The organism is Demequina soli (assembly GCF_000971195.1).
Classification (GTDB): domain Bacteria; phylum Actinomycetota; class Actinomycetes; order Actinomycetales; family Demequinaceae; genus Demequina; species Demequina soli.
The window spans coordinates 115,344-165,941 of sequence record NZ_BBLZ01000005.1 but is presented as its reverse complement, the minus strand read 5'-3'; the positions used below and the strand labels follow the sequence as shown (position 1 = coordinate 165,941).

At 71.2% G+C, this 50,598-nt stretch carries 55 protein-coding genes, 1 tRNA gene and 1 pseudogene (1 of these 57 cut by a window edge); 31 read left to right on the top strand and 26 right to left on the bottom strand.

Translation table 11 applies throughout. From position 1 onward, the window contains the following. Together AOM04_RS14670 and rfbA are read right to left on the bottom strand one after the other, a co-directional pair. Positions 1–105: pseudogene (locus tag AOM04_RS14670) on the bottom strand (dTDP-glucose 4,6-dehydratase); the annotation flags it as partial. Then, a complete protein-coding gene (gene rfbA / locus AOM04_RS11985; RefSeq protein WP_062465023.1) occupies positions 102–989 on the bottom strand; it encodes a glucose-1-phosphate thymidylyltransferase RfbA in 888 nt (295 codons plus the stop codon). The gene rfbA and the pseudogene AOM04_RS14670, both read right to left, overlap by 4 nt. Positions 990–1,162: 173 nt before the next feature. Between rfbA and AOM04_RS11980 the strand changes: the two genes are divergently transcribed. After that, positions 1,163–3,601: a glycogen/starch/alpha-glucan phosphorylase gene (locus tag AOM04_RS11980; RefSeq protein WP_156160732.1), complete on the top strand. Its 2,439-nt coding sequence runs from the start codon at positions 1,163–1,165 to the stop codon at positions 3,599–3,601. Positions 3,602–3,687: 86 nt separating this feature from the next. Here the strand turns inward: AOM04_RS11980 and AOM04_RS11975 are convergent, their stop codons facing one another. The 4 genes from AOM04_RS11975 to AOM04_RS11960 all read right to left on the bottom strand — a co-directional run bounded on the left by AOM04_RS11975 (position 3,688) and on the right by AOM04_RS11960 (position 7,856). Next, positions 3,688–5,241, bottom strand: a complete 1,554-nt coding sequence (locus AOM04_RS11975; RefSeq protein ID WP_062465021.1) for a peroxidase family protein — start codon at positions 5,239–5,241, stop codon at positions 3,688–3,690. Positions 5,242–5,376: 135 nt separating this feature from the next. Next, the gene (locus AOM04_RS11970) at positions 5,377–5,883 is read right to left on the bottom strand and encodes a low molecular weight protein-tyrosine-phosphatase (protein ID WP_062465020.1); all 507 of its coding nucleotides are present in this window, start codon (positions 5,881–5,883) and stop codon (positions 5,377–5,379) included. Between the two features lie 10 nt (positions 5,884–5,893). Continuing rightward, entirely contained in the window at positions 5,894–7,444 is a 1,551-nt protein-coding gene (locus AOM04_RS11965) for a CYTH and CHAD domain-containing protein (protein WP_062465019.1), read from the bottom strand. Between the two features lie 37 nt (positions 7,445–7,481). Next, positions 7,482–7,856 (bottom strand): RNA-binding S4 domain-containing protein, encoded by a 375-nt coding sequence (locus AOM04_RS11960; RefSeq protein WP_062465018.1) that lies wholly within the window; start codon positions 7,854–7,856, stop codon positions 7,482–7,484. 66 nt (positions 7,857–7,922) lie between these two features. Here AOM04_RS11960 and AOM04_RS11955 point away from each other — a divergent pair, with 66 nt between their 5' ends. The 6 genes from AOM04_RS11955 to AOM04_RS11930 all read left to right on the top strand — a co-directional run bounded on the left by AOM04_RS11955 (position 7,923) and on the right by AOM04_RS11930 (position 12,327). Further along, positions 7,923–8,549 (top strand): hypothetical protein, encoded by a 627-nt coding sequence (locus tag AOM04_RS11955; RefSeq protein WP_062465017.1) that lies wholly within the window; start codon positions 7,923–7,925, stop codon positions 8,547–8,549. A 157-nt stretch (positions 8,550–8,706) separates the two neighbouring features. After that, positions 8,707–9,798 (top strand): threonine aldolase family protein, encoded by a 1,092-nt coding sequence (locus AOM04_RS11950; protein ID WP_228373711.1) that lies wholly within the window; start codon positions 8,707–8,709, stop codon positions 9,796–9,798. Continuing rightward, positions 9,798–10,184: a YchJ family protein gene (locus AOM04_RS11945; protein ID WP_062465015.1), complete on the top strand. Its 387-nt coding sequence runs from the start codon at positions 9,798–9,800 to the stop codon at positions 10,182–10,184. The genes AOM04_RS11950 and AOM04_RS11945 overlap by 1 nt, the downstream gene beginning before the upstream one ends. A 124-nt stretch (positions 10,185–10,308) precedes the next feature. Further along, the gene (locus AOM04_RS11940) at positions 10,309–11,535 is read left to right on the top strand and encodes an inorganic phosphate transporter (protein ID WP_082104614.1); all 1,227 of its coding nucleotides are present in this window, start codon (positions 10,309–10,311) and stop codon (positions 11,533–11,535) included. After that, positions 11,532–11,768 carry a hypothetical protein gene (locus AOM04_RS11935; RefSeq protein WP_062465014.1) on the top strand — a complete coding sequence of 79 codons (237 nt, stop codon included), beginning with the start codon at positions 11,532–11,534 and terminating at the stop codon, positions 11,766–11,768. The genes AOM04_RS11940 and AOM04_RS11935 overlap by 4 nt, the downstream gene beginning before the upstream one ends. A gap of 16 nt (positions 11,769–11,784) precedes the next feature. Continuing rightward, positions 11,785–12,327: a GNAT family N-acetyltransferase gene (locus tag AOM04_RS11930; protein WP_169816442.1), complete on the top strand. Its 543-nt coding sequence runs from the start codon at positions 11,785–11,787 to the stop codon at positions 12,325–12,327. Between the two features lie 49 nt (positions 12,328–12,376). Here AOM04_RS11930 and AOM04_RS11925 read toward each other — a convergent pair whose 3' ends face one another. After that, a complete protein-coding gene (locus tag AOM04_RS11925; protein ID WP_062465012.1) occupies positions 12,377–14,083 on the bottom strand; it encodes an NlpC/P60 family protein in 1,707 nt (568 codons plus the stop codon). Positions 14,084–14,490: 407 nt separating this feature from the next. Here AOM04_RS11925 and AOM04_RS11920 point away from each other — a divergent pair, with 407 nt between their 5' ends. After that, on the top strand, positions 14,491–16,038 hold the full coding sequence (locus AOM04_RS11920) for a Fic family protein (RefSeq protein ID WP_228373709.1): 1,548 nt from the start codon (positions 14,491–14,493) through the stop codon (positions 16,036–16,038). A gap of 308 nt (positions 16,039–16,346) precedes the next feature. Here AOM04_RS11920 and AOM04_RS11915 read toward each other — a convergent pair whose 3' ends face one another. The 11 genes from AOM04_RS11915 to AOM04_RS11885 form a co-directional block, all read right to left on the bottom strand. Then, positions 16,347–16,682, bottom strand: coding sequence for a hypothetical protein (locus AOM04_RS11915; protein WP_062465011.1), 336 nt, complete (start codon positions 16,680–16,682; stop codon positions 16,347–16,349). Next, on the bottom strand, positions 16,682–17,335 hold the full coding sequence (locus AOM04_RS14665) for a filamentous hemagglutinin (RefSeq protein ID WP_156160729.1): 654 nt from the start codon (positions 17,333–17,335) through the stop codon (positions 16,682–16,684). Before AOM04_RS14665 ends, AOM04_RS11915 begins: the two co-directional genes overlap by 1 nt. A gap of 38 nt (positions 17,336–17,373) precedes the next feature. Next, entirely contained in the window at positions 17,374–17,940 is a 567-nt protein-coding gene (locus tag AOM04_RS15100; protein WP_369401364.1) for a DUF416 family protein, read from the bottom strand. Positions 17,941–17,966: 26 nt separating this feature from the next. After that, positions 17,967–18,695: a hypothetical protein gene (locus AOM04_RS14660; RefSeq protein WP_156160728.1), complete on the bottom strand. Its 729-nt coding sequence runs from the start codon at positions 18,693–18,695 to the stop codon at positions 17,967–17,969. After that, positions 18,692–19,294 (bottom strand): hypothetical protein, encoded by a 603-nt coding sequence (locus AOM04_RS14655; RefSeq protein WP_156160727.1) that lies wholly within the window; start codon positions 19,292–19,294, stop codon positions 18,692–18,694. The genes AOM04_RS14660 and AOM04_RS14655 overlap by 4 nt, the downstream gene beginning before the upstream one ends. Beyond that, positions 19,291–19,758, bottom strand: a complete 468-nt coding sequence (locus AOM04_RS14650; protein WP_156160726.1) for a hypothetical protein — start codon at positions 19,756–19,758, stop codon at positions 19,291–19,293. The genes AOM04_RS14655 and AOM04_RS14650 overlap by 4 nt, the downstream gene beginning before the upstream one ends. A 137-nt stretch (positions 19,759–19,895) precedes the next feature. After that, positions 19,896–20,078 (bottom strand): hypothetical protein, encoded by a 183-nt coding sequence (locus tag AOM04_RS11905; protein WP_228373708.1) that lies wholly within the window; start codon positions 20,076–20,078, stop codon positions 19,896–19,898. 75 nt (positions 20,079–20,153) lie between these two features. Beyond that, on the bottom strand, positions 20,154–21,443 hold the full coding sequence (locus AOM04_RS11900; protein WP_439645079.1) for an IS256 family transposase: 1,290 nt from the start codon (positions 21,441–21,443) through the stop codon (positions 20,154–20,156). 267 nt (positions 21,444–21,710) lie between these two features. After that, positions 21,711–22,403 carry a HigA family addiction module antitoxin gene (locus tag AOM04_RS11895; protein ID WP_062465008.1) on the bottom strand — a complete coding sequence of 231 codons (693 nt, stop codon included), beginning with the start codon at positions 22,401–22,403 and terminating at the stop codon, positions 21,711–21,713. Between the two features lie 92 nt (positions 22,404–22,495). Next, the gene (locus AOM04_RS11890) at positions 22,496–23,119 is read right to left on the bottom strand and encodes a hypothetical protein (protein ID WP_156160725.1); all 624 of its coding nucleotides are present in this window, start codon (positions 23,117–23,119) and stop codon (positions 22,496–22,498) included. A 110-nt stretch (positions 23,120–23,229) separates the two neighbouring features. Further along, a complete protein-coding gene (locus tag AOM04_RS11885) occupies positions 23,230–23,388 on the bottom strand; it encodes a hypothetical protein (RefSeq protein WP_156160724.1) in 159 nt (52 codons plus the stop codon). Between the two features lie 199 nt (positions 23,389–23,587). Between AOM04_RS11885 and AOM04_RS11880 the strand changes: the two genes are divergently transcribed. The 3 genes from AOM04_RS11880 to AOM04_RS11870 all read left to right on the top strand — a co-directional run bounded on the left by AOM04_RS11880 (position 23,588) and on the right by AOM04_RS11870 (position 24,952). Then, entirely contained in the window at positions 23,588–24,055 is a 468-nt protein-coding gene (locus AOM04_RS11880) for a hypothetical protein (RefSeq protein WP_062465005.1), read from the top strand. Further along, complete coding sequence (locus tag AOM04_RS11875) at positions 24,052–24,477, top strand: hypothetical protein (RefSeq protein WP_156160723.1); 426 nt, start codon at positions 24,052–24,054, stop codon at positions 24,475–24,477. The genes AOM04_RS11880 and AOM04_RS11875 overlap by 4 nt, the downstream gene beginning before the upstream one ends. A 106-nt stretch (positions 24,478–24,583) precedes the next feature. Continuing rightward, positions 24,584–24,952, top strand: a complete 369-nt coding sequence (locus tag AOM04_RS11870; protein ID WP_062465003.1) for a hypothetical protein — start codon at positions 24,584–24,586, stop codon at positions 24,950–24,952. A gap of 105 nt (positions 24,953–25,057) precedes the next feature. Here AOM04_RS11870 and AOM04_RS15015 read toward each other — a convergent pair whose 3' ends face one another. Then, entirely contained in the window at positions 25,058–25,312 is a 255-nt protein-coding gene (locus AOM04_RS15015) for a hypothetical protein (RefSeq protein WP_228373706.1), read from the bottom strand. Positions 25,313–25,338: 26 nt separating this feature from the next. Between AOM04_RS15015 and AOM04_RS14645 the strand changes: the two genes are divergently transcribed. The 3 genes from AOM04_RS14645 (at position 25,339) to AOM04_RS11850 (ending at position 29,839) form a co-directional block, all read left to right on the top strand. Continuing rightward, complete coding sequence (locus tag AOM04_RS14645) at positions 25,339–26,823, top strand: tyrosine-type recombinase/integrase (RefSeq protein ID WP_156160722.1); 1,485 nt, start codon at positions 25,339–25,341, stop codon at positions 26,821–26,823. A 110-nt stretch (positions 26,824–26,933) separates the two neighbouring features. Then, positions 26,934–27,830 (top strand): site-specific integrase, encoded by an 897-nt coding sequence (locus AOM04_RS11855; RefSeq protein WP_156160721.1) that lies wholly within the window; start codon positions 26,934–26,936, stop codon positions 27,828–27,830. Then, complete coding sequence (locus tag AOM04_RS11850; protein ID WP_062464999.1) at positions 27,827–29,839, top strand: hypothetical protein; 2,013 nt, start codon at positions 27,827–27,829, stop codon at positions 29,837–29,839. The genes AOM04_RS11855 and AOM04_RS11850 overlap by 4 nt, the downstream gene beginning before the upstream one ends. A gap of 248 nt (positions 29,840–30,087) precedes the next feature. On the opposite strand, the gene AOM04_RS11845 is transcribed toward AOM04_RS11850, so the two are convergent. Next, positions 30,088–30,174 (bottom strand) — tRNA-Leu (locus AOM04_RS11845). Positions 30,175–30,222: 48 nt separating this feature from the next. On the opposite strand from AOM04_RS11845, the gene AOM04_RS11840 reads away from it, so the two are divergent. The 13 genes from AOM04_RS11840 to AOM04_RS11780 all read left to right on the top strand — a co-directional run bounded on the left by AOM04_RS11840 (position 30,223) and on the right by AOM04_RS11780 (position 43,734). Further along, a complete protein-coding gene (locus tag AOM04_RS11840; protein WP_062464998.1) occupies positions 30,223–30,930 on the top strand; it encodes an FHA domain-containing protein in 708 nt (235 codons plus the stop codon). 1 nt (position 30,931) lies between these two features. Further along, the gene (locus tag AOM04_RS11835; RefSeq protein ID WP_062464997.1) at positions 30,932–31,453 is read left to right on the top strand and encodes an FHA domain-containing protein FhaB/FipA; all 522 of its coding nucleotides are present in this window, start codon (positions 30,932–30,934) and stop codon (positions 31,451–31,453) included. Next, on the top strand, positions 31,453–32,652 hold the full coding sequence (locus tag AOM04_RS11830) for a PP2C family protein-serine/threonine phosphatase (RefSeq protein ID WP_062464996.1): 1,200 nt from the start codon (positions 31,453–31,455) through the stop codon (positions 32,650–32,652). The genes AOM04_RS11835 and AOM04_RS11830 overlap by 1 nt, the downstream gene beginning before the upstream one ends. Then, positions 32,652–33,995, top strand: a complete 1,344-nt coding sequence (locus tag AOM04_RS11825; protein WP_062464995.1) for an FtsW/RodA/SpoVE family cell cycle protein — start codon at positions 32,652–32,654, stop codon at positions 33,993–33,995. The genes AOM04_RS11830 and AOM04_RS11825 overlap by 1 nt, the downstream gene beginning before the upstream one ends. Continuing rightward, positions 33,992–35,455, top strand: a complete 1,464-nt coding sequence (locus tag AOM04_RS11820) for a peptidoglycan D,D-transpeptidase FtsI family protein (protein ID WP_062464994.1) — start codon at positions 33,992–33,994, stop codon at positions 35,453–35,455. Before AOM04_RS11825 ends, AOM04_RS11820 begins: the two co-directional genes overlap by 4 nt. Further along, the gene (locus AOM04_RS11815; protein ID WP_062464993.1) at positions 35,455–36,411 is read left to right on the top strand and encodes a serine/threonine-protein kinase; all 957 of its coding nucleotides are present in this window, start codon (positions 35,455–35,457) and stop codon (positions 36,409–36,411) included. The genes AOM04_RS11820 and AOM04_RS11815 overlap by 1 nt, the downstream gene beginning before the upstream one ends. A 44-nt stretch (positions 36,412–36,455) precedes the next feature. Continuing rightward, positions 36,456–38,591 (top strand): Stk1 family PASTA domain-containing Ser/Thr kinase, encoded by a 2,136-nt coding sequence (gene pknB, locus AOM04_RS11810; RefSeq protein WP_082104611.1) that lies wholly within the window; start codon positions 36,456–36,458, stop codon positions 38,589–38,591. Positions 38,592–38,663: 72 nt separating this feature from the next. Next, positions 38,664–39,746 carry a polyprenyl synthetase family protein gene (locus AOM04_RS11805; protein ID WP_062464992.1) on the top strand — a complete coding sequence of 361 codons (1,083 nt, stop codon included), beginning with the start codon at positions 38,664–38,666 and terminating at the stop codon, positions 39,744–39,746. Continuing rightward, positions 39,743–40,636, top strand: coding sequence for a phytoene/squalene synthase family protein (locus tag AOM04_RS11800; protein ID WP_062464991.1), 894 nt, complete (start codon positions 39,743–39,745; stop codon positions 40,634–40,636). Before AOM04_RS11805 ends, AOM04_RS11800 begins: the two co-directional genes overlap by 4 nt. After that, on the top strand, positions 40,633–42,249 hold the full coding sequence (gene crtI, locus AOM04_RS11795; RefSeq protein WP_062464990.1) for a phytoene desaturase family protein: 1,617 nt from the start codon (positions 40,633–40,635) through the stop codon (positions 42,247–42,249). Before AOM04_RS11800 ends, crtI begins: the two co-directional genes overlap by 4 nt. Next, positions 42,246–42,572, top strand: a complete 327-nt coding sequence (locus AOM04_RS11790; RefSeq protein ID WP_062464989.1) for a lycopene cyclase domain-containing protein — start codon at positions 42,246–42,248, stop codon at positions 42,570–42,572. The genes crtI and AOM04_RS11790 overlap by 4 nt, the downstream gene beginning before the upstream one ends. After that, entirely contained in the window at positions 42,569–42,865 is a 297-nt protein-coding gene (locus AOM04_RS11785; RefSeq protein WP_062464988.1) for a lycopene cyclase domain-containing protein, read from the top strand. Before AOM04_RS11790 ends, AOM04_RS11785 begins: the two co-directional genes overlap by 4 nt. Continuing rightward, the gene (locus AOM04_RS11780) at positions 42,862–43,734 is read left to right on the top strand and encodes a prenyltransferase (protein ID WP_062464987.1); all 873 of its coding nucleotides are present in this window, start codon (positions 42,862–42,864) and stop codon (positions 43,732–43,734) included. The genes AOM04_RS11785 and AOM04_RS11780 overlap by 4 nt, the downstream gene beginning before the upstream one ends. 94 nt (positions 43,735–43,828) lie before the next feature. On the opposite strand, the gene AOM04_RS11775 is transcribed toward AOM04_RS11780, so the two are convergent. From AOM04_RS11775 to AOM04_RS11770, 3 genes are read right to left on the bottom strand one after another with little or no spacing between them, the layout of a single operon-like run. Further along, positions 43,829–44,455, bottom strand: a complete 627-nt coding sequence (locus tag AOM04_RS11775; protein ID WP_062464986.1) for an aminodeoxychorismate/anthranilate synthase component II — start codon at positions 44,453–44,455, stop codon at positions 43,829–43,831. After that, positions 44,452–44,619, bottom strand: a complete 168-nt coding sequence (locus AOM04_RS14640; RefSeq protein ID WP_156160719.1) for a hypothetical protein — start codon at positions 44,617–44,619, stop codon at positions 44,452–44,454. The genes AOM04_RS11775 and AOM04_RS14640 overlap by 4 nt, the downstream gene beginning before the upstream one ends. Further along, positions 44,616–45,449, bottom strand: a complete 834-nt coding sequence (locus AOM04_RS11770; protein ID WP_062464985.1) for a class E sortase — start codon at positions 45,447–45,449, stop codon at positions 44,616–44,618. The genes AOM04_RS14640 and AOM04_RS11770 overlap by 4 nt, the downstream gene beginning before the upstream one ends. A gap of 120 nt (positions 45,450–45,569) precedes the next feature. Here AOM04_RS11770 and AOM04_RS11765 point away from each other — a divergent pair, with 120 nt between their 5' ends. Further along, positions 45,570–45,818 carry a cell division protein CrgA gene (locus AOM04_RS11765; RefSeq protein ID WP_062464984.1) on the top strand — a complete coding sequence of 83 codons (249 nt, stop codon included), beginning with the start codon at positions 45,570–45,572 and terminating at the stop codon, positions 45,816–45,818. A 416-nt stretch (positions 45,819–46,234) separates the two neighbouring features. On the opposite strand, the gene AOM04_RS11760 is transcribed toward AOM04_RS11765, so the two are convergent. Together AOM04_RS11760 and AOM04_RS11755 are read right to left on the bottom strand one after the other, a co-directional pair. Beyond that, on the bottom strand, positions 46,235–47,002 hold the full coding sequence (locus AOM04_RS11760; RefSeq protein ID WP_082104609.1) for a rhomboid family intramembrane serine protease: 768 nt from the start codon (positions 47,000–47,002) through the stop codon (positions 46,235–46,237). Between the two features lie 7 nt (positions 47,003–47,009). Beyond that, entirely contained in the window at positions 47,010–47,549 is a 540-nt protein-coding gene (locus AOM04_RS11755; RefSeq protein WP_062464982.1) for a peptidylprolyl isomerase, read from the bottom strand. Positions 47,550–47,676: 127 nt separating this feature from the next. Here AOM04_RS11755 and AOM04_RS11750 point away from each other — a divergent pair, with 127 nt between their 5' ends. Next, on the top strand, positions 47,677–48,588 hold the full coding sequence (locus AOM04_RS11750) for a hypothetical protein (protein ID WP_062464981.1): 912 nt from the start codon (positions 47,677–47,679) through the stop codon (positions 48,586–48,588). Positions 48,589–48,684: 96 nt separating this feature from the next. On the opposite strand, the gene AOM04_RS11745 is transcribed toward AOM04_RS11750, so the two are convergent. Next, positions 48,685–49,212: a helix-turn-helix domain-containing protein gene (locus AOM04_RS11745; RefSeq protein WP_062464980.1), complete on the bottom strand. Its 528-nt coding sequence runs from the start codon at positions 49,210–49,212 to the stop codon at positions 48,685–48,687. A 57-nt stretch (positions 49,213–49,269) separates the two neighbouring features. Here AOM04_RS11745 and AOM04_RS11740 point away from each other — a divergent pair, with 57 nt between their 5' ends. Next, positions 49,270–50,481, top strand: coding sequence for a benzoate/H(+) symporter BenE family transporter (locus tag AOM04_RS11740; RefSeq protein WP_082104608.1), 1,212 nt, complete (start codon positions 49,270–49,272; stop codon positions 50,479–50,481). After that, positions 50,469–50,598 carry the start of a heavy-metal-associated domain-containing protein gene (locus AOM04_RS11735; protein ID WP_062464979.1) on the top strand. The gene runs 260 nt beyond the window's last position, so 130 of the gene's 390 nt are visible here — the first part of the coding sequence; it begins with the start codon at positions 50,469–50,471; the stop codon falls past the right edge of the window. Before AOM04_RS11740 ends, AOM04_RS11735 begins: the two co-directional genes overlap by 13 nt.

The window sequence follows — 50,598 nt, the reverse complement described above, 5'->3', positions numbered from 1 at the left end:
GAGCAGGTCCAGCACCGTCACCTCGACATCGGGCCGGGTGGCGACCGTCAGCCGCACGAAGTTCGCCCCGATGAACCCCGCCCCACCCGTCACCAGCAGCCTCATCGGGCCACCTCGGCGGCGCGCTCGCGCGCGAGCAGGTCGAGCAGGTACTGCCCGTAGCCCGACTTCACCAGGCCGGACGCCCGCGAGCGCAGCTCGTCGTCGGTGAGGAAGCCGCGGCGCCACGCGATCTCCTCGGGCGCGCCGATCTTGAGGCCCTGACGGCGCTCGACGGCCTGCACGAACTGGCTGGCCTCGAGCAGCGAGTCGAACGTGCCCGTGTCGAGCCACGCCGTCCCGCGGGGCAGCACCTCGACGTGGAGGCGGCCGCGGTCGAGGTAGTGGCGGTTGACGTCCGTGATCTCGTGCTCGCCGCGCGGCGACGGCCCGATCGACCTCGCGATCTCGACCACGGAGTTGTCGTAGAAGTACAGGCCGGGCACGGCGAACTCGGAGCGCGGCCGCTCGGGCTTCTCCTCGAGCGACAGCGCGCGGCCGTCGGGGTCGAACTCGACCACGCCGTACGCGCGCGGGTCCGCGACGCGGTACGCGAAGATCGCGGCGCCGTCGACGTCCGCGAAGCGCTGCAGGTGCAGGCCCAGCCCGGGCCCGTAGAAGACGTTGTCGCCCAGCACCAGCGCGACCTTCTCGTCGCCGATGAAGTCCGCGCCGATGGTGAACGCCTGCGCCAACCCGCGAGGCTCGGCCTGCGCCGCGTACTGCAGCGACACCCCGAACTGGGATCCGTCGCCCAGCAGGCGCCGGAACTGCGGAAGGTCGTGCGGCGTCGAGATGACGAGGATCTCGCGGATCCCCGCGAGCAGCAGCGTCGACAGGGGGTAGTAGACGAGCGGCTTGTCGTAGACGGGCAGGAGCTGCTTCGAGACCCCCTGGGTGATGGGGTGCAGGCGCGTCCCTGAGCCGCCCGCGAGGATGATGCCACGCATGGGCGCAAGTCTGCCGTGCCGGGACGATGCGGCGCCACCGCCCTCGCGCCCGGCCCGCCCGCGCATCGTCCCCGGCACCGCGGCGTGTCACGAATGTTAAATGTGTGCGACAGCCGGGGCATCCGGGACCACCAGCGCATACATTGGCGAGTGTGAACGAGTTTCCGCCGCCCATGGCCGCCCCCGAGCACACCGTCGAGGCCTTCACCTGGCACTTCCTGCACGAGATCAACTTCGGGCAGGGTGTGGACCTCTACCGCGCGTCGACCAACGACAAGTACATGGCGCTCGCGCGCACGGTCCGCCACTACCTGGCGGCGCGCTGGCTCGTGAACCTCCGGCGCCAGTACGAGACGCAGTCCAAGTCCGTGGCGTACCTGTCCGCGGAGTTCCTGCTGGGCCCGCAGCTCGAGAACAACATGCTCGCGGCCGGCCTCGAGGACATCGCGGCGCAGTCGCTGCGCAACCTGGGCGTGGACCTCGAGGAGCTGCGCGGCGTCGAGGTCGAGCCGGGCCTCGGCAACGGCGGCCTCGGGCGCCTCGCGGCGTGCTTCATCGACTCGCTCGCCACGCTGAACGTGCCGTCCGTGGGCTACGGCATCCGCTACGAGTACGGCATCTTCCGCCAGACCTTCGTCGACGGCCAGCAGGTGGAGAAGCCCGACAACTGGCTCGCGATGGGCTCGCCGTGGGAGATCGCGCACCCGGAGCTCGCGGTCGAGGTCGGCTTCGGCGGCCACGTCGAGGACGAGGGCGACACCCGCGTGTGGACGCCCGCGTGGTCCGTGCTCGGCGTGCCCTACAACTACATGGTCCCCGGCTACCTCAACGGCCGCGTCAACACGCTGCGCCTGTGGAGCGCGGAGGCGACCAAGGCGTTCGACCTCAAGATCTTCAACGCCGGCGACTACGCCGAGGCGGTCCGCGCGCAGACGTTCGCGGAGAACATCTCGAAGGTGCTGTACCCGGAGGACTCGACGCCGCAGGGCAAGGAGCTGCGCCTGCAGCAGCAGTACTTCTTCGTGGCGTGCTCGCTGCGCGACTTCATCGAGACGGTGCTGCCGGAGGACTTCGACCTGCACCGCCTGCCCGAGCGGATCATCTTCCAGCTCAACGACACCCACCCCGTCATCGCCGTGCCGGAGCTCATGCGCCTGCTCATCGACGAGAAGGGCTGGGAGTGGGACGAGGCGTGGGCCGTCACGCAGCAGGTGTTCGCGTACACGTGCCACACGCTGCTGCCGGAGGCGCTCGAGGTGTGGTCGGTGGACCTGCTGGGCCGCCTGCTGCCGCGCCACCTCGAGATCATCTACCGGATCAACGAGGAGTTCCTCGAGGAGGTGCGCGCGGCCTTCCCCGGCGACGAGCTGCGCGTGCGCCGCATGTCGATCATCGCCGAGCAGCCCGAGCGGGCGGTGCGCATGGCGCACCTCGCGACGGTCGCCGGCGCGAAGGTCAACGGCGTCGCGGAGCTGCACTCCGAGCTGCTCGCGGACAAGGTGCTGCACGACTTCGCTCAGATGTGGCCCGAGAAGTTCACCAACGTCACCAACGGCGTCACGCCCCGGCGCTTCGTGCGGCTCGCGAACCCGACCCTGTCGGGCCTCATCACCGAGGCGATCGGCGACGGCTGGGTCACGGACCTCGAGCAGCTGCGCGGCCTCGAGCCGCTCGCGGACGATGCGGAGTTCCGCCGCCGCTTCCGCGAGGTCAAGGGCCACAACAAGCGGGTGTTCGCCGAGACGCTGTGGGTGCGCGACGGCCTCGAGCTCGCGGGCGACGCGCTCGTCGACGCGATGGTCAAGCGCCTTCACGAGTACAAGCGCCAGAGCCTCAAGCTGCTGCACATCGTGTCGCTGTACGAGGGCATCACGTCGGGCCGCGTGCCGCTCGAGTCGGTGACGCCGCGCACGTTCGTGTTCGGCGCGAAGGCCGCGCCCGGCTACGTGCGGGCCAAGGAGACCATCGCGCTCATCAACGCGGTGGGCCGGACCATCAACGGCGACGAGGCCCTGCAGGGCCGCCTCAAGGTGGTCTTCCCGCCCAACTACAACGTGACGCTCGCGGAGCGCCTCATCCCCGCCGCCGACCTGTCCGAGCAGATCTCGCTCGCCGGCAAGGAGGCCTCGGGCACAGGCAACATGAAGTTCGCGCTCAACGGCGCGCTCACCATCGGCACGGACGACGGCGCGAACGTCGAGATCCGCAAGCTCGTGGGCGACGAGAACTTCTTCCTGTTCGGCATGACCGAGCCGGAGGCGGCGGCGCTGCAGGACGCGGGCTACGACCCGGGCTCGTACTACGAGTCGGACCCGCAGCTCAAGGCGGCGCTCGACATGATCGCCTCGGGCGCCTTCACGGACGGCGAGCGCGGGGGTCCCGCCGGGTCGATCTTCTCGAGCCTGACCGAGCGCGACCGCTTCATGGCGCTCGCCGACTTCCGCTCGTACATGGCCGCGCAGTCGCGCGTCGAGCAGGCGTACGCGGACCCCGAGGGCTGGAGCCGCTCCGCGGTGCTCAACGTGGCTCGCAGCGGCTTCTTCAGCTCGGACCGCTCGATCCGGGACTACCTGGACCGCATCTGGCACGCAGCCCCGGCCGACCAGGGCTGATCCTGAACGATTCCCAATGACGTTTGTGACGGATGTGACGGGGCACGCCCCGTCACATCCGTCACAACTGTCATTGCCAGTCGGGCTCACTCCCCGGGCGGGAACCCGTCGAGCGCCGCGAACGGCTCCGCGTCGACCGGCACCCCCGCGATGCGCAGGATCGCCGCGAGCGTCCACGGCTGATCGGGGGTGTCGGCGCGGCCGTCGACGTTGTCCGCCTTGTGCAGCAGGGGGTCCTTGCCGGGCGTCCAGCCGGGGTCGGTCGCCAGCCACGAGCCCGGGTCGCCCCTGAGCAGCCCCGCGATGGTCGCGCAGACGAGGATCGAGCCGACCTTCCCCAGGTGCCGGCCCTTCGGGGCGCCGCCCGCCTCGGTGAGGACGTAGAGCCACAGCGAGTCCCGCGCGGGGTCGATGGTGATCGGCGCGATGCCCAGGTGGCGGGCGACGTCGCTGCCGGACGGCAGGCCGAGCCGCCAGCCGCGCTTGAGGTTGCGCATCGGCAGCAGCGAGGGTCGCTCGGGCAGGGACACGAGCGCGTTGGACACCTTGGCGTCGATGCGGTGCGCGCGCTGGGGGAAGCCCGCGTCCGCGACCGAGCTGACCATGGGCAGGAACCAGTCCCACTGGACCACGTTGCGCAGCAGCAGCGGCCGGTGGCCCCGCAGGTCGTCGGGGTGCTCTCCGGGCAGGAACACCGGCACGTGCGCGGACAGCCCGCGGTGCAGGTTGGTGCGGTACTCGGTGCGGATCATCGAGTGCCCGAACCGGTAGGCCGCGGCCGAGAACTCGACCGGCATGAACGGCTGCGCCTTCCACGAGTAGACATCCGGGAAGCCGAGCGTGACGGTGCGCCGCCCCGCGGCGTCCGGCGGGGAGACGGTCAGCGCCTGCGCCCACACGTCGGGGTCGCACACGCGCCGCAGGAAGTCGTGCCACACGATCCACTGGTAGAGCCGGCGCAGCGTGGTGCGCGCCTGACCGAACGCGGCGCGCCGATCCGCCCCGCGCGCCACCGCGCGGTCCATGAGCGCGTTGTGCGCGAGCAGGAACGCGACCTGGAGCTGGCTGACGATCACGTTCTCGTCGTTGCGCGGGTCGCCGATGATCGCGATGCCGCGCGCGTTGCGCTGCAGGTCGGCGAAGAACCGCGGATCCTTCGCGGTGCCCGCGCCGGGGATGCGGACGGCACGACCGTGCGCATCGTGCGCCCGTCCCAGCACGAACCGCCCGCCGTCGAACAGGTACGGCTGGTCGTCGGGGCCGCGGCCGTAGAGGTTGTCAAGGTCGAGACGCGGGGTGCGGAAGTTGAGCAGGCCGTTGGGGTCGTTGGCGCGGACCAGGCTGGACGCGGGGTCGAACGTGATGTCGTGGTCGACGAACTGCCCGAAGTACGTGTAGCCGGCGGGGATGGGTCCGTCGAACGAGTCGTGGTCGCCGGCGCCCTTGGCGATCGCGGCGGCGGTACGGCCGGGCCGCTCGATCATGGTCTCCGCGAGCGCGGTGAACCGCGTGGTCGCCTCGGCGTCGGTCATGTCCTCGGGCGGCCACGCCGGCAGGTCCGGGAAGAGCCGGCCGAAAGGCCCCTGGTAGAGGCGCGATCGTGGCGCGAGGGCCGAGATGGGTTGGTCGCCGTGAGCCATGAGAGCCCCCTCACATACGGCGCGCGGGCCGGCGCCGCCTCGTTCCTTCCACCCTGCACCCGGGCATCGGTGGGCGGCAACCGGGCGGAGACCCGCGCCGCGGGACTGCCCCACCCGTCCCACCCGTCACATGTGTCATGGGGAGTCGAGCGCGACGCGCGCCGCGACGAGGATCCCGTCGACCCCGGCCTCGAGCTGCACGAGCGTGGCGCGGAAGTCCTCGAGCCCGCCGTACCAGGGGTCGTCGATGTCGAGCCGGGCCTCGTCCGCCGGGCCGTCGAGCGCGGGAGCCTCGGGGTCGAACTCGCGGTACATGCGCACCACCGGCCGGTCGGTGAGGTCGCGCAGGCGCCGCGCGTGCGCGGAGGTCATCGCGAGCACCAGGTCGGCGATGCCGAGGTCGCCGGTCGTCACGCGCCGGGCCGCCCGCCGCGGGACGAGGTAGCCGCCCTCGCGCAGCACCGCCGCGGCCCGGCGGTCGATGGGGTTGCCCTGCTCCTCGGCGCTCACACCCGTCGACCACACCTGCACCTGCCCGTCGAGGCCGGCATCGGCGGCCCGCGCCTTGAGCACCACCTCGGCCATCGGCGAGCGGCAGATGTTGCCCGTGCAGACGGTCATGATCCGGTACGGCGAGGCCATGCCACCATCATCACGCCGACGGGCCCTTGCGCGCGGCCCAGCGGATGGTCCCCCGCGCGGACGCCCGCCGCCACGCGTCGCGGTGCGCCTCGAGCGCGTGTCCCGCCCGCGCGTGCTCGCCCGCCACGAGCACGCCGTACGTGAACGACGGCGCCCGTGCGTCCTCGGCGCGGGTCGCGGCGGCGCGCAGCCGCTCGGCGAGGGCGGCGGCGTCGCGGTGGGTGCCCAGCGCGTCCTGCACACGGTCCATGCGCCGCGCGAGCCGCCGCGCGTCGCGCCCGTAGACGGGGGCCACCGCCTCGGCCGCGTACCGTGCGCGCTTGGCGGCCTTGCGCGCCTCGTGGAGCGGCTCGGCGCGGTCCGCGGCGGGCGCCGCGAGCGCGGCGGCGTGACGTCGCGCCGCCCGGCGGTACGCGGCGCGGACGTGACGGCGCAACTCGGGCCCCGCAGCGCGGGACGCGCGCGGGGACAGCGGAGGGTCGGCCGCGAATGCCTCGACCGCGCGCAGGAGCTCGAGGTAGCGCCGGTCCGACATGAGCGTGACGGCGGCGCGCCACGCCTCGTGCTGCTCGGCGTCCGTGCCGGCGACCAGGTCCTCGCGCACCGCGCCCACCACCAGCCCGCCGGGCAGCGCGTCGAGCGCCGCGGCGAGCCGGTCGCGCCGCACCTCCGCGTCGCGCGCGGCGCCGAGCACGCCCGCCCACCAGCGCAGCTCGTCGCGCAGGGGCTCGGTCGCCTCCCGGTCGAGCAGCGGGCGGAACGTCGCGAGGGCCGCGCGCAGGCGCCGCGTGGCGACCCGCGACTGGTGCACCGCGTCGGGCAGGTCGCGCCGCACGTCGGGGTCGAGCCGCACCAGCCGGTCGGCGTGCTCGCGCACGTACGCGGCCAGCACGTCGCCGGCCGTGGGATCCGCGGGCGGCGGGGCGGGCGGCGCCTGGCGCGTCACGCCGAGGGCGCGGCCGGCCTTCGATTGGGACGATGCGACGCGCGCCCCCGCGTCGAGCAGCGCGCCGACCACCGCGGCGAGCAGCGCATCGTCCCCGCCCGTCGCCTCCGCCTCGACCTCCTCCCACTCGGACCGGCCCTCGTCCCCGAGGACGGTCGCCTCCACCGCATCCCGCGCGACGACGGCGAGGGACTCCCCGGACCCGTCGCGCAGGTCGAGGACGCGGCGGCGCGTGACGAGGCGCGCCACCGGGACGAGCGGCTCGCCCAGCGCGACCCCCTCGACCAGGGTCGCGAGCGCGGCGGGGGCGCGGTCCTCGACCGGATCGGCGGCCGGGTCGAGCGGCCGGTGGATCTCGGTGCGCGAGCCGTCCGTCGCGGGGAGCTTGAGGTGCCAGCCCGCCTCGTCGTCGCCCGTGCGGCGGCGCAGCGTGACGCCGCGGCGCAGGAGGCGCAGGCCGGCGGTGTCGTGGTAGATCGCGTCGAGGCGCTGCGGCGGGAGCTCCTCGGCGGACGCGATGCCGCCCGCGCGGAGCGCCGGCACGGCGGCGAGGTCGGGCGGCTCCCAGCCGGCGGGCGCCTCGAGGGTCACCTCGAGCTCGCGATGGTCGGTCATCCTCCCGGTGTAGCAGGCGTGACCGGCCCGTGCCGGATCAGCGGGAGTCGCGCCCGCGCAGCCGGTCGATCTCGCGGCGCTCGCGCTTGGTGGGACGGCCCGCGCCGCGGTCGCGCACGCCGAACGCGGAGGCCAGCTCCTTGGGCGGGGGCGGCGGGCTGTGGTCGAGGTAGGCCGCGGCCGCGACGGGCGCACCCACGCGCTTGGTCAGCAGCTGGCGCACCTCGACGATGCGCACGCGCTCGCCGCCGCGGACCTCGACGGTGCTGCCCAAGCCGACCTTCTGCGCGGGCTTGGCGCGCTCGCCGTCGATGCGGACATGGCCAGCGCGGCACGCCGCGGTCGCCTGGGAGCGCGTCTTGTACAGGCGCACCGCCCACACCCACGCGTCCACCCGTACCGACTCCGCCATCCGACGAGGGTACGCCGGGGCGTCCGCCGCCGACGCATCGTCCCTGGGACGGTCCTACCCTGAGGCATGGACACCGTGCTCGAGGTCATCGGCTGGGCGGGCACCATCCTCGTGGTGGTGTCGCTGACGCAGTCCCGCGTGATGCGGTTCCGGTGGCTGAACCTCGTCGGCTCGCTGCTCGCGACCCTGTACAACGGCGTGATCGGGATCTGGCCGTTCTTCGCGATGAACCTCGCGATCAGCCTCATCAACACGTACTGGATCGTGCGCCTCAACCGCGAGCGCCACGATCCGGGGGTCTACAAGGTGATCCCCATGGATCCGGAGGACCCGTTCCTCCAGCACGTGCTCGAGGTCCACGCCTCCGACATCGCGGCGCACCAGCCGGACTTCGCGAGCCGCGCGCTCGGCACGCAGCGCCGGGCGACCTTCCTTGTCACCCGCGGCGACGAGGCCGTGGGTGTGGTCGCGGTCCGCGACGAGGGGGGCGGGACGGGCCTGGTCGAGCTCGACTGGGTCAAGCCCCGCTTCCGCGACTTCACGCCGGGGGAGTTCGTCTACCGGGACTCGGGGGCGCTCACGGCCGCCGGGTTCCGCCGCGTCGAGATCGAGACGCGGCCCGAGCTGGACCGCGTGTACATCCGCAACGTGGGCTTCCGCACCGAGGGCGGCCGCTGGGTGAGGGACCTGTAGCCGCGCTCCGATTCGCTCAGCACGGTTTCGCACCGGACTGCGCGGCGTGTCGGTCGGATCCGGGCAGTACGCGCGGCGTGTCGCGGCCGTTTCCGTGCCCAGCGAACGCGGCCGGCATCCGACCACGCGGCCGCGCCGCACGTGACAGACTTTGCCGGTGAACCACACCGTCCATTTCGCCTCCGACAACTACGCCTCCGTCCACCCCGAGGTGATGGCCGCCATGGCCGCCGCCAACGAGGGCCACGACGTCGCGTACGGCGCGGACGCCGCCACCGCGGCGTTCGACGCGGCCGTCACCACCACCTTCGGCGACCACGCGCTCGGCTTCCCCGTCTTCAACGGCACCGGCGCGAACATCGTGTCGCTCATGGCCCTCAGCCCCCGTTGGGGCGGCATCGTCGCTTCGGAGCACGCCCACATCAACGTCGACGAGAACGGCGCCCCGGAGCGCGTCGGCGGGCTCAAGATCCTGCCGCTCCCCTCGACCGACGGCCGGCTCGCTCCCGACCAGCTCGCGCGCTACGCGGGCGACCTCGGCGACGCGCACCGCGCCCAGCCGCTCGTGCTCTCGGTCACGCAGTCCACCGAGCTCGGCACCGTCTACTCGGTCGAGCAGATGGCCGACCTCACCTACGCGGCCCACGAGCTGGGCATGCGCGTCCACATGGACGGCGCCCGCATCGCCAACGCGGCCGCCGCGCTCGGGGTGTCCCTCAAGGACGCGACCGCCGGCGCCGACGTGCTGTCCTTCGGCGGCACCAAGAACGGCGCGATGCTCGGCGAGGCCGTCGTGATCCTCGCGGAGGACCTGCGCGGCTCGCTCGGCCACGACCTGCCGTACCTGCGCAAGTCGACCATGCAGCTCGGCTCGAAGATGCGCTACGTGTCCGCGCAGCTGGGCGCGCTGCTCGCGTCCGTCGACGCCGCCGGCGACCCGCTGTGGCTGCGCAACGCGCGCCACGCCAACGCGATGGCGGCCCGCCTGCGCGCGACCCTGGCCCCGCTGGCCGAGGCGGGCGCGCTGCGCTTCACGCAGGCCACCGAGTCCAACGCCGTGTTCGTCGAGCTGCCCCGCGCGGCCGCCGACACGGTGCGCGCCGACTTCCGCTTCTACGACTGGCAGCCGGGCGTCGCGCCCGACAGCGTCGAGTGCCGCTGGATGTGCGCGTGGGACACCCGCGAGGAGGACGTCGACGGCTTCGCCGCCGCGGTCGCCCGCGCGCTCGAGACGGCCGGAGCCCGCTGATGGCCGCGGCCTGCCCCTGCGGCTCCGGCGCATCGTTCGCCGACTGCTGCCGGCCCTACCTGCGGGGGCAGGCCGACGCGCCCACCGCCGAGGCGCTCATGCGCTCGCGCTACACCGCCTTCGTGCGCCGCGACGCGGCGTACCTCGCGTCCACGTGGCACCCGTCCACGCGCCCGCTCGACGTCGCCGAGGGCCTCGACGAGGTCGAGTGGCGCGGGCTCGAGGTCCTCGGCACCGTGCGAGGCCTGGAGGGGGACGATGCGGGCACCGTCACCTTCGTGGCGCACCACGCCACGGGCGTCCTCACGGTCGGTCAGCACCGTGAGACCAGCCGCTTCGTGCGTGAGGACGGCCGCTGGCTCTACGTCGACGGAGATGTCAGTTAACACTCGGTGAACATTGAATGTCCTGGTAGTGAACGGGATGGACGCGTCATGAGGTGCCGAAAGGGCCGCCCAGGAGGCGCCTCATGACGATGTGCCCACACATCACCCCGCGGAACCCGTCAGAATGGTGCCCGTGACCGAGCCCCTCCTCCTCGTGGTTGTCGTCGCGACGGCACTCGCATTCGACTTCACCAACGGCTTCCACGACACCGGCAACGCCATGGCGACGTCCATCGCCACCCGCGCGCTCAAGCCCAAGCAGGCCGTTCTCCTGTCCGCCTCGCTCAACCTCGTCGGCGCGTTCCTGTCGCTGACGGTGGCCGCGACCATCGCCAAGGGCATCGTCGACGCTGACGTCGTCACGCTCGGCGTGGTGCTCGCCGGCCTCGCGGGCGGCATCGTCTGGAACCTGCTGACCTGGCTTTTGGGCCTACCATCGAGCTCCTCCCACGCGCTCATCGGCGGCGTCGTCGGCGCCGTGCTCGCGGCGGCGGGCACCTCGGGCGTCCTGTGGGACGGGCTGCTGTCGAAGGTCCTCATCCCCGCGCTGATCGCCCCCATCGTCGCGATCGCGGTCGCGACCGTCGGCACGCTCCTCGTCACGAAGTTCACGCAGGACATCAAGCAGGAGGACAACGAGCGGCTGTTCCGCTGGGGCCAGATCGGCTCCGCCTCGCTCGTCTCGCTCGCGCACGGCACCAACGACGCACAGAAGTCGATGGGAATCATCCTGCTGGCGCTCATCGCGGGCGGCGCCGTGCCCGAGGACTCCGGCGTCCCGTTCTGGGTCATCCTCGCGTGCGCCCTCGCGATGGCGCTGGGCACCTACCTGGGCGGGTGGCGCGTCATCCGCACGCTCGGCAAGGGCCTCGTCGAGCTCGAGTCCCGCCAGGGCATGGCCGCCGAGACCTCGTCGGCCGCGGTCATCCTGCTGTCGAGCCACTTCGGCTACTCGCTGTCCACCACGCACGTCGCCACAGGCTCGATCCTCGGCTCCGGCGTGGGCATGAAGGGCGCCTCGGTGCGCTGGTCGGTCGCGGGCCGCATGTTCCTCGCGTGGCTCATCACGGTCCCGGCCGCCGCGATCGTGGGCGCGCTCGCGTACGGGCTCGGCGCGGTCGTCGGCGGCGGCGCGGGCTCGTTCGTGGTGTTCGCCGCGCTGGTCATCGTCTCCGGCCTCATCTGGTGGGCGTCGCGCAGGGACGCGGTCGACTCGCGCAACGTCAACGACGACTGGAAGCCCAAGCAGGACAACGAGTCGATCCTCGCGGAGTCGCTCGTCGAGCACGACATGAAGCTCATGCGCACCTCCAAGAAGGGCAAGCGCCGCAAGCTGGGAGGCAACCGATGAGCGCGTACGTCGAGTGGGACGCCCTGGGCAACATCCTGCTGTTCGGCCTGATCGTCGGGGCCGGGCTGCCGACGCTCTTCGCGCTCGGTGTGCGCGCGATCGCGGGCCCGCATTCGCGCGACGCGGACGGGAACCTCCCGCTCGGGCGCCGCGTCGCCGCGGTCTTCTGCTTCGGCGTCGCGATCCTCGCGGTCGTGGGCGCGATCGTGTTCATCGCCGCCGGCGGCCACTGAGCCCGTGGTCGCGTCCGTGAGGTCGGCGCGCGCCGCCGCGCCCGCCGACGTCCCCGCGCTCGTCGAGCTCGCGGCGGCCACCTTCCCGCTCGCATGCCCGCCGAGCGCCGACCCCGTGGCGATCCGCAGCCACATCGCCACGCGCCTGAACGCCGACGCGTTCGTGGCCTGGGTCGCCGACGCCTCCGCGACCCTCATGGTCGTCGACGGCGCGGGGCGCCTGGACGGGTACGCGCTGGTGCTCACGGGACGATGCGGCGACGCCTCCGCGGCACCGTCGCTCGCGGCACAGGGCGTCGACACCGCGACACTCCACGAGCTGTCGAAGATCTACGTGCGCGCCTCCGCCCAGGGCGGCGGGGTCGCCCCGGCGCTCCTCGAGGGCGCGCTCGCCGCGGCCGTCGAGGCGCACGGCGCGCTGCCGACATGGCTGGGCACCAACAAGGCGAACGCCCGTGCGCAGGCCTTCTACGCGCGCCACGGCTTCGCGGTCGTCGGCGGGCGCACCTACGTCGTCGGCGGCCAGGAGCACGCCGACGTCGTGATGCTGCGCGCCTGAGGCGACCGGCGCATCGTCCCCCGTCACGGCGGCGGGCGCGACCCCGCGGCTACGAGAAGACGCGCACCACGTCGGGCACCAGGTCCGAGAACGAGTCGAGCGCGTGGATCGAGCGCACCTGCGCGGTGCCCGTGCTGGTCGTGAGGTCGATCATGCTGCCCCCGCCCAGGTAGATGCCCATGTGGTAGATCCCGCCGGGCGCACGGCTGCCGTTGGGCACGAAGAAGACGAGGTCGCCCCGCCGCGCCTGGCTGAGCGCGACGTGCTGGTAGTCGCCCTCGTACAGCGCGTGGGTCGAGCGGAAGCCCGCCCCCGAATGACGGACCACGTCGGTGCCGGCGGTCGGCATGCCCGCGGCGAAGAGCGCCTGCATGACCATGCCGGAGCAGTCGGCGCCGTCGCGCGGGCGGCCCGCCCCGCCCCACACGTACTCGGCGCCGATGTAGGTCCGCGCGACGTCGATCATGATCTCGATCCGCTCGGCCCGGGTGGAGGAGCGATCGGCGACCATCGGATGCGTGTAGCTGCCGAGCGAGGACCAGCTCGACTCGCTCAGCCCCATGGCCAGCCACGTCCGCTTGTCGACCACGCCCGTGACGCGGAGGCCGTGCCTGCCCTGGAAGCGCCGGACCGCGTCGACGGTGGTCGTGTCCATGGTCTCCCAGCGGCTGCCGAGGCCCAGCCGTCGCTGGACGGCCTTGACCTTGTTGCCGTTGCGCCCCGGCGCGAGGTCGTAGCCTCCGCCAGGCTGGCTCACCGACGCGATCGGCTGCAGGTAGCCGCTCCTCGCGCGGTACGCCACCGTCGGACGGACGGTGAGCGTGCGCGTCGTGGCTCCCGCGAGGACCTTGGTGGCGGGCACCACGACCCGGTAGCCGTACGTGTCGTGGCCGTTCGCGTACCACCGGGTGTCGCCGCCCTTGAAGGTGAAGGTCACGGTGTCGGACGCGGTGGCGCGGGTCGCCTTGCGAGCGACGGTCACCCAGCGCCCGTCACGGCGGAGCTGCAGCAGGACGTCGCGGCCGTAGGCGCGCGACACCGTGACGCTGCGCGTCCAGGTGGTGCCCGCGGTCGCGCGCAGGTCGCCCGAGGGGGCCCAGTCGTGGGTCGAGGTGGCGGGCTTCGCGTACCGCGCGGTGACGGCCGTGCCGCCGAGGCTCACCGTGACGCGGCCGCCGTTGGCGACCGTGCGGTCGAGCGCGACCGTCCAGGTCTGCGCGCCGCGGACGTCACGCGCGAGCGTCGCGCTCGCACGGGTGGTGGTGCGCGTGCCGCCGTTGGAGACGTAGGTGACAGTGGCGACGAGGCCCCCGTCGGCGAGCGAGTCGACGTCGCCGGTCGAGACGAACCGCGCCGTGCCCGTCACCCGCAGCGCCGTGGTGCTCACGACCGTGCGGGTCACGCTCACCGAGCCCTGGGTCACCACGATCGGGTCGGGAGCCGGGGCGGGGTCCGTCGACGGCGACGGGGTGGCCGAGGGCTCCGCCGAGGGCGAGGCGGTCGGGCTCGGCGTCGAGCCGGACGCCGGGGTCGCCGGCATCGGGGTGGCGGAGGGCGTCGGCGAGGCGGAGGGTGTCGGGGTGACGGAGGTGACCGGCACCGCGGTCGCGGTCGGGTCGGCGGCCGGGTCCGCGGCGCTCGCGTCGGACGTCGCCGCCGGCACCAGCGCGACGGCGATCACCGCCGCGACCAGCATCGTCGCCACGCGGCGGACGCCGCCTCCGCCGCGCGTGAACGCGCGCGCCACCTCGATCATCGGGCCCCCTCAGCCGTTGTCCTGGCACCCGTGCGACCGGGTGGGACGCGCCCCGTCCCCTGCGCCGGCATGCGGTCAGGGAGACGCGTCCACGATAGGCACCCGATCCCGCGGGATGCGCGTCGAGACCGCGACGCGCGCGGTGGGGACCGCGATGCCGGTCAGTAAACCTAGCGGATACGGCACCCCATGACAGGCGGCGACACGGCTCAGGCGAGCAGGTCGCGCAGGGGCGCACCGGGAGCGATCGCCCCGGCCTGCGCGAGGCGGATCGGCGCCGACGGTGCGGGCGAGCCGCGGACCAGGGGCTCGCGCGCGACACGCCCGGCCGGCGGATCTCTCCCGCCGTCGCTCCTGGACAGGCCGGGGCCGGCTCAGTTGCAGGAGGGACGCGCGGACGGTCCGACGTGGAGCTCGAGGCCACATCAGCCGCACAGATATATAGGAGAAGGCCCCCGGGATACCCGGGGGCCTTCTCTGTGGTGGGCGGTTCGGACAATCCCGCTACCTGGGGTGACACCCAGGGCCGGATGTCCGTTTCCCACGGCGGGCCGGGCGATTTCCCACGGGTGACCGCCTCGACGGGCGCACCGCGAGCACTCCCGCGCGCCACGGCCCTGAACCCTCGACGTCCTGAGACCGCTGCTCCGGCTTCGACCGCGACCCTTGACTCTGTACGTCCCTTATTCAAGGATAGAGCCATAGTCTTGAACAAGAGATCGGGGGCGTCGAGGATGAGCGAACACTCCGGACAGCCCGGCGAGTGGCCCGCGGTGAGTGACGAGGACGTCCGGTGGACCCTTCCCGCAGAGCTCGAGGGTCGCGTCGCCATCACTGACGTGGTCCGACTCGAGGCACGCCCGTACCGGGCCGCGATCGCGCCGACGATCGCCGACCTTGACCCCTACCGGTACCTGACAGCAGCACGCGCCGACGACGCGGCGTCCGCCGCAGCGGAGATCTCCGCGTTCGACCGCGATGTGGCGGACCTGCCGGTACCGATGCCCGCGGTGCTGCTGCGTACCGAGTCCGCCTCGAGCTCCCAGATCGAGCACCTCACCGCGAATGCACGCAACCTCGCGACCGCTGCACTGGGCCTGAGGGCAGGCGAGAACGCCGAGGTGGTCGCGGACAACGCCGCAGCAATGCGTCGCGCCCTAGATCTGGCCGGTCCGCTCACCCGCGACCAGATCCTCTCCATCCACGAGACTCTGCTCCGCCGCAGCGATCCCGAGATCGCAGGAAGCTTCAGAACGGGCCCCGTATGGATCGGCCGACCCGACCTCAGCCCGCATGGTGCCGACTTCATCCCCCCACGTTGGGAACGCGTCGAAGACTCGGTGAGCGACCTGGTCGCATTCGCCGCACGCCGCGACATGAACGGCCTGGTGCAGGGCGCGCTCGCACACGCACAGTTCGAGACCATCCACCCGTTCGCCGACGGCAACGGGCGCACCGGACGCGCCATCGTCCATTCGATCCTCCGCGCGACGGGCTTCGCCCGGCACACGACCGTGCCCGTGTCCTCCGGACTCCTCGGCGACACCGGCGGATACTTCCGCGCACTCACCTCCTATCGCGAAGGCGACATCGACCCCATCGTCGCGACGTTCGCCGGCGCGGCACGGCGCGCGGTCGCCAACGGCCGTCAGCTCGCCGCCGACACCGCCGCCATCCACGAGGAATGGCAGCGAGCCATCCGCGCCCGACGCGATTCCGGTGCCTGGCGACTCGCCGATCACCTCTTCGCGCAACCCGTCGTCAACTCCGCCTACGTCGAACGGTTCCTCGGCTCCTCACGCCAGGGCGCGTTCAACGCCATCGCCACGCTCGTCACCGCAGGCGCGCTCCACCACGGCAGCGCCGACCGCCGCAACCAGGTCTGGCACTCACGCGAGGTCCTCGACGCCATGGACGCCTTCGCTGCGCGCGCGACGCGCCGGAACCTGGGCTAGACGCCCACGGTCAACCGATCTTGGGGCAGACCCCGTAGGTGTAGGCGGACACGTTGTCGTTGGGCGCGGTCGTCGCCGCAGCCAAAGGGGAAGCACCGAGTAGGGCGAACATGACGGACAGGACCGCTGCCAAGAGGTGCCACACCGTCTCCCTGAGCTGCACGATCAACGTCCCGCCCGATTGCCTAGGACTCGGGTGAACAGCTCGCGGTCGAACGCCACACGCCGCCGGAGCGACCACGCCTCCGCCTCGGCGACGGCGTCCTCGAGCAGTCCAAGAAGCTCGGCACGCGGCTCCGGCGAAGGTCTCAGCCCATCGGCGCAACGAGTTCCACCTCCCCGGAGGCGAACTCCTCGTGGTGAGACGCCGTCGACCCGAATTCGGTCCAGTCCCATGCCAAGCCCGAGAATCCAGTGAGCCTCAGCCCCCTACCGGTTGAGGTGAGCTGCGGTTCCCCAGCGAACGTCAGGACGAGTTGGCCATCGAGCTCAAGGACCAGCGCTCCTTCGCTGGCCTCGCTCCTCGTCAACCCGAAGAGGTTGTCGTACGGTCGCCCGAACCATCCGTTGGGGAGGATCAGTCCGGAATAGCCAACCGTGGCGAAGAAGTCGCGGACCTCAGCGACGATGTCGTTGTTGGTCATCACGGCACCAACCAGGACGAGTCGACGCGTGGAATATAGACCTGACTGCCCCCGCCAAGAAGTGATCCACCGCCCCCGATCGGCTGCGATGCAGCAGCGCCCTCGTAGATCGTGGTTCCTGAAGGGACTCGGATCGTCGCAACACCTGTTGCCGAGTTGCCCCACGCCGGATTCAGCGCGCTGTCCAACTGGGCTTGAAGAGGCCCGCTCGGTTTCACCCGAGACCAGTACGAACCGAGCGGGCCAGCCTTGCCGCCGTACGCGCGATACAGGGTGGTCGCCTCGCTGAGCTCCGACATCGTGTACGAGGAACTCCGGAAGGTGCTCGCCACCTCGCCGGCCAGCGGGCCCGGGTTCATTGGCCCGAACCTCACGGTGTTTGCGGCAACACCGGTAGCCACCACGAAATCCGGGGCCGTGGCCCGATGTGCCAACCGCTGACCTGCGGTGATGTTCGCAGAAGAGCCGACGGCAGTGTCGGCTGTGCGGGCGAGAGCCCCGACGGCGTTCTGGGTCGTGGGGTCGGTGAGGGCCGATGCCGATCCAGCGACGAGCAGAACGGCCAGCGTGGCAAGGACGACGGCAAGGAAGCTCAGGATCCAGCGGGGTCGGTGGGACTCGGTGGGCGCCCTGGTCACGGCTTCGAACTTCACGTCCGGACTCGCTGACAGATCGCCTACGAGGGTGGCTCTCAAGGGAGCGCACTCTCCCACGACCGGCCGTCCGCCTCCGCCTCTGCACGGAGTGCTCGCCAGCTCGACGGACGAGCTTCGACGGCGTCTAGGGTGCCATCGATAGCTGCGAGGGCATGCTGGACAGGGCCTGACGCTAGGACCAGCGCTTCGGCGCCGGGGGCGTTCAAGGAACTTTCGGAGCCACCCTGCAGGGCTGCATAGTCGGCGAGCTCGTAAACTTGGCGCGCAGCCCAGACAGCCTCCTGAGGATCGTCGGTCAGCCAGGTCCGGAGTGCATAGGCGGCAGCAGCAGCGGCATTCTGGCCGTAGCCCGCTTCCAAGGTCCACTCGCCAGCGTCCGAGGGGACCAGCAGTTCAACCTCACTCCGGTACGTCTCAAGATTGACGTCCAAGCCAGAGGCGGCATCCCATGCCGCATCGATTGCGGCCCTTAGCCGGCTCCCCGACTCCGGTGTCCCCACCGACCGGGCGTAGCGTTCGAACAGTGGGAGTAGTCGCTCCGCGCACGACGCAGCAAATGCCGTTCTTGACTGTCGGTCCAAGTCCACTAGCCGCTCACGCATGACCTGCTCGTCATATGTATGCACGCTCATCCTCCGAACCACCAGGCTGTTGTCGGACTTGTTATTGTCGCTCCGGATTCCTCGAGGAAGCCCTGGCAGGCCGGGCAGATTGGCCGAGAGACTCCGATGCCCTGTGGCGTCAGGCCCGCGCTCCGAGCGCCGTTCACGGCCGTCACCTCCGCGTGTACACCTGGCGCTCGGGCCACGATTTCGCCCTCCTGAACCAGCGCGCGCTGCAATGGACTTAGATCGCGGCCACCGCCCGCCAAGACCGTCTGTCCCTCCCGCGTGCCAAGGACGGCAGCGGTCCGCGAGTTCTGCGCTATCGGATCCAGCACGCCCTGGAGCGCGTTCGCCCTAGCCTCAAGCCCTGCGGTGTTTGCGGCAACGTCAGACCGCAGTACGACAACAGATCTCGCTTCGATGACACCGCCACTTCGGTGTGGGATCTGCGCAAGCCGGCCAAGGTCGTCGTAGCGGCAGGTCGCGTGGGGCGTCGGTCCGTGCGGGCACGTCGAGACGCCGAGCGACCACGGAGCGTCGGGATGGTGAGTGGTCATCGTGTGGTCGTACACGGCGGGCGGGCCCCGCTCAGGGGTGGTGTGTGTCCAGTCAGCAGAGTGGTGCTGGTCGTCGTAGGCGTGGATCACCGTCGTCGACGCAGGACTCGCCGCCGCGTCCGAAGGCGCGACGGCAGACCAGCCGAGGAACACCGCGACGAGCGCTGCAACCACCAAGCGGAGCAGCGAAGTCACGGCGCTCGCTCCACTACCCGGGCGGCTTCCCAGTCAGGCTCGGCATCGACGGGCACGCCAAGCTCGCGGAGGTAGGCACAGACCATGTCTGTAGTGAACCGCCGCGACTTGACGCGGTGCAAATAGGCCGACTGGTCTTCAAACGGGTAAGCACTGCCTGACGTCTCGAACACCCATCGACCGCCATCGTTCGCGGCGACGATGGACCGCTCAAGCGCAAGTGGCGGCTCGCCGTCTGGGCCAAAAACCTCCAACACTCGCGCTGGGTAGGTCGCGGTGTCCTCGACATTCACGACGCGTATTGCGCGGAGGCCGAGCTCGCGGGCGGCATAGCTCGGCAGCACGCCGACATCGGTTCCGAGCGGCCCATTGCTGATCAGTGCAGTCCAACGGCCGACCGGGACACATACATATCGAGTGACGTCACCCCCTGGCGTCAGGAACGCGACCGCCTCGTTCATCGAGGCCAAGTCGGCTGGACGAGTCGTCCATGCAGGGTCGGAACCGCGAACGATCCATTCGGCGAGGTCGGGTGTTCCAACCTCGAAGAAACCAACCTGTTCGGTGGTTGCACCACCCGCGGATGAAGGAAGGTTCATGGAACGATCCTGAGGATGAAGTTGGCGCCGGGGTCGTTGGCCAAGATGCGCGCCTCGTGCAGAGCGCCCCGGGGATTGGCGAGTCCTTCGTACTCGACGTAGTAGCGCTGCCCGTTGAGCGTGTATTGGAGATCGGGCCGGTTGATGCCCACGCGTTGCCCGAGGGCGTTGACCTGTTGCTGGTTGACCCTAATCCCAGTCGCGCCTCGTGGCAGTGCGGCGATGTCGGCTTGCAGAGCTTGGTTGTGCGAGGCGCGCCCAATCGACCTACTGAGACCCAGTGCGCGTGGCGCGGCAGGGCTGACGGCGATGTCCTGGGCCAAACGAGTACCCGTGTTTGCGGCGACGCGGCTCAGCTCCAGCACCGATGGAGTTCCGGTCGTGGCCCCCGCTTGCCCCGCTGTCGTGGATGCCCCGCTCGTGACCTGCGCAAGCGGCGGAAGCTCGTCGTAGTTGTAGGCCACGGGCACAGGCGCTGAGCTGTGGACGTACGTGTAGGTAGGCCCGCCGTAGTGGGCGCCGGTTGCCGGGCTTGCGGCCACAGGCCCAGCACCGACCAGCAGTGCCGCTACGGCAGCCAGCACAGCTTTGAGCCAGAGGATCACAGTTGCCTCGCCGCCTCAGACAGCAACCACTCGACCACGGCCAAGGGGACTGGCTCGTCAGTGAAAAAAGTCACCGACCTGGCGCGGCTCTCGTCGTCCTCAAACACTTCGGCAATTTGCTCCCCGGTATCGCGCGAGAGTTCCAGCGCCATGCCATCGCGTTCACCGACAGCACTCACGAGCAGAAGCCTGAATCCGTTCATCCGACCGGCTCCAGGAGGGTCTGTCGGATTTTCTGTGTAAGTGGTCATCGGCTAGTTGAGGTTGAGCCGGTCGCCGTAGGTCAGCGACAGGACGTTGAGGACCTTGCTCCAGTTGTTCACTCGGCCTCCTGGGTTGCGGTCGAAGCCGCGGCTTCCCGTGGCGCGTTGCTGTGAGGCCAAGTACAGCACCTTCAGCGCGGATTGCTCGTCAGGGAAGTGTCCGCGTCTCCTGGTAGCAGCCCGGAAACGGGCGTTCAAAGACTCGATCGCGTTGGTCGTGTAGATCATCGTGCGCACCTCCTGCGGGAAGGCCAGGAACGGGATGAACTCGCTCCACGCGTTCTTCCACACGCTGATCATCGCGGGATATTTCTGGCCCCATAGCTCGGCGAAGGTCTCGAACTCGAGCTCCGCGGCCTCAGCGTTGGCTGCGGTGTAGATCGCGCGTAGGCCCTTGGTGATCTTCTGCCAGTCCTTCTGCGAGGAGTACCGCAGGCTGTTGCGGACCAGGTGCACGACGCAGGTTTGGACGATCGCGTCGGGCCAGATCGCACCGATCGCGTCGGGCAGGCCGTTGAGTCCGTCGCAGCACACGATGCACGCGTCGAGGATGCCGCGGTTCTTCAGGTCGGTCAGCATCGTCATCCACTGCTTCGCGCCTTCCCCGCCTGAGGGTCCGACCCACATGCCCAGGACGTCGCGGTAGCCGTCCATGTTGACGCCCATGGCGACATATACCGGGCGGTTCGCGACCGTGCCGGAGCGGACCTTGAGGACGATCGCGTCGATGATGATGACCGGATAGACGGCATCGAGGGGTCGGTTCTGCCAGGTGCGCATCTCCTCGGACACCTTCGCCGTCACCGCCGACACCAGGTCCCTCGACACGGTGGTGTCGTACACCTCGTCCAGGTGGGCGGCGATGTCGCCGGTGGTCATGCCCTTGGCGTACAGGCTGATCACGGCATCGTCGAAGCCCGCCAGGCGGCGTTGATGCTTGGCTACGATCGTGGGCTCGAACGTGCCGTCGCGATCACGAGGCACGTCGATGGTGACCTTGCCGATCTCTGTCGTCACCGTCTTCGGCGTCGACCCGTTACGCGAGTTGCCGCGGTTGCGGCCCGCCGCGTCGTGCTTGTCGTAACCCAGATGATGCGACATCTCGACCTCGAGGGCCTGCTGCAGCACCTGCTTCGTCAGCGCCGTCAACAGGCCGTCCTCGCCCGTCAGGGCGACTCCGTGATCGGCAGCCGAGGCCACCAGCTGCTCCGCCAACGCCGCAATGTCCGGCTCCCGACCCAGCGAAGCCGACAACGGCCGGCCCTCACCCGACGCCCGCACCGGCACGTCCCACGCATCCTCGAAAGGTGACTCCATGACGTGATGCTCCTTCCACCGCAGAGCCAATCCGCGGCATCACGCCGAGCCACTTACACAAAATTCCTGACAGACCCGGTCTGCCCCAGGATCGGCTGCCTACGACCCCTTCAAATGGGGCGGCGCTGCTCAGTCCTGCTTGCGGATGACGACGTGGCCATTTGCGTCGAGTTCCGAGTACGACTCGCCGACGCATTTTCAGGACGATGCGTGTGGCGCGGCGCTGTGGGCTCATCGGCGGGCCGCCTGGTCATGCAGGCGCTGAAGGTTGTGCCAGAAGTGCGCGCTCGTGCCGAGTGCGGCTGCGAGGGCGATGCAGTCGGCGCGGGCGAGTCGGACCTGGCTGTCGAGGATCGCGCGCAGTCGCTCGACGGGGATTCCCGACTTCGCGGCGAGCGCGGGCACGGTGAGGTTGAGCGGCTCCATGAACTCGCGGCGGAGGACGTCGCCCGGGGTGACGGGATCGAGCCACCCCGCCGTGTCCGCATCGGCGACGCCACTATGGCCCTCGTCAGCGATGCGGCCCTCCCGAGCCTGGAGCACTTCGCCGGGGGTGGTCGGGTGTGGCGGGAGCAGCCAGGCGCGGATCTCCGGGGTCGAGGAGCGCTCGATGAAGCCCATCAGCTGTGTGCTGTCGGCTGTGCTGGTGGCTTGCTGGCGCTGGGTATGGGTGCGCGCGGCCTGGCCGCGGAGCTCCGCGATGAGGTGCGTGACCGCATCGTCGAGGGTGGCGCCGTCGGCGGAGAAGTTGCCGCCGTCGATGGTGATGGCGACGCGACCGGTTTCGAGGTGGACGGCGACGCCGGGTCCTGTGGCGAGGTCGTCGACGTGGAGGCGCGTGCACGTGTCACGGTCGACAGGCTCGAGGTCGGCGATGATGCCGGCTCGCTGTGCGAGGGCGTCCGCGAGAGATCTGTCGCCCAACGATGCCGGACCTGGCGGACCTGCGACATCACCGTCGTTACCAGTGGCGCGGGCGATGGGCTGCACCTCGTGCGGGTGGGCGTCTGCGCCGTTCACGTGGTTGTCGCGGGCGGCCGGGGTGGCGTCGGAGGAGGCCGCCTTGTCGGAGCCATCGGCCTCACGCTGGCTCCGAGGATCTGTGCGGCCCAGGCGTCGAGGTCGACGGGCTCGGGGTCGTCGCCTGAGGCGCGCGATTGAACGATGCGTGCGATTTCTTCGTCTTCCCGGGGGCCGGTCTCGGGGGCATGCTGGTCGGAGATGCGCCGCAGAGCGTTCGCTGCCTCGCTTTGGGGTGCGGTGTCGAGGAGTCGGTCGATGACGCCTCGCAGCGCCGCGTCGGCAGTGTCGGCCGCGCACAGGAGGGCGGGCACGCCGTGGATGCCAGCGATGTGCTGCCGGGTCTCGGGCAGCCGTGCCAGCCACAGGGGTCCCTCGAGAGCGACGGTCGCGTCGACGAGCGCGTCCTCAGTTAAGGGCAGGACGTTGGCGGCCTCGTCGCTGATGAGAGCGGGCACGTAGTCGAACCAGTGCGTGATCTTCTTGAGGGCGGGGATGAAGGGCACTGTCGCGACCCAGTCGCCGTGGGCGAGGTTCACGGCCGCGACGAGGTCAAGACGCAGCTGGACGTCAACGGCATTCGGGTCGACCGTCTTGACGCGTGCGATCTCCGCGCGCATCCGCTCCACCGCACCGTCAAGCGTGTCGACCGCGGCCGTGATGGACGGGCTCTCATCGACCCGCAGGAGCCACTCGTCGGGCCTGATCGGTGTCGCGCGGACCGTGAACCTCATGCGCGGCGCGGCGCTTTCATCGTGGCGGCGCTCCCCGCCGTGGCGCGGCTCTCGCGCGGCAGCGCGCCGCGGAAGCGAGTACGCGGGCGGCCGCCCAGCGCGATCGCTCGCAGTTGATTCGCGATCGCGCCAGTGCACCCGTCTGCGGCATCCATGAGGCCGAGTATGCGCCGCTCGAAAGCGATCGCGCCAGTGCCGCGCACAACCCGAACCCTAGTGTTGTTCCTGGTAAGTGTACCATCACGCTTAGTGGCAGGCCGTTTGACGGCACCTCGCCGAGGGCCCATGCTGGCCCCAGAGCGCCCCCGACTCCGGGGCGCCTCGACTGGCCGCGATGGTCGGGGCGGGAGGGTCATGAGCACCGAGGTCGAACGCGTGGATCTGCGGACCGAGGCGCGTCTCTTTCAGGTCATCAGCACGAGCTCGAGTGTCTACTACGCGGATGCCCGTGGTGACATCCCGTTGCCGCTGCGCGCCGCCGGCGACGGCAACACCGAGCACGGCCCGTGGGACGACATGTGGGTCCCGCTGTCGAGCCTAGCGTCCGGGCCTCCGATCGTTGTCGACGGTCGCGATCTCACTGACGACGAGATCGACTGGAGCGACTGGGGCGAGTGGGAGCTCCGCGTCGGGACCCGCCACATCTACGAGTGGGACGTCCCCGGCCCCGGAGGCGTGAACCGCCACGAGTGGGTGCAGCGCGCCGCGACGCGGATCGTGGCCCTCGACGAGATGCCGCCCGAGGGCGCCCGCATCCGGGTCGAGGACGACCCCGATCCCGACGACGGCATCCCGCCCATGCGGTGGGAGATGGGACCGTGACACGACTCGGGCGGGTGGAGGTCCTCGTCGAACCGGCCCTGTACGAGGTTCGCTCCCTCGAATCTCGAGCCCTCTACTTCGTCGACAGCAGGCTGGGCGGGCACCCGCACTACGTGCGAATCCCCGGCGACGACTCAACATCCATGCGCTCGGATCTGGCGTGGCAGCCGCTGACCATGATCATGTCCCTCCCGCCGCGCTGGAACGGGCACCGGCACCTCGAACGCGCGGAGATCGACCAGACCGACATCCAACACTGGGTGCTACGGGAAGGAGCCGAGCACTTCTACGTCACGCCCAACCCGACTCCCGGGCTTCCGATCCTCACGTTCGTAAAGCAAAGCCCGGCGCGCGAGGTACTGCAGATCGACGAGCTGCCCGCCTCGGCGGCACACCTGATCGAGCGACAAGAGCTCAGATGAGCGGCCCCCCGGCGCACATTCGCAGCCAAGCCCCGTCCAGCCCAGAACCCGTGCCCGCCTGCGGCACCGCACCCGCGTCGATCGCGCGGACACCCCAGAGGCGGCCGTGACCGCGGACGACGGCGACGGCCTCGACGCGCTCGTCGGGCCGTTCTACACCGCCGAGTCCGCGGCGCGGATCTTCGGCGTGACGCCGGGTGCACTGCCCGACGACCTCATCGAGACCACCACCAGCGACGGCACCGTGCTGTATCCCGCGTTCCAGTTCCGCGGCGGCGTGCTCGACCCTGCCATCGCGGAGATCGCCCGCATCCTCGCGCCGGCGGCAGCATCAGGGTGGACCGTCGCCTGGTGGATCTCGGCCCGGCACGCCGCCCTAGACGAGCTAAGCGTGCGAGCCTGGCTCGCCGACGGCCGGGACTTGGAGACCGTGCGAATGCTCGCGCAGGAGGTCGCCGACCACTGGCGGTGGTGAGTCCTTCCGAGGGTGGCCGTCATGTCGCCCCATCAAGCCGCGCATGCGGAGGCCCCGCTACACGCAGACCCGCACAGGCGTACGTCACCGCACGCCCTGAGGGCCTCAGGAAATGGCGCGGAGGCCGCCACACCTGCAGCCAGCAAGACCGCATAACACGCTAATCTGACAACCCATCGATAAAGGCGTAGCATGCCAATCTACCAGCGATGATGGAATCGCGACAAGCGCGGTGAAAATAGTGACGAAAATCGTTGCGATAAATGTTCCACGGATATTTTGGGTTTCCTCTGGGATGCGATATTTCTTCTCCTCGGCGGGCCTGCTGAACCAGGCAGGCTCCGCGAGTACGAGCGCCACGGTGGCCTCGTCAGAGAGGAGGCCGCGTGCACGTCGCGAGCGAGTCGAACACCCCGGAACTGCTGGCGGCGGGCGCCGTCGAGGCGCGTGCGACGGAGCGCCCGTCAGGCGAGGTGCGACGTCTCGCCGCGGTGGTGGACAGCTGCGACGAAGTCGGCGGGCCACAGGGGAGCGCCCAGGCCGATCTCGAGTCGCGCGACGGTGACGATGTCGGGCCAGCAGGTGCCGTTGAGGACGTCCGCGACGGTGGTGTGATCGACGCCGGTCACGCCCGCGACCTCCCGCAGGCTGGCGTCCCCGATGGCGGCGCGCAGCGCCACGGCGAGGCGACGGGCAACCTCGCCGGTGACGTCCTCGACGGGGACGTCCGGCCAGCCCTCACCCAGGTCGCGGGGACGAGCTCGCTTGGGCGGCATGCTTCGAGCGTATCCGACACCACCACACCTGAAGCCGGCGACCGTCGCGCTCGCCTCACGGTCGTCGCACCGCTCGGAGGCGAGAACCCCGGCCAGCCGGGAATCGACACCCCGTCGATCCGCCGCGCGTCCGCGGCGCGCTATGTGCGACCGGGCGACTCGGACGACCCGGCGGACATCCGTGCAGCGATCGATGCCTACCACCCCGCCGAGTCAACGCTCAGCGACGCGAACTGGTGGCGCGTCGCGACGGTCGTCCGCGAGGCGGTGCGTGCGCGGGCACCGCGGACCGTCGCAGGCGCCCGCGAATTCATGGGCACGACGGCCGCCTACGTGGACTGGTGCCACCGAGTCAAGGACGTCACCCTGTCGCACGACCTGCTGTTCGAACCGGCACTCATCACGGAGTACGCGAACCTTGATCACGAGGGCCGCAAGTCGACGACCGTCGGCAACCACGCCTCGCGCCTGCAGGCGATCACGGAGTCTGTGAATCCCGAGGCGCTGCAGCCGCGCCCGAAGCCGCGCCAGCCCTCCGATGGTCGCACCCCCTACTCCGAGGCCGAGGTGCGAAGCCTGTGGAAGTCTGTCAACAAGCACAAGTCTCCGGCGCTGCGCCGTGAGCTCACCATCCTGCTGGCCGGCGGTCTCGGCGCAGGACTGACCGGACGCGAGGTCTGCGACCTGCGGGTCGGCGACATCACCGCCGACGACACAGGCGTGACGCTGCGGGTGAGCGGACCTCGCGAGCGTGACGTGCACGTGCGGCCCGAATACGAGCACATCTTCGCCGAGGCCGCGCAGGCGCCCAACGCCGACGCCTACGTGTTCCTTCCCCGCCGCAAGACGACCGCGAAGAACACCGCATCGAACTTCCTCTCCAGCAACGGGCGCACGGCCGCCGCGTTCGATACGCAGCGCACCCGTGGCACCTGGGTGACCGGACTTCTGGCCGAGGGCACCGACATCCGCGCCGTCATGCAGGCCATGGGCGTGACGGACTTCTCAGCCATCGCCCGCTACCTGAAGCACGTTCCCGCCCTCACCGACGCCGAGTACCGCGCCCAGGTCCGCGGCGAGCAGCAGGCCGCGTGACCGGCAAGCGCGCTGCGAAGCCGGGCAGCCCCCAAGCGACTGGGGTAGCATCGAAGACCTCGGGTGTTGGCGTGTACCTCCGCCCGGGTGACTCCTATGACCCGCGTGACGTGAGCGACAGGATCGACTCGTACCGGCCCCAGCTCGATCCCGAGCACTGGGCGGCTATTGCTCCGTTCGTGAGGCAAGCGGTGCGCGACTGCGCGCCCCGCACCGTCTACACCGCGGCACAGCTCCTCAACCCGACGACGATGTTTGTGGACTGGTGCCACCGGGTGCACGCAGTCCCGCTCGTTCGGGAGGAGATCTTCACTCCCGCGCGTATCGCCGGCTTCTGCGGTCTGCCCCACGAGGGGCTGGAGCCGTCGACCATCGGCAACTACGGCACCCGCCTGACGGGCATGCTCACAATCCTCAACCCGTCGATCGTGCAGCCTAGCCGGCCTCCGCGGCCCCCGTCCGGCGGCGTGCCGCCCTACTCGGCAGCCGAGGAGCAGAACCTGTGGATCTGGGCAGATGCGCAGGGTGGACCGGCAAGGCAGCGTGATGCGCGCGTTCTGCTCGCGGCCACGCTTGGGGCCGGTCTCACGGGTCGCGAGGTCTGCGACCTTCGGGCAAGCGACTGTGCCATCGACGCCGATGGTGTCGTGTTGCAGGTCAGAGGCCATCGCCCGCGCCGCGTCGCGGTGGCGCCGTACGTCGAGCACATCTTCATCGCTGCAGTCGTCGACCTTGCTGCCGATGCCTATGTTTTCAAGCCGGGGCGCACGAGGTCTCCGGAGAACACCGCGTCGAACTTCCTCGCTCACTGCACCCCGGGCCGCACGGTGGTCAGCACGCAGCGTGCCCGTAACACGTGGCTGGTCCGTCAGTTGAGCGGCCCCGTGTTCATCAAGGGGCTGATGGAAGCCTGGGGCATCACGGACTTCTCCGCCATCGCCCGCCTTCTCCAGTTCGTGCCCGACCGCGCCGAGGCCGAGTACTTCGCACAGCTGAGGGACCTGTGAGCCGGGGTCGGTACCGCCAGGGTCCCCGCAAGAGCGGCAACCTCTACGGACGCAAGTCCAGCAAGCACCTCGCGGCAACGCCGAACGGGCGGGGGCCCCTTGCGCCCAAGCAGCTCGAGGACATCAACCGTGCCTTGCACCGCGAGTGGGTGTTCGAGAACCTCAACACGTATCGGTGCGGCCACGCGACGATGATCCCGATCGCGGGCCGGCCCGAGACGGTCAACTTCGAGGCCTTCCTCACGGTGTTCGCGGCGCTCATCGAGCTCGGCGAGGCACCCCACCTGTCGAACGTCGCGAAGACGATGCGCTTCCGCCTGTCGGAGGAAGACGCGAAGTGGCTGGGCATCCGGGCCGACGTCTACAAGCTGAAGAACGATCCCCGCGGAACGACCATGTGGGACCTGGACCCCGAGGACCGGGAGACCGCATCGTTCGCGGTCAGCCCCGAACGGCTCTACGACCGAGTCCACAGCGCCTTCGAACGGATGACCGATCTGTTCGAGCCCTATCCGGGCGTCGCGACCCTCCGGGCACGCCCCATCTGGGAAGTCGAGCGGGACCTCGCCGCACTCGACCCTGCAGACATCGAGCTCAAGATGGAGCGCCTCGAGACCATCACGAACGGGATTGTGCGTGCGGCGATGCATCGCCTTTCGCGGTCTGACCGCAGGCGGTTCATGCAGTTCTGGCGGGGCTCCGTCGCTATCGACGGCACCAAGGTGCCGGTCCACGCACCCAAGAGGCGTGGCGGCGTGCCCGTCAAGCTGCGCAAGGAGCACCCGGACTGGCTTCACCACCCCGAAGCGATGGCCGGTTGGTACTACCGCGACGGCGATCACAACGGCTTCGAGGACGACAGCATCACACCGCTGAAGAACGTCAAGCCCGACGAGAAGATCTGGGCCTACGAGCTCACCCTGGCAGTGACCTGCGCCAACCCGCCGAAGAAGGTCAAGGGAAAGATGAAGCCCAACGGGCCCGTGCCGCGCTTCGCGCTCGGCATGGCGTTCGGCCCCGCGTCCGCCAACATCGGCAAGAACGCCATGACTGCGCTGCTGTCCGCCACCCAGGTCACCGATGAGCTGGACATCGATCCCGGCTTCGTCGTCGCCGACCGTGCGATCCTCCCCAACGCCAAAGCCGAAACACTGCAAATACCAGCACGTTCTCTTGGATGGCGCCAGGTAATGGAGTTCCGCAAGGACCAGAACGGAAGGATGCTGCCCGAATCGCAAAGGAAGCAGGGCGGCAAGGGCAAGGGCACAGGTCGCCGCGGCACCGTCGCCAGCCAGCAGGGCAAGTCTGATCCGCTGCGCGGGGCGATCATGGTCGACGGCGACGTCCTCTGCCCCGCGACTCCCCAGCCGTTCATCGAAGCCGAAGCGCTGCTCAAGCGCGGCAAGATCGATGAGCCGACTCGCGACCAGCGGCTGAAGGAGCGCGAGGCCTACAAGGTCACGAGCACCGAGCGTTGGAACAAGGATGGCCGCGCACGCGTCGCATGCCCGGCAACCACCGCGGGCGGCATGCTCAACTGCCCCCTCCGCCAGATGCGCATGGACAAGGAGCGCACGCTCGTTCAGAACCCTCCCGCGAACCCGGGAGAGATCTGCACCACGCACCAGCAGGACCTTGCGATCACACTCGACACGAACACCGCAAAGTACGCGCTCGACATCCCATACCGCTCGCCCGACTGGTTCTTCATGATGGGCGAGCGCAACCTCGTCGAGAGCTTCAATGCGGCCCTCAAGGAGAAGGACCACGAGGAGCTCGAGGACGGTGGTCGCCGGCCCGTGCGCGGCTTCGCCAAGCAGGCGGTCATCGTCTCCCTCATGGTGTACGCCTGCAACGTCCGCACCATTCGCAGGTTCATGTACGCCTACGCGGCCAGCCTCCCGCCCCTGCCGATCGACGGCGACGGCGCGAACCCTCATGGGCCGCACGCCCAGGCCATCGACGTCGAGCACGAGGACCTGCCCCCGCCCGACCGGCTCGCCGCGTAGAGCGGCCGCCTCGGAACCGAACAGCTTGATCCGCCTCCGGCCCAACAAGGTCCGGAGGCGCAAGCATGCCCAGAGCCGGCCAGAACGGCCCTCCAACACCTATACATAGGCACACAAAGCAAGAAGGCCGCCCGAGACTGTTGTCTCGGGCGGCCTTTTCGCCGTCTTGGGCCCCAGGAGTGACCTCCCGGGCCTCCGCTGAGCGGATTAACCCAATCCCGGGCGTTCGTTGACCGAACAACCCTCTGTGGTGCGCGAGGGGGGAGTTGAACCCCCACGCCCTTTCGGGCACACGGACCTGAACCGTGCGCGTCTGCCTATTCCGCCACTCGCGCGCGCCGGGCTACTCTAGCACGATTCCGGAGCCCTATACGATGGCGGGCATGGGTGTGCTGGACCGCTTCGAGCGCGGCGTCGAGAACGTGATGCAGAACGCGTTCGCGCGCACCTTCAAGTCGGGCGTCAAGCCCGTGGAGCTCGCGGCCGCCGTGAAGCGCGAGTGCGACGCCCGCGCCGCGGTGGTCGACCGCGGCCGGACGGTCGCTCCCAACGAGTACGCGATCGCGCTGTCGCCGGCCGACATGGCGACGGTGGACCAGTGGGGCGCCGACGCGCTGCGCCACGAGCTGGTCGACTCCCTGCGCACGCACGCGGAGCGCCAGCGCTACTCCTTCGTCGGCACCGTCGACGTCGCGTTCGACACGGACGAGACCCTCGCGACCGGCCGCTACGCCGTGGTCTCCCGCACCACGCGCGGCCCGGTGGCCCCCGTGACCAACAGCAACCAGGGCTCGCGCTACCCGCTCATCGACATCGACGGCACCCGGTACTACCTCACGGGCGAGGCGACCACGCTGGGCCGCGGCTCCGAGTCGGACATCGTGGTGGACGACTCGGGCGTGAGCCGCCGCCACGTCCGCCTCGAGGTGACCGACCACGGCACGATCCTCACGGACCTCGGATCGACCAACGGCACCTTCATCGAGGACCAGCGGGTCTCCGAGGCCACCCTGCTCGACGGCAACGCGATCACGATCGGACGGACCACCATCATGTACTGGGATGCCGTGGCCGGGGACGAGGACCTCTGACGTGAGCCAGCTCTCCATCACCCTGCTGCGCATGGGCTTCCTGGTGCTCCTATGGGCGCTCGTGCTCTCCGCCATCGCGGTGCTCCGCGCCGACCTCTACGGCACGCGCGTGACGGCGCGCGGGCGCGGGCGCGAGTCGCGCAAGCGGGACGATGCGCGCGCCGAGAAGACCGCATCGCCCAGCCGGGCGGCGACGGGCGTCCGCGCCGGGGCCATCTCGACCAAGGACCCCTCGGCCGGCCACCTCGCGGTGACCGGCGGGCCGCTCAAGGGCACGACGATCCCGCTGGGGACCGCGCCGGTCCTCGTGGGCCGCGCGAGCACGTGCACCCTCGTCATCGACGACGACTACTGTTCCGCCAGGCACTGTCGCATCTACCCCGAAGGAGACCGCTGGATGGTGGAGGACCTCGGATCGACGAACGGCACCTACCTGGGCAACCAGAAGGTCACCGACCCGGTGCCGCTGCGCGAGGGCGAGGTCGTCCGGCTCGGCGCCACCTCCTTGGAGCTGCGCCGCTGATGTATCTGGGGATCCACTTCGCGGCCCGCTCCGACGTCGGCCTGGTCCGCGCCAACAACCAGGACTCCGCGTTCGCCGGCCCCCACCTGCTCGCCGTCGCCGACGGCATGGGCGGCGCCGCGGGAGGCGACATCGCCTCCTCGATCGCGATCGCGCGCCTGGCCGCCCTCGAGGGCGAGGCGCATGGCCCCGACGACGCCCTCGACGAGCTCAAGTCCGCGATCTCCGACGCGCACGCCCAGATCGTCGAGCGCGCCCGCAACGATCCGGAGCTCTCGGGCCTCGGCACCACCGTGACGGCGCTGCTGCGGTCGGGCTCGACGCTGTCGATGGCGCACATCGGCGACTCGCGCGCCTACCTGCTGCGCGACGGCGAGCTCGACCAGATCACCACCGACCACAGCTTCGTCCAGCACCTCGTCGACACGGGCCGCCTGTCCGTCGCGGACGCCGAGCACCACCCCAAGCGGTCGATGCTGCTGCGCGTGCTCGGCGACATCGACGCCGACGTCCCCGTCGACATCTCCGTCCGCGAGACCCACCCGGGCGACCGCTGGCTGCTGTGCTCCGACGGCCTGTCCGGCGTGGTGAGCAAGGACACCCTCCGCGCCACCCTCCTCGAGGTCGAGGACCCGGGCGACTGCGCCGATGCGCTCGTCGGCCTCGCGCTCGCCGCCGGCGCCCCCGACAACGTCACCTGCGTCATCGGGGACATCGTCGACATCGACGCCTCCCCCGACGGGGTGGGCCCCGCATCGTCCTCCCAGGTGGTGGGCTCCGCCGCCCGCGACCGCCGCAAGCCCTCCGCCGGCGGCGACTCGCCGGCCGGCAAGGCCGCGCGCCTGTCCGTGCAGGAGGAGCCCGACGATGAGGACGAGCCGACCCGCGACCGCTGGCAGCGGATGCGCCCGTGGATCCTGCCGCTCGTCGTGCTGCTCATCCTGCTCGGCGCGGGCTGGGCCGGCTACTGGTGGTCCCAGCAGCAGTACTACGTGGGCGAGGACGCCGGCTTCGTGTCGATCTTCCGCGGCGTCCCCGAGTCCGTCGGGAACCTCACGCTGTCGCACGTGGTCGAGCAGACCGCGATCACCGTCGACGAGCTCGCTCCCTACCAGCGCGAGCGGGTGCTCGACTCGATCCGCGTCCGCGGCCTCGACCAGGCGGCGGGCGTCGTCGCGTCGCTGGAGGCGGGCGGCTAGTGGCGACCGTCACCGACGTCAAGGTCCGGACGGGGCGGCGCGGAGAGCTCGGCCTCCTGGGTCTCGCCGTCGCCATCGCCGTGCTCGCGCGCGGCCTGGTCGACTATCACGCGGCCTACCTCGAGATCGACCAGATGCTCATCTACGCGGGCGCCTGCACCGCCGTCGCGCTGGGCATCCACCTCGCGATCCGCCGCTGGGCGCCCTACGCCGACCCGGTCCTGGTGCCGGCCGTGCTCGGCCTCAACGGCATCGGCCTCGCGATGATCCGCCGCATCGACTTCGCGTACGCCGCGCGCGGACGCGAGACCGACTTCGGCCAGATCCAGACCATGTGGACGCTCATCGGCATCGGCCTCGCGATCGCGGTGCTCGTCATCGTGCGCGACTACCGCGTGCTGCGCCGCTTCACCTACACCGCGGGCGTGCTGGGCCTCATCGGCCTGCTGCTGCCGCTCGTGCCCGGCCTGGGACTGCAGATCAACGGCGCGCGCATCTGGATCAGCGTCTTCGGCCGCTCGCTGCAGCCCGGCGAGTTCGCCAAGATCGCGTTCGTCATCTTCTTCGCCGGGTACCTCGTGTCCAACCGCGACACGCTCGCCCTCGCGGGTCCCAAGGTCCTCGGCATGCGCTTCCCGCGGCCGCGCGACATGGGTCCGCTCGCGCTCGTGTGGGCCGCGGCGATGCTCGTCCAGATCTACGAGCGCGACCTCGGCACGTCGCTCCTGCTGTTCGGGATCTTCCTGTCCATGCTCTACGTCGCCACCGAGCGCATCAGCTGGGTGATCGTCGGCATGGGCATGTTCGCCGTGGGCGCCGTCGCCGCGGGCGCGCTGTTCAGCCACGTCGGGTCGCGTTACACCGCGTGGCTGCACGCGCTCGACGCGAGCGTCTACAGCTCGGGCGCGAGCGAGCAGCTGGTGCGCGGGCTGTTCGGCATGGCCTCCGGCGGGCTGTTCGGCACGGGCCTGGGCGAGGGACGCCCCGACCTGGTCCCCTACGCCGAGTCGGACTTCATCTTCGCGTCGCTGGGCGAGGAGCTGGGCCTCACGGGACTCATGGCGATCCTCACGCTGTACGTCATCATCGTCCAGCGCGCGATGCGCACCGCGATCGGCGTGCGCCACGGGTTCGGCAAGCTGCTCGCGACCGGCCTCGGGTTCGCGATGGCGCTGCAGACGTTCATCGTGGTCGGCGGCGTGACGCGCGTCATCCCCCTCACGGGCCTCACGACCCCGTTCCTCGCCTACGGAGGCTCGTCCATGCTCGCCAACTGGATCGTGGTGGGCCTGCTGCTGCGCATCTCCGACCAGGCCCGCCGGCCCGACGAGGTGGCCGCGTGAACGAGCCCATCCGCCGCCTGTCCGTCGTGATCCTCGCGCTGTTCCTCACGCTCATGATCGCGGCGTCGTACATCCAGGTCGCCGCCGCGGGCTCCCTCAACGCGGACGCGCGCAACGTCCGCACGCTCTACCGCGAGTACGGCACCTTCCGCGGTCCCATCGTGGTCGACGGCGAGTCCATCGTGTGGTCCAAGCCGGTCGACGACCCGTTCAACTACCAGCGCACCTACGCCGACGGCCCGCTCTACGCGGGCGTCACCGGCTACTACTCGATCGTGTTCGGCCGCACCGGCATCGAGCAGACGGAGAACGACCTGCTGTCCGGGACCGCGGACAAGCTCTTCTGGACCCGCCTCAGCACGCTCGTGTCGGGAGAGACGCAGCGCGGCGCCAGCGTCGAGCTCACGCTGCGGTCGCAGGTCCAGAAGGCTGCGGCCGATGCGCTGGGCGACTCCGCGGGCGCCGTCGTCGCGCTCGACCCGCGCTCGGGCGCCGTGCTCGCCATGGTGACGAGCCCGACCTACGACCCGGCGTCGCTCGCGGGGCACGACTCCTCCCAGGTCAACGCCAACTACCAGGACCTTCTCGCCCAGACCAACGGACCGCTGGTCAACCGCGCGATCGCCGGAGACACGTACGCGCCCGGCTCGACCTTCAAGCTCATCGTGTCGGCCGCGGCGCTCGAGGCGGGGTACAGCGCCGACTCCGAGCTCTACGCCCCCGACCAGCTCGAGCTGCCCGACAGCACCAAGACGCTCAGCAACTACGGCGGCGAGTCGTGCTCCGCCAACGAGCGCCAGACGCTCGCCGACTCGCTCGCGATGAGCTGCAACACCTCGTTCGCGAACCTCGGCATGAAGCTCGGCTGGGGCGTCATCGAGCGCAAGGCCGAGGAGTTCGGCTGGGGCTCCCAGCTGTCGATCCCCCTCGCCGTCACCCCGTCGCGCCTGCCGGTGAACCCGGACGATGCGCAGACCGCCATGGCGTCGATCGGCCAGTACGACGACCGCGCCACCCCGCTCCAGATGGCGATGGTCGCGGCCGGCATCGCGAACGACGGCGAGCTCATGACGCCCTATCTGGTCGACAACGTCCGCGACGCGAACCTGCGGGTGGTCGAGCAGTCCGAGCCGAAGACGATGTCGCACCCCATGACGCGGGCCGACGCGAACGAGCTCACCGACATGATGGTCGGCGTCGTCGAGGACGGCACGGGCACGCTCGCCCAGATCCCCGGCGTGAAGGTGGCGGGCAAGACCGGCACCGCCGAGACGGGCACCGGCGAGCGCCCGCACACCTGGTTCGTGGGCTTCGCGCCCGCCGACAACCCGGTGGTCGCGGTCGCGGTGCTGGTCGAGAACGGCGGCTCGACCGAGGGAGAGGCGACCGGCGGCAAGGTCGCGGCGCCCATCGCGCGGGCCGTGATGGAGGCCGCGATCGCGGCCGAGGGAGGCAAGTGATGGCGATCCACGCGGGCACCACGCTCGGAGGGCGCTACGTGCTGCGCTCGCTGCTCGCCGTGGGCGGCATGGGAGAGGTGTGGCGCGGCACCGACGTCGACCTCGACCGCGAGATCGCGATCAAGGTCCTCAAGGACGGCGCCGCCGAGAACGAGACGTTCCTCAAGCGCTTCCGGAACGAGGCCCGCAACGCCGCCGGCCTGCTGCACTCCAACATCGCGCAGGTCTTCGACTTCGGCGACCACGACGGCACGCCCTACATCGTGATGGAGCTGGTCGAGGGCGAGCCGCTGTCGACCATCCTCGAGCGCGAGCGGACCCTCGACGAGACGCGGCTCGTGACCATCCTGCGCCACACGTGCCGCGGGCTCGCCGCCGCGCACGAGGCCGGCGTCATGCACCGCGACATCAAGCCCGGCAACCTCCTCGTGCAGGAGGGCGACCGCGTGAAGATCACCGACTTCGGCGTGAGCCGCGGCACCGACCAGACGACCCTCACGGCGACCGGCATGGTGATGGGCACCGCCCAGTACCTCGCGCCCGAGCTCGCCCTGGGCAAGCCCGCCACCCCCGCCTCCGACCTCTACGCGCTGGGGATCATCGCGTTCGAGGCCGTGGCGGGCAAGCGCCCGTTCACGGCCGCCAGCGCGGTCGACATCGCCATCGCCCAGGTCAACGACCCGGTGCCGCCGCTGCCGGCGGGCGTGTCCCCCGAGCTCGCCGCGCTGATCTTCCGGCTGCTCGACAAGAACCCCCGCCGCCGGCCCCTGTCGGCGCTCGAGCTCGACCGCATCCTGGCCGACCTCGAGCTCGTCGACTCGGGCGAGCAGCCGCGCATCCCGGTGGACGCCGGGCTGCCCGCCGCACCCCCCCGACGCGCCATGCCGCCGAGCATCGCCCCCCGCGAGTACCGGCCCCGACCCGACGTCGAGCGTCGCAGGCCGGGCGCACGCTAGATGCGACAATGGCCCCCAGCATGACGGACCACGAAGGACAATCAATGAACGAAGAGCCGAAGATTCTCGCCGGCCGCTACGAGGTCGGCGACCTCATCGGCCGCGGCGGCATGGCGGAGGTGCACGTCGGCTACGACACGCGCCTCGGCCGCACCGTCGCGATCAAGATCCTGCGCGCGGACCTCGCGCGCGACCCGTCCTTCCAGACCCGCTTCCGTCGCGAGGCCCAGGCCGCCGCCGGCCTCAACCACCCCAGCATCGTGGCCGTGTACGACACGGGCGAGGACGCCATCGTCAACGCCGACGGCAACCCGCAGGCCGTGCCGTTCATCGTCATGGAGTACGTCGAGGGCCACACTGTCCGCGAGATCCTCCGCGGGGACGCGGCCGCCCCGATCGACGAGGCCGTCGAGATCACCGCCGGCGTGCTCGCCGCGCTCGACTACTCGCACCACGCGGGCCTGGTCCACCGCGACATCAAGCCCGCCAACATCATGCTCACGCCCACCGGCGCGGTGAAGGTCATGGACTTCGGCATCGCGCGCGCGCTGGCCGATGCGGGCCAGACCATGACGCAGACGCAGGCCGTCGTGGGCACCGCCCAGTACCTGTCGCCCGAGCAGGCCCGCGGCGAGAACGTCGACGCTCGCTCCGACCTCTACTCGACCGGCTGCGTGCTGTTCGAGCTGCTCACGGGACGCCCGCCGTTCGTCGGCGACTCGCCCGTCTCCGTCGCGTACCAGCACGTGCGCGAGCCCGCGCCGCGCCCGTCGCAGTTCGCATCCGACGTCCCGGCCGAGCTGGACCAGGTGGTCCTGCGCGCCCTGTCGAAGAACCGCGACGAGCGCTACTCGAGCGCCCAGGAGTTCCTCGCCGACCTGCGCTCCGTCATGGCGGGCGAGGGCGTCTCGCCGTCCACGGGCGCGCTCGCGCTGGGCTCGGCCGCGCTCGGCGCGGGGGCGGCCGGGGTCGCCGCGGCCGCGATGGCCGACCACGACCCGAACGCCACCGAGGTGATGCCCGAGCAGACCGCCGCGGGCCAGACCGCGGTGATGCCCGCGGGCGCGTGGGGCGCGACCGGCGCCGCCGCGGCGGCCGCCGACGGCCCCGAGACGGGCGCCGTCGACACGCTCGACGAGGACGACCCGGCCGCGCTGCGCCGCAAGCGCATCATCCAGTGGTCGATGCTGGGCGGCGCGCTCATCGCCGTCGCGCTCTTCGTCGCCGCGTTGCTCATGCTCACGCGTGAGGGCTCCCCCACCGAGCCCAGCCCCAGCGCGAGCCCGCGCGTCGCGATCACCGACCTCCAGGGCCTCACCAAGAAGGAGGCGCAGGCCGAGCTGGACCGGCTGGGCCTGACCGGCACCTTCGAGACCGAGCCGTCCGACACCGTCGACAAGGACCGCGTCACCCGCACCGACCCCGAGGCCGGCCGCAACGTCGACGAGGGCTCGACGGTGACCGTCTACCTGTCCTCCGGGCCGGACGTGGTCAAGGTGCCCGACGTGCGCGGCTACACCGAGGAGCAGGCGCGCTCCACGCTCGAGAGCGCCGGCCTGCGGGTGGTCTCCACGGACACCGTCGACGACCCGGGCCTGGACGAGGGCCGCGCCGCGAAGACCGACCCCAAGGCCGGCGCGGAGGTCGCGAACGACTCCGCCGTGACGCTGTACCTGTCCACGGGCCAGGTCGAGCTGCCGGACCTCACCGGCCTCACCATCGACAAGGCGCGCAAGCAGCTGGGCGACCTCTCGCTCGTGCCGTCGGAGACCTATCAGGAGACCACGGACGCCGACCCCGGCACCGTCCTGTCCCAGGACCCCGCCTCGGGCCGCATCGCGCGCGGCAGCACGGTCAGCCTCGTCGTGGCCGAGGCGCCGTCCACGGTCGCCGTACCCGACGTGGTCGGCAAGTCCGAGGCGGCCGCGAAGTCGGACATCACCGGAGCGGGCCTCGAGGTGGGCGACGTCACCGTCGACACCAACCCCGACCCCAACTTCGACGGCATCGTCAAGTCGACCAACCCCAACGGCGGCACGCAGGTCGCGCCGAGCACGGTGGTGAGCGTCGTGGTCGGCTGCCCCGTCACCACGGTCACCATCCCCGACCCGAACTACACCGCGGACCCGAACAACCCGGACGCCGAGGTGCCCACCATCGACCAGGTCCAGTGCCGCTGACAAACGGCGCCGGATGACGCGAGGCCTCCCAGGGGGAATACCCCGGGAGGCCTCGCTGTCTATGCTGGCATGATGACGCCGCTCGCCACCGTCGACGGGGTGCGCCGATACGTCGCGCACGGGCTCGAGGGAGTGGAGCGCGCGCTCGACGCCCATGTCACGAAGGCGTCCCACGAGATCCCCGCGGCGGGCGCGGACTACCGCGACCTGTGGGCCGCGGTCGGCACCCAGCACGTGGGCGGCAAGCGCATCCGCCCGGCCCTCACCCTCGCCGCGTACGCGGGCCTCGGCGGCGCGGACATCGACGCGATCGTCCCGGTCGCCGCGGCGATCGAGATGCTGCACTCCGCGATGCTCATCCACGACGACCTGCTCGACGGCGACGAGGTGCGGCGCGGCCGCCCCAACGTCGCCGGGATGCGTCGCGCCGCGCTCGACGGGTCGCGCCTGCCGCCCGCGCGCGTCGAGGCGCATGTCACCACCGCCGCGGTGCTCGGCGGCGACCTCGCGCTGTCCTCCGCCTACGACCTCATCTCGCGGGCCGACCTGCCCGCGCATCACCGCCTCGCGTGCCTGGACCTCGTCACACGCGCGATCCGCGCGACCATCGCGGGCGAGCTGCTCGACATGTACGGCGACATGACGGCCCCCGAGGACGCCGACTCGCTCGTCGTGGCCCAGCTCAAGACCGCGACCTATTCCGCGATCGTGCCGCTGCTCGCGGGCGCGCAGCTGGCGGGCGGCGATCCCACGATGATCGGACACCTCGAGCGCCTGGGCGGCTCGCTGGGACTGAGCTTCCAGCTGGTGGACGACGACCTCGGCGTGTTCGGCGACCCCGGCCTCACCGGCAAGTCGGTGCTGTCGGACCTGCGCGCGGGCAAGCGCACGGAGCTGCTCCGGCTGGGCCACGTGCTCGCCGACGAGGAAGGACGGCGCGTGCTCGACGCGCTCGTCGGCGACCCGACGCTCGACGAGGACGGCGCCGCCCGCGTGCGCGCCGTGCTCGAGGGGTCGGGGGCGCGCACCAAGGCGCTGCGAGTCGCGGCCCGGCACGCCCGCGAGGCGCGTCGCATCGCGTCCGAGCGGATCCCCGCGCCCCTGTCGGACTACCTGGTCGACCTCATCGACGGCCTCGGCGAGCGCGTCGCATGAGCCGCCGCTCCCGCCGCCACCATCACGACGACGCGGATACCTCCCTCGCACTGTACGACACCGCCGCGCGCGATGCAGCGGCGCAGGTGATCGCCCGCTACTCGACCTCGTTCGGCCTGGGAACCCGGCTGCTGCCGTCGGCGGAGCGCGCCCACATCCGCGCCGTCTATGCCATGGTCCGCGTCGCCGACGAGATCGTGGACACGTACCGCGGGCCCGACGCCGGCGACCTGCTCGACGGCTTCGCGGACGAGGTCCACGCCGCCATGGACCGCGGCTTCTCCACGGACCTGGTGGCGCACGCGTTCGCGCTGACGTCCCGCGCGGTCGGCATCACGCGCGAGCAGACCGAGCCGTTCTTCGCCTCGATGCGTATGGACCTCACGCGGACCGCTCACACGGAGGAGTCGCTCGCGCTGTACATCCTCGGCTCGGCCGAGGTGGTGGGGGAGATGTGCCTCGCGGTGTTCGTGAACACCCGCTCGGGCCCGCGCCCGCTCGACCCCGACCTGCGCGCCGGCGCACGCCGGCTCGGCGCGGCCTATCAGAAGGTCAACTTCCTGCGGGATCTCCAGGCCGACGACGCGACGCTCGGCCGCTCCTACTTCCCCGGCGTCACCGCCGCCACGCTGGACGATGCGCGGCTCGCCTCCCTGGTCGCGGACTGCCGGGCGGACCTCGCCGCGGCCGAGCGGACCCTTCCCGAGCTGCCGCGCCGCGCGCGCGCCGCGGTCGGCACCACGATCGACATCTACACGCGGCTGCTCGACCAGATCGCGCGGACGCCGGCGCGCGAGCTCGTCTCGCGACGCGTGCGGGTGCCCAACCGCGTCAAGGCCGTGCTCGCGGCGCGCAATCTCGCGGGCGCCCGGCCGGGGGCGCCGTCATGACCGGGCCGCGCATCGTCGTCGTCGGCGGCGGCGTCGCGGGGCTCGCGACGGCCGGGCTGCTCGCGCGCGGCGGCGCCGAGGTGGTGCTGCTCGAGCGGCACGGCTCGCTCGGCGGCCGCATGGGCCGCGTCGAGGTCGCGGGCCACACCTTCGACTCGGGTCCGTCCTGGTACCTCATGCGCGAGGCGTTCACGCAGTGGTTCGCGCTCATGGGCCGCGACGTGGAGGCCGAGCTGGACCTCGTCGACCTGGACCCTCGCTACCGGGTGCTCTTCGAGGGCGACGACCCCTGGGGGCCCGCGGACGCGCTCGACGTCAGCGCGGACGCCGAGGAGAACTGGCGGCGCTTCGACGCGCTCAGCCCCGGCGAGGGGGAGGCCATGCGCGCCTACGCCGAGGAGGCCGGCACGCTGTACCGCTTCGCGCTCGACCGCTTCCTCTACACGACCTACGCGCGCCCCCAGGCGACCATCAACGCCGACGTGCTGCGCCGCCTGCCGCTGCTCACCGGCCTGCTCGCGCGCTCGCTGGGCGCGCGCATCGGCTCCCGCGTGCGCGACCCGCGCCTTCGTCAGATCCTGGGCTTCCACGCGGTGTTCCTCGGCTCGTCACCCGACCGCGCGCCGGGCCTGTTCTCCCTCATGAGCCATCTCGACCTCACCGACGGCGTCCGCTATCCGCGCGGCGGCATGTACGCCGTCATCGAGGCGATCGCGCGCGCCGCGCGCGAGGAGGGCGCCGAGCTGCGCACCTCCGCGCCCGTCGCCCGGGTCCTGGTGGACGATGCGGGGCTCGCCACCGGCGTCGAGCTCGAGGACGGGGAGGTGGTGCGGGCCGATGCGGTGGTGGGCGCCGCGGACCTCCACCACATCGAGACCGACCTGGTTCCGGAGGGGCGGCGCGCGCATCCGGCGAGGGCATGGCGGCGTCGCTCGCCCGGCGTCAGCGCGCTGCTGATCTTCGCCGAGGTGGACGGGAAGGTGCCCGAGCTCGCGCACCACACCCTCCTGTTCACGCGGGACTGGGACGCGAACTTCGCGGCGCTCGTCGACCGTCGGCTCCCTCCGGTGCCGTCGTCGTTGTACGTGTCGCGCGTGGGCGCGACCGACCCGTCGGTGTCGCCCGCGGGCAAGGACTCGCTGTTCGTGCTTGTGCCGTTCCCCTCGGACCCGACGCTCGGCGCGACGCCGGGCTCACGCGCGGAGCTGCTGCCCCTCGCGCGGCGGTACCTCGCGCAGGTGGGCGCGTGGGCGGGCGTGCCCGACCTCGCCGAGCGCTCCACCGTCCTGCGCCTCACGACGCCGGCGGACTTCGCCGAGCAGATGAGCGCGTGGGAGGGCGGCGCGCTCGGGCTCGAGCACACCCTCGCGCAGTCCGCGCTGTTCCGGCCCGCGAACGTCTCCTCGCGGATCCCCAACCTGCTGTACGCCGGCGCCTCCACCGTGCCCGGGATCGGCGTGCCGCTGTGCCTCATCTCCGCTGAGCTCGTCGCGAAGCGCCTGCTCGGCGCGGTCGACGTGGGCCCGCTCCCCACGCCCGCGCCGCGCGGCTTCCTCGACCGCTCGCGCGACCGCGGGATCCTGGGCGACCTGGCCCGGCGGGCCGGCGCATGACCCACCTCGCCTATCTGGGGGCGCTGCTCGTCTCCATCGCGGGCCTGGGCCTGCTGGACCACCGCTACCGGATCGCGGTGTTCGACCGGCCGCGCCCCGCGCTGCTCACCGTCGCGATCGCGGTCGCGTCCTTCCTGGTCTGGGACCTGGCCGGGGTGGGTCTCGGGATCTTCTTCATCGGCGGCGCGCCCTACCTCACCGGCGCGCTGCTGGCCCCCGAGGTGCCGCTCGAGGAGCTGTTCTTCCTCGTCCTGCTCGTCTACCAGACCCTGCTCCTGTGGCGGTGGCTCGACCGGCGCCACCGTGCGAGGACGGCCGCATGACCTACGTGCTGCTGTCCGTCGCCGTGCTCGCGCTCATCGCGGCGGTGACCGTGCCGACGCTGAGGCGCCTGCCGCATCGTCCCCTGCTGCTCACCGGCCTCACACTGGTGGCGCTCACCGCGGTGTTCGACAACGTCATCGTGGGGCTCGGGATCGTCGCGTACGACGAGTCGCTCGTCTCGGGGATCCGCGTGGGATCCGCGCCGCTCGAGGACTTCTCGTACACGCTGGGTGCCGTGATGCTCGTGCCCGCGCTGTGGACGCGGCTCGCGCGCGACGGCGAGGACCCATGAGCCTGCTCGCCTCGGTGGTGCGGGCGTCGCGGCCCGTCTCGTGGATCAACACCGCCTTCCCGTTCGCGGCGGCGTACCTGCTGGTGACGCACGAGGTCGACGCGGTGCTGGTGGTCGGCACGCTGTTCTTCCTGATCCCGTACAACCTGCTGATGTACGGCATCAACGACGTGTTCGACTACGAGTCCGACCTCGCGAACCCCCGCAAGGGCGGCATCGAGGGTGACGTGGTGCGCGACCGCGCGCACGCCCGGCGCGTGCACCGCACGATCCTGTGGGCGTGCGCGATCACCGTGCTGCCGCCGTTCGCATGGCTGCTGCTCCAGGGCACGGCGGCGGCGGGGATCACGCTCGGGCTCGTGCTGTTCGGGGTGGTCGCGTACTCGGCGCCGGGGCTGCGCTTCAAGGAGCGGCCCTTCCTCGACTCCCTCACGTCCGCGCTGCACTTCTGCGGACCGCTGCTCTACGCGCTGGTCCTCGGCGGCGCGTCGCTGCTGGACCGCGGCGCGTGGCCGGTGTGGGTCGCGTTCATCCTGTGGGGCATGGCGAGCCACGCGTTCGGCGCGGTCCAGGACGTGCGCGCGGACCGCGAGGGCGGCATCGCGTCGGTCGCCACGGTGATCGGGGCGCGCGCGACGGTGTGGCTGTCGCTCGCCCTGTACGGCGCATCGTCCCTGGTGCTGCTCGCCCTGCCGTGGCCGGCGACGCTCGCCGCCCTGCTGCCGCTCGCCTACGTCGCGTCGGTCGCCCGCTTCCGTGGCGTCACCGACGAGACGTGCGAGGAGGCCAACCGCGGCTGGCACACGTTCCTGTGGCTCAACCAGCCCGTGGGCTTCGCGGTGACGATCCTCGTCATCGCAAGCTGGTGAGGGTGCGGTTTCCAATGACGGATGGGACGGGTGGGGCTGGTGGGACGCTGCGCGTCCCACCAGCCCCACCGTCCACATCTGTCATTGCGAATCGCTAGCGGCGCACGAGGGGGCTCAGGCCTGCGGACCGGCCCTCGGGGTCCGGCATGCCGCACACCTCGAGCCAGTTGGCGAGAAGCCGGTGGCCGCCCTCCGTCAGCACGGACTCGGGGTGGAACTGCACGCCGTGGAGGGGCAGCTCGCGGTGGCGCAGGCCCATGATGATGCCGTTCGCGGTCGACGCGGTGACCTCGAGCTCGTCGGGCACCGTCGGGTTCTCCACCGCGAGCGAGTGGTAGCGCGTCGCGGTGAACGGCGACGGCAGGCCCGCCAGCACGGACGCGCCGGAGTGGTCCACCTGCGACGTCTTGCCGTGCATGAGCTCGGGCGCGTGCGACACGACGCCGCCGAAGACCTCGGCGAGCGCCTGATGCCCGAGGCAGATGCCGAGCATCGGCGTGCCGGTCTCCGCGCAGCGGCGGATGACGTCCATCGACGCGCCCGCCTCGGCGGGGGTCCCGGGACCGGGGGAGATGAGGACGCCGTCGTAGTCGGTGACGTCCCCCGCGGCGGGCACCGCATCGTTCCTCACGACCACCGTCTCGGCGCCCATCTGACGCAGGTAGCCGACGATCGTGTAGACGAAGGAGTCGTAGTTGTCGACGACGAGGATGCGGGTCACGGCACGGCCTCCACGCTCTGGTCCTGGATGTTGAAGGTGGTGGTGACCCAGGGGAAGACCCACTGGAACAGCACCGCGACGATGGCGGCGATCAGCATCAGCAGCAGCAGCACGCGCAGCCACACGGGGCCGGGCATGAGACGCCACACGAACGGGAAGATCATGGCTGCGGGATCTCCTCGAGGATCTCGGGGGGCACGCCGTCGCCGGTGGGCGCCCAGTACTCCAGCTCGCCGTGCACGATGTACCGCTGCGCGGCGGAGAACATCGGGTGGCACGAGGTGAGGGTGATGTAGTGCCCCGTGGGCTCGGCGCCGATCTCGCCGGGCTGCGGGGCGATGACCTCGACCTGGTGCGGATCGACGATGAGGTGGTCGGTGACGCGGTAGACGTACCAGGCGTCCTTGGTCTGGACCACGAGCGCGTCGCCCTGCTGCAGCTCCGCGATGCGGTTGAAGGGCTTGGCGTACGTGGTGCGGTGCGCGGAGATCGCGAAGTTGCCCAGCGCGCCGGGCATGCCGGTGCCGGGGTAGTGGCCGATGCCCAGCACGTCGAGCACCTGCTGACGATCGACGCCCTCGGAGACCGGCTTGACGTAGTCCGTGCCCCAACGCGGCACGTACAGCGTCGCGAAGGTGGTGAGGAACGCCGGCTCGTCCATCACCGGCGCGGTGTCGGGCGACATCCGCGCCTCGGTCGGGATGGTCGCGGGGCCGGTGTCCTGCGCCGCGTCGGCGGTGATCGGGGCGGTCGCGTCGTAGGCCCAGTCGAGGCTCTCGAGGACCTGGTCCTGCTCCTTGCCCGCGATCACGTCGGTGTAGAACAGCTCCCACACGACGTAGAGGCCGAGCAGCGCACCGGCGAGGATGAGCAGCTCGCCGACGAGCGACACCAGCCGCGTGCCGATCCCCGCGCGGGCGGGCGCGCGGCTCGGCTCGGGTGCGCCCGGCCGGGACCGGTCGGGCTGGGTGGGGACGTCCACGGAAGCGGGCATGATGCGTTCAGCCTACGGGAGGCGTGCACGCGCGGGTATCACGGTCGCGGGCATGCGCCAAGTACCCTGGGACGCATCCCCCGCGCGGGCGCGCGGGCACCTGAGCATGGAGTGTGGACAGTGGCAGTCTCGAAGAAGCGCGACCAGAAGGTCTACAAGGCGCCCCGGAACCTGGGCAAGGCCCCGACCGAGAACCCGAAGTGGCTGCTGCCGACGGCGCTCACGCTGCTCGTCCTCGGCCCCGCGTGGATCGTCGTCTACTACGTCACCAAGGCGAACTACCCGATCCCGGGCATCGGCGACTGGAACCTCGGCATCGGCTTCGTCTTCATGGCCGCGAGCATGATGCTGCTCACCCGCTGGCGCTGAATCACACCCCTGTAGTTATCCCCAATCTCGTCCACATCGGTGGAGAAACGACACGGGTGTAGTTATCCCCTTCTGTGAAGAACCGTGGGGATAACTACACAGATGTCATTCACATCTGTGGATACGGGTGGGGATTCCGGGGATTCGGGGCCCGGTTGTCCACAGCCCCCCGTTGTGGACAACGGCGGAGAAGCCCTGTGAACCACAGGCGTGTGGACGATGCGGGCCTCCCGGTGGACGAACCTGCGGACAGCCCTCGTCCGGCCGGGTTCCGGGACGCTCAGCACTCCCGGATCCGCGAGGACACCACCTCCCGGGACACCCACCTCCGCGCCGCCTCCGGCCGCGACCCGCGCATCGTCGCCGGGAACGACGAAGGCCCCGTCCTCACGGACGGGGCCTCGACGTCGGGGCGGCTACGCCTTGCGGCGGTCGACCCACTTGAGCATGGCCAGCATCGTGAGCGCGCCGACGACGGCGCCGCCCAGGTGGCCCTGCCACGAGATGCCGGGGATGACGAAGCCCAGCACGAGCCACAGTCCCGCGGTGGTGACGAGCGAGCGGTAGTCGAGCCTCAGCTTGAGCAGCACCACCGCGTAGCCGGCGATGAGGCCGAAGATCGCGCCCGAGGCGCCGCCGTGGATGCCGCCCTGCGCGAGGAGCTCGACGCCGGCGGAGCTGCCGATCAGCGACGCGCCGTAGAGCAGGCCGAAGCGCCAGCGCCCCAGGATGGGCTCCAGCTGCGAGCCGAACTGCCACAGCACCAGCATGTTCATGCCGATGTGCCAGATCGAGAAGTGGACGAATCCTGCGGTGATCCACCGGTACCACTCGTCGCCGACGCCCATCGTCGAGTCGCCGGCGGCCGGCAGGAGGGCCCAGTACGCCCACCAGCGCTGCTGGCCGAGCAGCAGGTAGCCGTAGGCGAACGCCGCGACGTTCGCGATGATGAGGCCGAGCGTCACATACGGCGTGCCGTGGGCCATCGTGAAGCCGAGCCTGTTGACGGTCGGCCTCGCGTTCGCCTTCGCCTCGCGCACGCAGTCGACGCACAGGATGCCCACCGCGGCCGGGCGCTGGCATTCGGGGCAGGTGGGGCGTCCGCACCGCTGGCAGCGGACGTACGACACCCGGTCCGGGTGCCGCGGGCACGTGGGCGCAGCGGCACCCGGATCCTGGGTCATGCGGGTCTTACTCGGAGATCGTGACGCCGGTGATGAGCACGTCCTCGAGGGGACGGTCACGACCGTCGGTGGGCGTCGCGGCGATCTTGTCGACGATGGCGCGCGACTCGTCGTCCGCGACCTTGCCGAAGATGGTGTGCTTGCCGTTGAGCCAGCTCGGGCGGTCCACGGTGATGAAGAACTGCGAGCCGTTGGTGCCGCCCGGGCGGCCCGTGATGGGGTTGAGACGCTGGCCGGCGTTGGCCATCGCGAGCAGGTAGGGCTCGTCGAAGCGGAGCTCCGGGTGGATCTCGTCGTCGAAGTTGTAGCCCGGGCCGCCGGTGCCGGTGCCGAGCGGGCAGCCGCCCTGGATCATGAAGCCCGAGATGACGCGGTGGAACACGAGGCCGTCGTAGAACGGGTCGTTCGACGTCTCACCCGTCTCGGGGTTGCGCCACTCCTTGGTCCCAGTGGCGAGGCCCACGAAGTTCTGGACGGTGACGGGCGCGTGGTCCGGGTACAGCTCGATCCGGATGTCGCCCTCGGTGGTCTGCAGGGTTGCGATCATGCTCGCCATTGTTCCATGGCCCTCGCAACCACGCGCCGCAAGTGGCACGATGGACCGAAGGGTCTCCTTCGAGGGCGCATCGTCCCCGGTAGGGTGCCAAGTCCCCACGGACCAGGAGGAGTGCGGCATGAGCAAGGTTTCTTTCCAGGGCTTCGACGCCGAGAAGGCGCGCGAGCAGGCGGCCGATGCGGCGAAGACGGCGCGGGAGGCGGCACGCGAGGCGTCGGTCGCCGCCCGGAAGGCCGCCAAGCACGCGAAGGAGTGGGCGGAGCCGCAGGTCGAGAGCGCCGTGGAGTGGGCCTCCCCCCGCGTGCAGAAGGCGTATCACGAGGGCGCCAAGAAGGCGTCGCCGTACGTCAAGAAGGCCGGCGAGAGCACCGAGCACTGGGTGGACGTCGCGCACGCCGCGATCGTCGGCGCCGCCATCCCCGCGGTGATCGCCGCGGTCGAGGACGCGGCTCGCCAGGAGGAGGACGAGGAGAAGGGCGGCGGCGGCTTCGGCAAGGTCCTCATCCCGCTCGCGCTGGGAGCGGCCGCCGCTGCCGCCGTGGTGGTGTGGGCGCGCCGGGACCGCGGCCGCGACCCGTGGGCCGGCGAGGACGAGGAGTGGGAGTTCGCGTCCGAATCCGACTTCAAGGACAACCTGCGCCGCAACGTCAACAAGGCCGTCGACGCCGCCGCCGACGCCGCGCGCAAGGCCGCCGACGCGGCGACCGCCGCCGCGAACGCCGCCGCCGAGGTCATCACCGACAAGGCCGGCCCCACCTATGAGAAGGTGCGCGAGGCCGCCGGCCCCGCCGCCGAGCACGTCCGGGACACCGCCGTGACGGAGGCCAAGAAGGTCGCCGACGTCGCGGGTCCCGCGTTCACCAAGGTGAAGGACACGGCGATCTCGGAGGCCAAGAAGGTCAAGGACGCCGCCGACGAGGCCCGCGCCCGCGCGACGGAGGAGGTCGTCTCGACCATCGACGGCGCCGAGGACGTGTGGGAGGACGTGGCGGAGGACGTCGCCGACGAGGTCAAGGGCGACGACAAGTAGCGCGACCCGCGCGCGGAGGGGCGCCCGGCCCGGATCCTCGGATCCCGCCGGGCGCCCCTTCGTCGTCCCGGCGCGGACCGCGGGCGCGGGGAGGGCTCAGGCGCGCGGCGTCGTGACCGTGAGCACCGCGACCGCCCCCGCGTCGTCCGCGCGGTAGCCGTGGGGGACGTCGCTCACCCAGGTGAGCAGCTCGCCCTCGCCGGCGGTGCGGCGCGCGCCGTCGCGGCCAGCGGTGACCCGCCCGCGCAGCACCAGGACGCGTTCGACGACCCCGGGCCCGTGCGCGCCCGACCGGTGCTCGACACCGCCCTCGAGGTCGAGGCGGTAGACCTCGACGACCGCGTCCGGCCCCTCCTCGACGTCGAGGAGGCGGGCGCGGATGCCGTCGGCGGCGATCTCGGCACCCGCGGTCTCCGCCAGGAGCGCGGCGAGCGGGATCGCGAGCGCGCCCGCGAGCGCGTAGAGCGTCGACAGGTTGGGATTGCGGGACCCGTGCTCGATCTCGGACAGCGATCCCTTGCCGATCCCCGAGGAACGCGCGAGCGCCCCGAGCGTGAGACCGCGCTCCGCTCGCGCGGCGCGCACGCGCTCGCCGATCGCGCGCGCGAGCTCGGCCGTGTCCATGGCACGAGCATAGCCAGCCCGTTCCATCAACAGAACACCGGTGCTACCGTTCCGTTCATGGAACACTCGTGGATGCGACCCGCCTCCGTGGGCGTCACCACCGCGCTCGTGGGCTTCACCAGCTCGGTGGCCGTGCTCATCGCGGGCCTGTCGGCCGTCGGAGCGACCCCGGCCGAGGCATCGTCCGGGCTGCTGTCCCTGTGCCTCACGGTGGGCGTGGGCACGATGCTGCTGGCGTGGCGGCTGCGGATCCCCGTCACCCTCGCGTGGTCGACCCCGGGCGCGGCGCTGCTCGCGACGCAGGCCTCGCTCGGCTGGCCGGCGGCCGTCGGCGCGTTCATGCTCACCGGCGTGCTCATCTGCGCGGTCGGGCTGTGGCCGTGGCTCGGGCGGGTCGTGGCGGCGATCCCCGCGGCCCTCGCGCAGGGCATGCTCGCCGGCGTGCTCGTCCCGCTGTGCCTCGTGCCGGTGACGGGGCTCGCGGCCGCGCCGTGGCACGTGGCCCCCGTCGTGGCGCTGTGGATCGTCCTCCAGCGCGCGGCGCCGCGCTGGGCGACGCCGGCCGCGTTCGCGGCGGGCCTCGTGGTCATCGTGCTCGAGGCCGGGCCCGCGGCCGTCGACGCCGCGACGGCGCCGAGCCTGGTCGTCGTCGCGCCCCACCTGACGTGGGCGGCCGCGGCCGGCATCGCGGTGCCGCTCACGGTGGTGACGATGGCGTCGCAGAACGTCCCCGGCGTGGCGGTGCTCGCGAGCGCCGGCTACCGCGTGCCGTGGCGCGCCGCGATGCTCACGACGGGAGCGGGAACGGTGCTCGGCGCGGCCGCCGGCGGTCACGCGATCAACCTCGCGGCGATCACCGCGGCCCTGCCCGCCTCGCCGGATGCGGCACCGGACCCGCGCCGGCGCTGGATCGCGGCTTTCGCGGCCGGTGCGTCGTACATCGTCCTCGCGGGCACCGGCGCGACCCTCGTGGGCCTCTCCCGGGCCGGCACGTCCGAGATCCTGGGGGTCGTGGCCGGCCTCGCCCTGCTGCCCACGCTCGGCGCGGCGCTGGCGGGGGCGTTCGCGCACGCGGAGGAACGGCTCCCCGCCGCCGCCGCGTTCGTGCTCGCGGCAAGCGGCACCACGCTGGGCGGAATCGGTGCCGCGTTCTGGGCGCTGCTGGCCGGCCTGGGCGTCCGCGCGGTGATGCGAGCGACGTCGATCGGGACCTTCGCCTTGACATTGCCCCCGGGGGGAAGGAATACGGTCAAGACATGGAGATCATGACGCATGTGCCCGGGACCGTCGTCGAGCTCGCGGTGTCCGGGATGACCTGTGACGGCTGCTCGTCGTCAGTCGAGAAGGCGCTCACCGGCCTCGCCGGGGTCCGGTCGGCCTCGGTCG

Bases quoted from the DNA above. Each gene is read 5' to 3' on its own strand.
- rfbA (WP_062465023.1), bottom strand. From the start codon at position 989: ATGCGTGGCATCATCCTCGCGGGCGGCTCAGGGACGCGCCTGCACCCC.
- AOM04_RS11980 (WP_156160732.1), top strand. From the start codon at position 1,163: ATGGCCGCCCCCGAGCACACCGTCGAGGCCTTCACCTGGCACTTCCTG.
- AOM04_RS11975 (WP_062465021.1), bottom strand. From the start codon at position 5,241: ATGGCTCACGGCGACCAACCCATCTCGGCCCTCGCGCCACGATCGCGC.
- AOM04_RS11970 (WP_062465020.1), bottom strand. From the start codon at position 5,883: ATGGCCTCGCCGTACCGGATCATGACCGTCTGCACGGGCAACATCTGC.
- AOM04_RS11965 (WP_062465019.1), bottom strand. From the start codon at position 7,444: ATGACCGACCATCGCGAGCTCGAGGTGACCCTCGAGGCGCCCGCCGGC.
- AOM04_RS11960 (WP_062465018.1), bottom strand. From the start codon at position 7,856: ATGGCGGAGTCGGTACGGGTGGACGCGTGGGTGTGGGCGGTGCGCCTG.
- AOM04_RS11955 (WP_062465017.1), top strand. From the start codon at position 7,923: ATGGACACCGTGCTCGAGGTCATCGGCTGGGCGGGCACCATCCTCGTG.
- AOM04_RS11945 (WP_062465015.1), top strand. From the start codon at position 9,798: ATGGCCGCGGCCTGCCCCTGCGGCTCCGGCGCATCGTTCGCCGACTGC.
- AOM04_RS11940 (WP_082104614.1), top strand. From the start codon at position 10,309: ATGGTGCCCGTGACCGAGCCCCTCCTCCTCGTGGTTGTCGTCGCGACG.
- AOM04_RS11935 (WP_062465014.1), top strand. From the start codon at position 11,532: ATGAGCGCGTACGTCGAGTGGGACGCCCTGGGCAACATCCTGCTGTTC.
- AOM04_RS11925 (WP_062465012.1), bottom strand. From the start codon at position 14,083: ATGATCGAGGTGGCGCGCGCGTTCACGCGCGGCGGAGGCGGCGTCCGC.
- AOM04_RS11915 (WP_062465011.1), bottom strand. From the start codon at position 16,682: ATGACCAACAACGACATCGTCGCTGAGGTCCGCGACTTCTTCGCCACG.
- AOM04_RS15100 (WP_369401364.1), bottom strand. From the start codon at position 17,940: ATGCGTGAGCGGCTAGTGGACTTGGACCGACAGTCAAGAACGGCATTT.
- AOM04_RS14655 (WP_156160727.1), bottom strand. From the start codon at position 19,294: ATGAACCTTCCTTCATCCGCGGGTGGTGCAACCACCGAACAGGTTGGT.
- AOM04_RS11890 (WP_156160725.1), bottom strand. From the start codon at position 23,119: ATGCGCGCGGAGATCGCACGCGTCAAGACGGTCGACCCGAATGCCGTT.
- AOM04_RS11885 (WP_156160724.1), bottom strand. From the start codon at position 23,388: ATGGATGCCGCAGACGGGTGCACTGGCGCGATCGCGAATCAACTGCGA.
- AOM04_RS11880 (WP_062465005.1), top strand. From the start codon at position 23,588: ATGAGCACCGAGGTCGAACGCGTGGATCTGCGGACCGAGGCGCGTCTC.
- AOM04_RS11840 (WP_062464998.1), top strand. From the start codon at position 30,223: ATGGGTGTGCTGGACCGCTTCGAGCGCGGCGTCGAGAACGTGATGCAG.
- AOM04_RS11830 (WP_062464996.1), top strand. From the start codon at position 31,453: ATGTATCTGGGGATCCACTTCGCGGCCCGCTCCGACGTCGGCCTGGTC.
- AOM04_RS11815 (WP_062464993.1), top strand. From the start codon at position 35,455: ATGGCGATCCACGCGGGCACCACGCTCGGAGGGCGCTACGTGCTGCGC.
- pknB (WP_082104611.1), top strand. From the start codon at position 36,456: ATGAACGAAGAGCCGAAGATTCTCGCCGGCCGCTACGAGGTCGGCGAC.
- AOM04_RS11805 (WP_062464992.1), top strand. From the start codon at position 38,664: ATGACGCCGCTCGCCACCGTCGACGGGGTGCGCCGATACGTCGCGCAC.
- AOM04_RS11800 (WP_062464991.1), top strand. From the start codon at position 39,743: ATGAGCCGCCGCTCCCGCCGCCACCATCACGACGACGCGGATACCTCC.
- crtI (WP_062464990.1), top strand. From the start codon at position 40,633: ATGACCGGGCCGCGCATCGTCGTCGTCGGCGGCGGCGTCGCGGGGCTC.
- AOM04_RS11790 (WP_062464989.1), top strand. From the start codon at position 42,246: ATGACCCACCTCGCCTATCTGGGGGCGCTGCTCGTCTCCATCGCGGGC.
- AOM04_RS11785 (WP_062464988.1), top strand. From the start codon at position 42,569: ATGACCTACGTGCTGCTGTCCGTCGCCGTGCTCGCGCTCATCGCGGCG.
- AOM04_RS11780 (WP_062464987.1), top strand. From the start codon at position 42,862: ATGAGCCTGCTCGCCTCGGTGGTGCGGGCGTCGCGGCCCGTCTCGTGG.
- AOM04_RS14640 (WP_156160719.1), bottom strand. From the start codon at position 44,619: ATGATCTTCCCGTTCGTGTGGCGTCTCATGCCCGGCCCCGTGTGGCTG.
- AOM04_RS11770 (WP_062464985.1), bottom strand. From the start codon at position 45,449: ATGCCCGCTTCCGTGGACGTCCCCACCCAGCCCGACCGGTCCCGGCCG.
- AOM04_RS11760 (WP_082104609.1), bottom strand. From the start codon at position 47,002: ATGACCCAGGATCCGGGTGCCGCTGCGCCCACGTGCCCGCGGCACCCG.
- AOM04_RS11755 (WP_062464982.1), bottom strand. From the start codon at position 47,549: ATGATCGCAACCCTGCAGACCACCGAGGGCGACATCCGGATCGAGCTG.
- AOM04_RS11750 (WP_062464981.1), top strand. From the start codon at position 47,677: ATGAGCAAGGTTTCTTTCCAGGGCTTCGACGCCGAGAAGGCGCGCGAG.
- AOM04_RS11745 (WP_062464980.1), bottom strand. From the start codon at position 49,212: ATGGACACGGCCGAGCTCGCGCGCGCGATCGGCGAGCGCGTGCGCGCC.
- AOM04_RS11740 (WP_082104608.1), top strand. From the start codon at position 49,270: ATGGAACACTCGTGGATGCGACCCGCCTCCGTGGGCGTCACCACCGCG.